At 32.3% G+C, this 57671-nt stretch carries 56 protein-coding genes, 7 tRNA genes and 2 riboswitches (2 of these 65 cut by a window edge); of the genes, 44 read left to right on the forward strand and 19 right to left on the reverse strand.

Going from position 1 to position 57671, the window contains the following annotated elements:
- Window positions 1-373 carry the 5' portion of a polyprenol monophosphomannose synthase gene (locus B3792_RS05495; RefSeq protein ID WP_280037302.1) on the reverse strand. The gene continues 350 nt to the left of window position 1, outside the view, so 373 of the gene's 723 nt are visible here — the first part of the coding sequence; it begins with the start codon at window positions 371-373; the stop codon falls past the left edge of the window.
- A 66-nt stretch (window positions 374-439) separates the two neighbouring features.
- On the opposite strand from B3792_RS05495, the gene B3792_RS05500 reads away from it, so the two are divergent.
- From B3792_RS05500 to recJ, 3 genes are read left to right on the forward strand one after another with little or no spacing between them, the layout of a single operon-like run.
- A complete protein-coding gene (locus B3792_RS05500) occupies window positions 440-1114 on the forward strand; it encodes a DUF4271 domain-containing protein (protein ID WP_221854394.1) in 675 nt (224 codons plus the stop codon).
- A gap of 7 nt (window positions 1115-1121) precedes the next feature.
- Window positions 1122-1871 carry a uroporphyrinogen-III synthase gene (locus tag B3792_RS05505; RefSeq protein ID WP_019974792.1) on the forward strand — a complete coding sequence of 250 codons (750 nt, stop codon included), beginning with the start codon at window positions 1122-1124 and terminating at the stop codon, window positions 1869-1871.
- A gap of 48 nt (window positions 1872-1919) precedes the next feature.
- On the forward strand, window positions 1920-3620 hold the full coding sequence (recJ, locus tag B3792_RS05510; RefSeq protein WP_221854393.1) for a single-stranded-DNA-specific exonuclease RecJ: 1701 nt from the start codon (window positions 1920-1922) through the stop codon (window positions 3618-3620).
- Here the strand turns inward: recJ and rsmI are convergent.
- From rsmI to B3792_RS05530, 4 genes are all read right to left on the reverse strand, one after another.
- Entirely contained in the window at window positions 3617-4291 is a 675-nt protein-coding gene (gene rsmI / locus B3792_RS05515) for a 16S rRNA (cytidine(1402)-2'-O)-methyltransferase (RefSeq protein WP_221854392.1), read from the reverse strand. The two genes, recJ and rsmI, sit on opposite strands and share 4 nt — an antisense overlap.
- 60 nt (window positions 4292-4351) lie before the next feature.
- A complete protein-coding gene (locus B3792_RS05520; protein WP_038336746.1) occupies window positions 4352-4846 on the reverse strand; it encodes a DUF4252 domain-containing protein in 495 nt (164 codons plus the stop codon).
- Window positions 4847-4907: 61 nt separating this feature from the next.
- Window positions 4908-5189: a hypothetical protein gene (locus B3792_RS05525; protein WP_219034042.1), complete on the reverse strand. Its 282-nt coding sequence runs from the start codon at window positions 5187-5189 to the stop codon at window positions 4908-4910.
- The gene (locus tag B3792_RS05530) at window positions 5189-6925 is read right to left on the reverse strand and encodes a 1-deoxy-D-xylulose-5-phosphate synthase (protein WP_291047966.1); all 1737 of its coding nucleotides are present in this window, start codon (window positions 6923-6925) and stop codon (window positions 5189-5191) included. Before B3792_RS05530 ends, B3792_RS05525 begins: the two co-directional genes overlap by 1 nt.
- A 71-nt stretch (window positions 6926-6996) precedes the next feature.
- On the opposite strand from B3792_RS05530, the gene B3792_RS05535 reads away from it, so the two are divergent.
- From B3792_RS05535 to B3792_RS05550, 4 genes are read left to right on the forward strand one after another with little or no spacing between them, the layout of a single operon-like run.
- Window positions 6997-7575 carry a DUF3109 family protein gene (locus B3792_RS05535; protein ID WP_219034044.1) on the forward strand — a complete coding sequence of 193 codons (579 nt, stop codon included), beginning with the start codon at window positions 6997-6999 and terminating at the stop codon, window positions 7573-7575.
- 13 nt (window positions 7576-7588) lie between these two features.
- On the forward strand, window positions 7589-9250 hold the full coding sequence (locus B3792_RS05540) for a DUF6909 family protein (protein ID WP_125349979.1): 1662 nt from the start codon (window positions 7589-7591) through the stop codon (window positions 9248-9250).
- 5 nt (window positions 9251-9255) lie between these two features.
- The gene (locus B3792_RS05545) at window positions 9256-10260 is read left to right on the forward strand and encodes a Gfo/Idh/MocA family protein (protein ID WP_219034045.1); all 1005 of its coding nucleotides are present in this window, start codon (window positions 9256-9258) and stop codon (window positions 10258-10260) included.
- On the forward strand, window positions 10241-10636 hold the full coding sequence (locus tag B3792_RS05550; protein WP_038336752.1) for an acyl-CoA thioesterase: 396 nt from the start codon (window positions 10241-10243) through the stop codon (window positions 10634-10636). Before B3792_RS05545 ends, B3792_RS05550 begins: the two co-directional genes overlap by 20 nt.
- A 48-nt stretch (window positions 10637-10684) precedes the next feature.
- On the opposite strand, the gene B3792_RS05555 is transcribed toward B3792_RS05550, so the two are convergent.
- Entirely contained in the window at window positions 10685-11206 is a 522-nt protein-coding gene (locus B3792_RS05555; protein ID WP_219034046.1) for an acyl-CoA thioesterase, read from the reverse strand.
- 180 nt (window positions 11207-11386) lie between these two features.
- Here B3792_RS05555 and B3792_RS05560 point away from each other — a divergent pair, with 180 nt between their 5' ends.
- The 4 genes from B3792_RS05560 (at window position 11387) to B3792_RS05575 (ending at window position 17648) form a co-directional block, all read left to right on the forward strand.
- On the forward strand, window positions 11387-11782 hold the full coding sequence (locus tag B3792_RS05560) for a hypothetical protein (protein WP_125349977.1): 396 nt from the start codon (window positions 11387-11389) through the stop codon (window positions 11780-11782).
- Between the two features lie 156 nt (window positions 11783-11938).
- The gene (locus B3792_RS05565) at window positions 11939-13021 is read left to right on the forward strand and encodes an efflux RND transporter periplasmic adaptor subunit (protein WP_219034048.1); all 1083 of its coding nucleotides are present in this window, start codon (window positions 11939-11941) and stop codon (window positions 13019-13021) included.
- Window positions 13022-13039: 18 nt separating this feature from the next.
- Complete coding sequence (locus tag B3792_RS05570) at window positions 13040-16207, forward strand: efflux RND transporter permease subunit (protein ID WP_291069070.1); 3168 nt, start codon at window positions 13040-13042, stop codon at window positions 16205-16207.
- Complete coding sequence (locus tag B3792_RS05575; protein WP_291069072.1) at window positions 16200-17648, forward strand: TolC family protein; 1449 nt, start codon at window positions 16200-16202, stop codon at window positions 17646-17648. The genes B3792_RS05570 and B3792_RS05575 overlap by 8 nt, the downstream gene beginning before the upstream one ends.
- A gap of 78 nt (window positions 17649-17726) precedes the next feature.
- Here the strand turns inward: B3792_RS05575 and B3792_RS05580 are convergent, their stop codons facing one another.
- Window positions 17727-18881: an SPOR domain-containing protein gene (locus tag B3792_RS05580; RefSeq protein WP_291069074.1), complete on the reverse strand. Its 1155-nt coding sequence runs from the start codon at window positions 18879-18881 to the stop codon at window positions 17727-17729.
- 88 nt (window positions 18882-18969) lie between these two features.
- Here B3792_RS05580 and dprA point away from each other — a divergent pair, with 88 nt between their 5' ends.
- The 4 genes from dprA (at window position 18970) to B3792_RS05600 (ending at window position 24335) form a co-directional block, all read left to right on the forward strand.
- On the forward strand, window positions 18970-20067 hold the full coding sequence (dprA, locus tag B3792_RS05585; protein ID WP_286495283.1) for a DNA-processing protein DprA: 1098 nt from the start codon (window positions 18970-18972) through the stop codon (window positions 20065-20067).
- A gap of 58 nt (window positions 20068-20125) precedes the next feature.
- Window positions 20126-22381 carry a two-component regulator propeller domain-containing protein gene (locus tag B3792_RS05590; RefSeq protein WP_291069076.1) on the forward strand — a complete coding sequence of 752 codons (2256 nt, stop codon included), beginning with the start codon at window positions 20126-20128 and terminating at the stop codon, window positions 22379-22381.
- The gene (gene recO, locus B3792_RS05595) at window positions 22381-23100 is read left to right on the forward strand and encodes a DNA repair protein RecO (protein ID WP_125349971.1); all 720 of its coding nucleotides are present in this window, start codon (window positions 22381-22383) and stop codon (window positions 23098-23100) included. The genes B3792_RS05590 and recO overlap by 1 nt, the downstream gene beginning before the upstream one ends.
- Before the next feature lie 83 nt (window positions 23101-23183).
- On the forward strand, window positions 23184-24335 hold the full coding sequence (locus B3792_RS05600; RefSeq protein WP_286495281.1) for a cystathionine gamma-synthase: 1152 nt from the start codon (window positions 23184-23186) through the stop codon (window positions 24333-24335).
- Between the two features lie 50 nt (window positions 24336-24385).
- On the opposite strand, the gene B3792_RS05605 is transcribed toward B3792_RS05600, so the two are convergent.
- Complete coding sequence (locus B3792_RS05605; RefSeq protein ID WP_291059759.1) at window positions 24386-25444, reverse strand: hypothetical protein; 1059 nt, start codon at window positions 25442-25444, stop codon at window positions 24386-24388.
- A gap of 124 nt (window positions 25445-25568) precedes the next feature.
- Between B3792_RS05605 and B3792_RS05610 the strand changes: the two genes are divergently transcribed.
- A complete protein-coding gene (locus B3792_RS05610) occupies window positions 25569-26162 on the forward strand; it encodes a hypothetical protein (RefSeq protein ID WP_219034054.1) in 594 nt (197 codons plus the stop codon).
- A gap of 2 nt (window positions 26163-26164) precedes the next feature.
- On the opposite strand, the gene B3792_RS05615 is transcribed toward B3792_RS05610, so the two are convergent.
- On the reverse strand, window positions 26165-26749 hold the full coding sequence (locus tag B3792_RS05615; protein ID WP_114998137.1) for a hypothetical protein: 585 nt from the start codon (window positions 26747-26749) through the stop codon (window positions 26165-26167).
- A gap of 27 nt (window positions 26750-26776) precedes the next feature.
- Window positions 26777-27256: a hypothetical protein gene (locus B3792_RS05620; protein WP_114998135.1), complete on the reverse strand. Its 480-nt coding sequence runs from the start codon at window positions 27254-27256 to the stop codon at window positions 26777-26779.
- A gap of 45 nt (window positions 27257-27301) precedes the next feature.
- Here B3792_RS05620 and B3792_RS05625 point away from each other — a divergent pair, with 45 nt between their 5' ends.
- Window positions 27302-28048, forward strand: a complete 747-nt coding sequence (locus B3792_RS05625) for an alpha/beta fold hydrolase (protein WP_291069078.1) — start codon at window positions 27302-27304, stop codon at window positions 28046-28048.
- Here the strand turns inward: B3792_RS05625 and B3792_RS05630 are convergent.
- Window positions 28045-28485 (reverse strand): nucleoside deaminase, encoded by a 441-nt coding sequence (locus B3792_RS05630; RefSeq protein WP_286473803.1) that lies wholly within the window; start codon window positions 28483-28485, stop codon window positions 28045-28047. The two genes, B3792_RS05625 and B3792_RS05630, sit on opposite strands and share 4 nt — an antisense overlap.
- A 77-nt stretch (window positions 28486-28562) precedes the next feature.
- On the opposite strand from B3792_RS05630, the gene B3792_RS05635 reads away from it, so the two are divergent.
- Entirely contained in the window at window positions 28563-29468 is a 906-nt protein-coding gene (locus B3792_RS05635) for an EamA family transporter (protein WP_291069080.1), read from the forward strand.
- A gap of 37 nt (window positions 29469-29505) precedes the next feature.
- Here the strand turns inward: B3792_RS05635 and B3792_RS05640 are convergent, their stop codons facing one another.
- Window positions 29506-30582, reverse strand: coding sequence for a DUF5074 domain-containing protein (locus B3792_RS05640; protein ID WP_291069082.1), 1077 nt, complete (start codon window positions 30580-30582; stop codon window positions 29506-29508).
- A gap of 6 nt (window positions 30583-30588) precedes the next feature.
- Window positions 30589-32397, reverse strand: coding sequence for a TonB-dependent receptor plug domain-containing protein (locus tag B3792_RS05645; RefSeq protein WP_291069084.1), 1809 nt, complete (start codon window positions 32395-32397; stop codon window positions 30589-30591).
- A gap of 34 nt (window positions 32398-32431) precedes the next feature.
- A riboswitch (cobalamin riboswitch) is annotated at window positions 32432-32574 on the reverse strand.
- Between the two features lie 174 nt (window positions 32575-32748).
- On the opposite strand from B3792_RS05645, the gene B3792_RS05650 reads away from it, so the two are divergent.
- The 5 genes from B3792_RS05650 (at window position 32749) to B3792_RS05670 (ending at window position 38813) form a co-directional block, all read left to right on the forward strand.
- Window positions 32749-32991 carry a TM2 domain-containing protein gene (locus B3792_RS05650; RefSeq protein WP_291047924.1) on the forward strand — a complete coding sequence of 81 codons (243 nt, stop codon included), beginning with the start codon at window positions 32749-32751 and terminating at the stop codon, window positions 32989-32991.
- A gap of 158 nt (window positions 32992-33149) precedes the next feature.
- Window positions 33150-34127: a pyruvate dehydrogenase complex E1 component subunit beta gene (locus tag B3792_RS05655; RefSeq protein ID WP_114998120.1), complete on the forward strand. Its 978-nt coding sequence runs from the start codon at window positions 33150-33152 to the stop codon at window positions 34125-34127.
- 76 nt (window positions 34128-34203) lie between these two features.
- Window positions 34204-36741, forward strand: a complete 2538-nt coding sequence (locus B3792_RS05660; protein ID WP_291065158.1) for a DUF5686 family protein — start codon at window positions 34204-34206, stop codon at window positions 36739-36741.
- 30 nt (window positions 36742-36771) lie between these two features.
- A complete protein-coding gene (locus B3792_RS05665) occupies window positions 36772-37254 on the forward strand; it encodes an inorganic diphosphatase (RefSeq protein WP_038336778.1) in 483 nt (160 codons plus the stop codon).
- A gap of 125 nt (window positions 37255-37379) precedes the next feature.
- Window positions 37380-38813 carry a M28 family peptidase gene (locus B3792_RS05670; RefSeq protein ID WP_291052185.1) on the forward strand — a complete coding sequence of 478 codons (1434 nt, stop codon included), beginning with the start codon at window positions 37380-37382 and terminating at the stop codon, window positions 38811-38813.
- Between the two features lie 40 nt (window positions 38814-38853).
- Here the strand turns inward: B3792_RS05670 and B3792_RS05675 are convergent, their stop codons facing one another.
- Complete coding sequence (locus B3792_RS05675; RefSeq protein ID WP_114998113.1) at window positions 38854-40230, reverse strand: tryptophanase; 1377 nt, start codon at window positions 40228-40230, stop codon at window positions 38854-38856.
- A gap of 119 nt (window positions 40231-40349) precedes the next feature.
- Complete coding sequence (locus tag B3792_RS05680) at window positions 40350-40763, reverse strand: acyl-CoA thioesterase (RefSeq protein ID WP_114998110.1); 414 nt, start codon at window positions 40761-40763, stop codon at window positions 40350-40352.
- Window positions 40764-40892: 129 nt separating this feature from the next.
- Window positions 40893-40980, reverse strand: a riboswitch (adenosylcobalamin-variant (AdoCbl-variant) riboswitch).
- Window positions 40981-41106: 126 nt separating this feature from the next.
- Between B3792_RS05680 and B3792_RS05685 the strand changes: the two genes are divergently transcribed.
- The 5 genes from B3792_RS05685 (at window position 41107) to trxA (ending at window position 43869) form a co-directional block, all read left to right on the forward strand.
- Window positions 41107-42258: an LOG family protein gene (locus tag B3792_RS05685; RefSeq protein ID WP_291047905.1), complete on the forward strand. Its 1152-nt coding sequence runs from the start codon at window positions 41107-41109 to the stop codon at window positions 42256-42258.
- Between the two features lie 149 nt (window positions 42259-42407).
- Window positions 42408-42480 (forward strand) — tRNA-Met (locus tag B3792_RS05690).
- Window positions 42481-42486: 6 nt separating this feature from the next.
- Window positions 42487-42559 (forward strand) — tRNA-Met (locus B3792_RS05695).
- Between the two features lie 83 nt (window positions 42560-42642).
- A complete protein-coding gene (locus B3792_RS05700) occupies window positions 42643-43278 on the forward strand; it encodes a suppressor of fused domain protein (RefSeq protein WP_291047902.1) in 636 nt (211 codons plus the stop codon).
- Window positions 43279-43512: 234 nt separating this feature from the next.
- Window positions 43513-43869 (forward strand): thioredoxin, encoded by a 357-nt coding sequence (trxA, locus tag B3792_RS05705; protein ID WP_291047899.1) that lies wholly within the window; start codon window positions 43513-43515, stop codon window positions 43867-43869.
- 73 nt (window positions 43870-43942) lie between these two features.
- Here trxA and B3792_RS05710 read toward each other — a convergent pair whose 3' ends face one another.
- Window positions 43943-44719, reverse strand: a complete 777-nt coding sequence (locus B3792_RS05710) for an enoyl-CoA hydratase/isomerase family protein (protein ID WP_219033920.1) — start codon at window positions 44717-44719, stop codon at window positions 43943-43945.
- A gap of 253 nt (window positions 44720-44972) precedes the next feature.
- Here B3792_RS05710 and B3792_RS05715 point away from each other — a divergent pair, with 253 nt between their 5' ends.
- The 12 genes from B3792_RS05715 to B3792_RS05770 all read left to right on the forward strand — a co-directional run bounded on the left by B3792_RS05715 (window position 44973) and on the right by B3792_RS05770 (window position 52093).
- Complete coding sequence (locus B3792_RS05715; RefSeq protein ID WP_219033919.1) at window positions 44973-46367, forward strand: anthranilate synthase component I family protein; 1395 nt, start codon at window positions 44973-44975, stop codon at window positions 46365-46367.
- Between the two features lie 3 nt (window positions 46368-46370).
- Complete coding sequence (locus B3792_RS05720) at window positions 46371-46934, forward strand: anthranilate synthase component II (protein ID WP_125349948.1); 564 nt, start codon at window positions 46371-46373, stop codon at window positions 46932-46934.
- Between the two features lie 4 nt (window positions 46935-46938).
- Complete coding sequence (gene trpD, locus B3792_RS05725) at window positions 46939-47925, forward strand: anthranilate phosphoribosyltransferase (protein WP_125349947.1); 987 nt, start codon at window positions 46939-46941, stop codon at window positions 47923-47925.
- A complete protein-coding gene (gene trpC / locus B3792_RS05730) occupies window positions 47922-48707 on the forward strand; it encodes an indole-3-glycerol phosphate synthase TrpC (protein WP_291069086.1) in 786 nt (261 codons plus the stop codon). Before trpD ends, trpC begins: the two co-directional genes overlap by 4 nt.
- Window positions 48704-49375 carry a phosphoribosylanthranilate isomerase gene (locus B3792_RS05735; protein WP_291069088.1) on the forward strand — a complete coding sequence of 224 codons (672 nt, stop codon included), beginning with the start codon at window positions 48704-48706 and terminating at the stop codon, window positions 49373-49375. Before trpC ends, B3792_RS05735 begins: the two co-directional genes overlap by 4 nt.
- Before the next feature lie 12 nt (window positions 49376-49387).
- The gene (gene trpB / locus B3792_RS05740) at window positions 49388-50572 is read left to right on the forward strand and encodes a tryptophan synthase subunit beta (protein ID WP_125349944.1); all 1185 of its coding nucleotides are present in this window, start codon (window positions 49388-49390) and stop codon (window positions 50570-50572) included.
- 60 nt (window positions 50573-50632) lie between these two features.
- A tRNA-Pro gene (locus B3792_RS05745) sits at window positions 50633-50707 on the forward strand.
- A gap of 51 nt (window positions 50708-50758) precedes the next feature.
- Window positions 50759-50833: transfer RNA gene (locus B3792_RS05750), tRNA-Pro, on the forward strand.
- A gap of 24 nt (window positions 50834-50857) precedes the next feature.
- Window positions 50858-50931, forward strand: a tRNA-Arg gene (locus tag B3792_RS05755).
- A 19-nt stretch (window positions 50932-50950) separates the two neighbouring features.
- Window positions 50951-51034: transfer RNA gene (locus tag B3792_RS05760), tRNA-Ser, on the forward strand.
- 22 nt (window positions 51035-51056) lie between these two features.
- Window positions 51057-51131 (forward strand) — tRNA-Pro (locus B3792_RS05765).
- Window positions 51132-51178: 47 nt separating this feature from the next.
- A complete protein-coding gene (locus B3792_RS05770) occupies window positions 51179-52093 on the forward strand; it encodes a hypothetical protein (RefSeq protein ID WP_125349989.1) in 915 nt (304 codons plus the stop codon).
- Window positions 52094-52129: 36 nt separating this feature from the next.
- On the opposite strand, the gene B3792_RS05775 is transcribed toward B3792_RS05770, so the two are convergent.
- The 3 genes from B3792_RS05775 to B3792_RS05785 all read right to left on the reverse strand — a co-directional run bounded on the left by B3792_RS05775 (window position 52130) and on the right by B3792_RS05785 (window position 54274).
- Window positions 52130-53032 (reverse strand): ketopantoate reductase family protein, encoded by a 903-nt coding sequence (locus B3792_RS05775; protein ID WP_125349990.1) that lies wholly within the window; start codon window positions 53030-53032, stop codon window positions 52130-52132.
- An 89-nt stretch (window positions 53033-53121) separates the two neighbouring features.
- The gene (locus B3792_RS05780; protein ID WP_291069090.1) at window positions 53122-53541 is read right to left on the reverse strand and encodes a hypothetical protein; all 420 of its coding nucleotides are present in this window, start codon (window positions 53539-53541) and stop codon (window positions 53122-53124) included.
- Between the two features lie 64 nt (window positions 53542-53605).
- Window positions 53606-54274: a hypothetical protein gene (locus B3792_RS05785; RefSeq protein WP_221855474.1), complete on the reverse strand. Its 669-nt coding sequence runs from the start codon at window positions 54272-54274 to the stop codon at window positions 53606-53608.
- Window positions 54275-54455: 181 nt separating this feature from the next.
- Between B3792_RS05785 and B3792_RS05790 the strand changes: the two genes are divergently transcribed.
- From B3792_RS05790 to B3792_RS05805, 4 genes are all read left to right on the forward strand, one after another.
- Window positions 54456-55892, forward strand: coding sequence for an amino acid permease (locus tag B3792_RS05790; protein ID WP_371875724.1), 1437 nt, complete (start codon window positions 54456-54458; stop codon window positions 55890-55892).
- Window positions 55893-55959: 67 nt separating this feature from the next.
- Window positions 55960-56736 carry a hypothetical protein gene (locus B3792_RS05795; RefSeq protein ID WP_125349992.1) on the forward strand — a complete coding sequence of 259 codons (777 nt, stop codon included), beginning with the start codon at window positions 55960-55962 and terminating at the stop codon, window positions 56734-56736.
- A gap of 13 nt (window positions 56737-56749) precedes the next feature.
- On the forward strand, window positions 56750-57454 hold the full coding sequence (locus B3792_RS05800) for an SDR family oxidoreductase (protein WP_038330800.1): 705 nt from the start codon (window positions 56750-56752) through the stop codon (window positions 57452-57454).
- Between the two features lie 123 nt (window positions 57455-57577).
- Window positions 57578-57671: the start of a glycosyltransferase family 9 protein gene (locus tag B3792_RS05805; RefSeq protein WP_291069092.1), read on the forward strand. The gene runs 1001 nt beyond the window's last position; the window shows 94 of its 1095 coding nt (coding positions 1-94); it begins with the start codon at window positions 57578-57580; its stop codon lies beyond the right edge, outside the window.

The raw sequence follows: 57671 nt of genomic DNA on the forward strand, positions 1-57671 counted from the left end.
CATTAGAATAGCGTGAGCCAATAGCTAAATCGGCACCATCTGCTAAAGCTTGGTATAAGCGAGGTAAATCATTTGGATTATGCGAAAAATCGGCATCCATTTCGAAAATATATTCGTATTTATTTGCTAAAGCCCACTTAAATCCATGTACATAAGCGCGTCCTAAACCATCTTTTGTGGTACGAATTTCTAAATGCAAACGTCCATTAAACTCAGGAATCAAACGTTTTACAATATCATTCGTTCCGTCTGGAGAACTGTCGTCAACAATAAGCACATCAAATGCTCCGTCAACAGCCAAAGCTGCACGAATAATGGCTTCTATGTTTTCTTTTTCGTTATAGGTCGGGATAATAACTAATTTGTCCGACATAAATATTATTTTGTGGGCATAAAGATAGTTATAAGATTGTTAGTCTTTTGTATTTTTGAAAAAATTATGAAAACAAACGATTTAATCTCGATAGGAAAAAATACACTTGGCAATGATACTGTTCTTATTGCTTTGACGGTGTGTTTGTTATTGGTTTGTGCAGCAAAATACTTGTTTGCGAAAAATTTCAAAACGCTAGATAATAAAACCGAATACATGAGTTTTACAGATGATAATACGACGTTATTTAGTTTTATTGTCAATGGTGTGACGGTTTTACTGATAAGTTTGTTGTTGGTTTCGTATTTTGATATTACGTATAATCATATTCCAAATTTTAAGTTTTATTATCTTTCACGTGTCGGAATTACCTTTGGTTTAATCAGTTTGATTATGCTCTTTAGGTTGATGATTGAGGTAATTTTTTATCGTGTTTTCTACGAATCTAGTTCTGTTTCATATTTTATGAAAAGTTCGAGTTTTGTTAATGCAAAAAATGTTTTACTCTTACTTATTATTTGTTTTTTGTTTTTTTACACACAAATTAACAAAGATTACTTGATGGTGATTGGCTTTATTTTGTTGTTTTTGAATAGAATATTCGAAATTTATCATATATATGCAAAACAAATAAGTGACAATAAATCAGTTTGGTATTATAATATTTTGTACCTTTGCACCCTAGAAATTTTACCTATAATGGTATTAGCAAAACTATTAATTGTAGGTAAAGTAATCTAAAATTACTATGAAAGTTAAATCAATATTAGTATCTCAACCTAAGCCTCAGGCAGAAAACTCGCCATACTACGAGATTGAAAAAAGAAATAAAATCAAAATTGATTTTAGACCATTTATCCAAGTTGTCGGAATAGACGCTAAAGAAGTAAGACAACAAAAAATTGACTTTAGCAAAGTGACTGCTGTAATTTTTACAAGTAGAAACGCTATTGATCATTTTTTTCGTTTAGCAGAAGAAATGCGCTTTACTGTTCCTGACTCTATGAAATATTTTTGCGAATCAGAAGCAATTGCATTCTATTTACAGAAATACATTGTTTACAGAAAACGTAAAATTTATATTGGAGAAAAAGTTTTTGCGGATATGGTGCCTTTATTTAAAAAGCACAAAGACGAAAACTTCTTATTACCAGCATCTGATGTTTTAAAACCAAATGTTCCTACTTTATTAGATAGTTTAGGATTAACTTGGCAAAAAGCAACTTTGTTTAGAACTGTATCGAGTGATTTATCTGATTTGTCTGATGTAAAATACGATATTTTAGTATTCTTTACACCTTCAGGAATCAAATCATTATTTGAAAATTTCCCAGATTTCGTGCAAGAAAATACAAGAATTGCCGTTTTCGGAAAATCGACAGTAGATCAAGCAAAAGAGATGGGATTACGTGTAGACATTGAGGTGCCAACACCACAAACGCCTTCAATGACAATGGCGTTAGATAAATACGTGAAAGAAGCAAATAAATCAAAATAATATTCGCTTTACCCTTCTCTCTAATTAAAAAATATGTAAATTAAAGAGATGGAAAAAAGATGGGAAATAAAAGAACAGCCCAATACTGAAGTTGTTAAGGATTTAAGAGAATCGCTTAACATATCTGAGGTGCTTGCTATTTTATTAGTCCAACGTGGAATTACGAATTTTGCTCAAGCCAAATCGTATTTTAATCCATCCTTAGACGAATTGCATGATCCTTTTTTGATGAAAGGAATGTCTGATGCGGTTTCACGTATCAAAAATGCAATTGATGATGAAGAAAATATCTTAATATTTGGAGACTACGATGTAGATGGAACGACAGCTGTAACTTTGTTTTACGAATTTCTGACTTCTATCTACTCGAAAGTCTTTTTTTATATTCCAGACCGAAATAATGAAGGTTATGGAATCTCTCAACAAAGTATAGAATTCGCTGTACAAAATAATATTTCACTTGTTATTGCTTTAGACTGTGGGATTAAAGCACACGAAGAAATAAAATATGCACAATCAAAAGGCATAGATTATATTATTTGTGATCACCATTTACCAGATCGTTCTGTGCCAAAAGCGTACGCTGTTTTAGATCCGAAACAAAAAGGTTGTCGCTATCCTTACAAAGATTTGAGCGGTTGTGGCGTTGGGTTTAAATTGGTACAAGCTTATACCGAGAAATTTAATCTTCCGAAAGAAAATCTTTTATCTCTTTTAGATTTAGTTGCAGTAAGTATTGCGGCTGATATTGTTCCGATTACAGGAGAAAATCGTGTATTGGCTTTTGCTGGTTTGAAACGATTAAATTCAGAACCTCGTTTAGCTTTTCAGCAATTAATTCCGACTAATATTAAAAATAATGTCAATATTTCGAATGTTGTTTTTTCTATTGCGCCAAAAATTAATGCTGCAGGTCGTATAAAACACGGTTCGGAAGCGGTTCGTTTTATGTTGAGTACAGATGAAGAGGATTGCCGTAAATATTTGAATGATATAAATTCATTAAATAATGAACGCAAAACCTTGGATCTTGATATGACACATGATGCACTTTTTCAACTGGATCAAATTAATACCAAAGAAAAATATTCGACCATTGTTTACGATGCTTCTTGGAATAAAGGAGTAATCGGAATTGTTGCTTCTCGTTTGGTCGATTTGTATTATAAACCAACCATTGTTTGCACGAAGAATAATGAAGGCGAAATTGTATGTTCGGCTCGCTCTATTCAAGAGTTTGACATACATTCGGCAATCGAAAAAAACAAAGATTTGTTAACACAGTTTGGTGGACATATGGCTGCTGCTGGTTTGGCAATGAAAGAAGAAAACTTTGAAGAATTCAAGATTAGATTTGATCAAACAGTGAAAGAAATGTCGAATGGAAAACATTTTACGCCATCAATTTTGATCGATAAAGAGATTTCTTTTAAGGATATGACACGTTCTTTCTTGGAATCGGTGATGCGAATGGCGCCTTTTGGACCAGATAATATGAATCCTGTTTTTATTTCGAAGGATTTATTAGCAACGGATTTCCGATTAGTTGGTAAAGAACACGCGCGTTTGTACGTACATCAGCGAGATACACGTATTACGTTTCCTGCAATTGGTTTCAAATTAGGGAAATTTGGACCAAAATTAGAGAAAGGACAATCGTTTGATATGGTTTACACAATCGGAATGAATTATTGGCAAGGAAAAGGAACTTGGCAATTGAATATCAAAGATATTCGCTTCAACGATTAATGATGTCCTTCTATAACCAAAACCATTTCACCTTTTAAATTTCTTTTTTCAGCTATTTCGGCTAATTCAGTTAATGTTCCGCGTAAAGTTTCTTCAAATTTTTTCGAGATTTCGCGTGATAAACTTGCTTTGCGTTCAGCTCCAAAAGCTTCGGCTAAATCTTTTAATGTGCGTCCAATTTTATGTGGAGATTCGTAGAAAATCATCGTTTTCTTTTCTTCTACTAATGAATCTAATTTCGATTTTCGACCTTTTTTCACAGGTAAAAATCCAACAAAAGTAAATTCATTATTTGGTAATCCAGAAACAACTAATGCAGGAACAAAAGCGGTTGCACCTGGTAAACATTCGATTACGATATTATTTGCTACACATTCTTTTGCTAATAAATAACCTGGATCAGAAATACCTGGAGTTCCGGCATCAGTAATAATCGAAATGATTTGACCATCTTTTAGCTGACGAATAATATCTTCAGTTGCTTGATGCTCATTGTGCATATGGTAGCTACGCATTGGAGTAGAAATTTCGAAATGTTTCAGTAAAATACCACTATTTCGCGTGTCTTCTGCCAAAATCACATCCGATTCTTTTAGCACATCAACCGCTCTAAATGTCATATCTCCCAAATTTCCGATTGGCGTCGGAACCAAATATAATTTTCCACTCATGCGACAAAGTTACAAAGTAATTTCAAAAGAAAAAGCCAGCAAATTAGCTGGCTTCCTATATTATTTCAAAATATCTGCTAAATCTGCAATATCTTCAGCCGAAACTTTGTCCAAAATTTTGTCTAAATCTGTTCTAGGAATATCTAATTTCGAATCGATAACCAATACATTTCGTAAACCGTTAATTCCAAAAATCATTTTCTTAACTCGTCCGCCATCTTCTTGTAATGAAATGTTCAAACGGCTGTCTTTCGCTTTGAATTTTACTAAGTTCTCATATTTTTCACCACGCATAGATGACTGCAAATCATTCATGATTCTTTTTTGCTTTCCTTGTCCAGCATCTGAAACAACAAAAACTTTAGCCGATTTTAAATAATTAAATAAATCTGTTCCACCAGCTTTTCCAGCTAATTTCAACGCAAAAGAAGGTAAAGGAATTACAGTAGATTGATTATCATATTTTTTGTAGAATTCTTGCATGTTGCTTGTTGTACCGCAAGATTGCAATGTTAACAATACTGCTATAAAAGATAAACCGATTATTTTTTTCATTGTTGTTGTGTTTATAAATTAGAAAAAGCTATTACAACTCTCGTACCGAAAATTATTAAGTTTAAAAATATTCAATAATTCCTAAAACCAAATAGACAATTGAAGAAATTATCAGGAAAAATCCTATTATAATTCCACCTATTAATCGATTATAAGCTAAAACTTTAAAACCGTCTTTTAAATGGTCTAATTTATTTTCTCTTTTTACTGCATAATCAATTCCAAATTTAGGTTTCGATTTTTTATTTTTATAATATGGATAATAGAAAGGAGATATAAATATTAACATTCCTAGACCTAATAAAAAACCAACTAAAGCTTTTTCTAAATACTCATTTTCCATTACAAATAACTTTTTATCATTTCCAAAATTGATTCATCATCCAAACCAACGATTTCTTCTAATTCGGTAATCGAAGCGTGTTCGATAAATTCGTCTGGATAACCGTTGATTGTAATATTTCCTTTGTAATGTATTGAATTCAGAAACTCTAAAATTCCACTTCCAAAACCTCCTTTTTTAATCCCATCTTCAAAAGTTAGTATGGTAGAATATTTCAACGAAATAGCTTTTAAACGAGATTCATCTAAAGGTTTGATAAAAGGAAAATCAATCAAAGCAACTTTATCTTGAAGATGATTTTGGATGATAATTTCTTCGATTCGAGAACTAATCAATCCAGTCGAAAGAATTGCTAATTGATTTCCTTCAAAAATAATTTCAGATTTACCGATTTCTATTTTTTCGACTTTAGAATTACTTGTTTGGATATTATTTTTTGGATAACGAATTGCAAAAGGACGAGTTGTAAACTGTGCTGTATACAATAGATTTTTGAAATCTTTTTCGTTTCGAGGCGAAGACACAATCATATTTGGAATTTCGCGTAAATATGCTATATCAAAATAACCATGATGCGTTGCGCCATCTGTACCAACGAATCCTGCACGATCAATACAAAACACAACTGGTAGATTCTGTAACGCTACATCGTGTATCACTTGGTCGTAGGCACGTTGTAAAAATGTCGAATAAATCATACAATACGGAATGGTGTTTTGCGTCGCCAGACCAGCTGCAAACGTTACCGCATGTTGTTCTGTAATTCCGACATCAAAAACTCGTTTTGGGAAATCTTGATGACATTTTACTAAATTGCTTCCTGTTAACATAGCAGGCGTTATGGCTACAATTTGTGAATTATTTTCAAGTAATTGATGCATGGTTTTTCCAAAAACATCTTGATACGATTTTTCTTTTTTCTTCGATTTTATTTCACCCGTTTCTTTATCGAACAAACCAGGAGCATGCCATTTTACTTGATCGATTTCGGCTTGTTCGTAACCTTTTCCTTTTGTTGTTTTGATGTGTAAAACTTTTGGACCTCTGATTGAATCAGCTTTATTGAAAGCATTCAGTAATTCATCAAAGTTGTGCCCATCAATTGTTCCGATGAAATTTAAACCAAAATTGGTAAAGATATTTTCGGATTGATTTTCTAATGATTTAAAATGTTTTTTCAAACCACCAACCGAAGGATCAATTCCGATATCATTATCATTCAAAATCACTAAAACATCCAAATCTGTCGATCCAAGGTGATTCAATGCTTCTAAACTCATTCCAGAAGTAATTGATGCGTCACCAATAATTGCAATATGTTTTCTATTGATTTGATTGATTTTATCTGCTGTTGCCATCCCAACAATTGCTGAAATAGATGTAGAAGAATGTCCCGTTCCAAATGTATCAAACTCACTTTCTGTACGCGTTGGAAAACCAGAAATACCATCTTTCTGACGAAGAGAATCGAAAATTTGTTGACGACCAGTCAAAATTTTATGTGGATAACATTGATGACCTACATCCCAAATCAACAAATCTTTAGGTGTATTGTAGTGATAATGTAATGCAATCGTTAATTCAATCACACCCAAACTAGCACCTAAATGTCCTGGTTTTACACTCAAAGTATCCAAAATAAACTCGCGCATCTCGTGAGCTAAAGCAGTTAATTGAGACGCTTCAAAAGTCCTAAGTTCCTTAGGATGATTGATTTTTGAAAGTAGATTATCCATTATTCTTTTACAAAATTACATTTTTCTGAGGAATTTTCCGTACCTTTGCATGTTACAAAATTTAATGTAACATGTTCCAAATAGGAAAAACCCTTGTATCTGAAGAACTACTAAATGAAGATTTTGTTTGTAATCTTAACAAATGTAAAGGGATTTGTTGTGTAGAAGGTGACGCAGGAGCGCCTTTGAATGATGACGAACTAACTGTATTAGACGATATTTATGAAGATGTAAAACCTTATTTGCGTCCCGAAGGAATTGCGGTGATTGAGCAAGAAGGTAAATACACAATGGATACTGACGGTGATTGGGTAACTCCATTAGTCAATAATCGCGAATGCGCCTATTTAGTTTTCGAAGAAAATGGTTTTTCAAAATGCGGTATTGAAAAAGCATACGAAGACGGAAAGGTCGATTATAAAAAACCAATTTCTTGTCATTTGTATCCAGTTCGTGTTAAGGAATATTCAAATTTCACTTCTGTGAACTATGATGTATGGGATATCTGCTCAGATGCTTGTACCTTAGGAAAAGAATTGAAAGTGAATGTTGCAACATTTGCAAAAGATTCGTTGGTCCGAAAATTTGGACAAGAATGGTACGATGAATTAATGGACATTCAACAAGAATTAAACAACCAAAAAAAGTAAAAAAAAAATTATTATGTCAATAACAAGAGCAAGAAGATCTACTGACGCTATTGAAAGATTATATATCTCTATGCGTCATTTATTTCATAGAGGAGTGTACCGTCCATCTGGTGCACCTGGAAAAATATTAAGAAATTTATTATTCGAAATTAATCCTGAAATCTACGGATCAATGACAGATCCAAACAAAGTAGAATTAAGTGGATTAATGTATGTTTTAGATCGTTTACCAGAAGGAATTGTAGAAACGCCATATGTGTCTTTTACATCTGACGAAGGCTATGATCGTTCTATTTTTACACCAATTATTCCTGCAAAACGTCGTCGTTTTTGTTATAGAATTGATGATGACCAGATGAATATCGAAATTTCTCGCGGTCGTTCTGACATTTATGATGTGTTAACGCACTTAACGTTTTTATATAACGAAGCGGATAAAATCAGAAATAGAGCATTTAGTAACGAAACACTTTCTAAAAGTAGAGCGTGGGAATTTATCGAAAATGTTGCATTTAATGAAGTTGAAATTTCTCGAAAAGAACGCGAAGTTGCTTTGATGCATTTATCGACGATTTTAGGAAGAACATTTGAAGAAACACAAGAAATTCATCATTATTTCAGTAAAGCAGACGACAAAGATTATTTTTTCCGTGTAGTTTATTGGATGGGCTATACTAGCCAACAAGATCGTATCGGAACAAAGAAACGTGAAATTACATTTACGTCAACTTTACGTGAATCGATTGGTCATCATATGATTGGAGAAAAATGGGCGAATGAAATCAAACGTGTATTATTCGAAAATAATCTTCAAGATAAAAACATTCACATTATTTCTGCTAATATGCATAGTGTGTCTAACATGTTGTATGCCTATGATGGATTAAAAAGAAAATACAAAAATGATGGTGTAGAAATTTACGAAGATTTGAGTGCGGCAAACAACAAAATGTTGCGTGATTCGTTAAATGAATACACTCAACAAAATGGTTTAGTTTACATCAAAGATCAATCAGGAACAAATATCGATGTTCAGATTATTGATTTATCTAAAGTAAACATTGCCAATTCTGCGTTTTCTTATGCAAAAGATAAGAACAATGAGGTGATTATTGTAATGGATTATGCCTTTGGTGAGCAAGCATTTGAGGCGATGGATGAGTTGTTGAAACCATACAAAGTAGGAGATGTAAAATTCAAAATGAATGTAAAATCTGTTGCGATTATGGGTAAAGCTGGTATTCTTGAAGGAATAAAAGGTGATATAATGATTGCGACAGCACACGTTTTCGAAGGAACAACAGATAATTATGTTTTTGATAACGAATTAACCGCTGCAGATTTCGAAGGACAAGGTTTAGGTGTTTACGAAGGACCAATGATTTCGGTTTTAGGAACATCATTACAAAATAAAGACGTTTTAGAGTATTTCAAAAATTCGTCTTTCCAAGCGATTGGATTAGAAATGGAAGGTGCGCATTATCAAAAAGCGATTCAGGTTGCGTCAAAAATTAGACATCACATTGATAAAGATGTTAAAGTAATGTATGCTTATTACGCTTCTGATAATCCGTTAGAAACAGGAAGTACATTGGCTTCTGGAGGTTTAGGATTAACAGGTGTAAAACCAACTTATCTAATCACACAAAAGATATTAGAAAAAATTATTAAATAAATTCAATGAAGAATTTTTCCATTTTAGGCTACGGTCATATTGGACGTGTACATCAACAAGCGATAGAAGAAACGGAAAATGCGCAATTAATTTCGGTGATTGATTTCAATTTACCAGAAGATTTACCTTTCAAAGGTTATTCAACACTTGAAAGTTTTCTGAACGAAGATCAAGAAACTGATGTTGTTGTGATTGCTACGCCAAATGGTTTGCACCGCGAACATGCGATTCGTTGTTTAAAAGCGGGAAAAAATGTTTTGATTGAAAAACCAATTGCATTAACTGTAGAAGATATTACTGAAATACTGAAAGTTGCTGACGAAAAGAAACTTAGAGTTTTTACGTCGATGCAGCTTCGTTTTTCTCCAGTTGTGCAATATGTAAAGAATTTGATAGATAATAATTCATTAGGGAAAATTTTCATGGTGAATATTAATTGCTATTGGAATCGTAACAAGAATTATTACAAGTTGCGTGAATGGCACGGAAACCAAGAAATGGATGGAGGTGTTTTATTTACTCAATTTTCGCATTTTGTTGATATCATGAATTTTTGGTTTGATGAGGTAATTTGTACAAATTCAAAAAGTTTCAATTTTACGCATCAAGAAGTGACAGAATTTGATGATTCGGGTTGTGTTGATTTTACTGCCGATGGAGCAATCGGACATATGATTTATACAACGTCAGTTTTCAATAAAAATTTCGAAAGTAATATCACGCTTATTGCTGAAAAAGGAACAATAAAGATTGGAGATCAATATCTTAATCAAATGATTTATTCTGATTTAAAAAATGTGTGTTGTTCAAACAAAATTTCTACTGAACAAAAGAATTTTCATCCTAACGCCATTGCCGAAATTTCTGACGCGTTAATCCGTCATAATGAATCTTTGTTAGATGGAAAATATGCTGTAAATTTAGTCAAGTTTATTTCGGATGCGAATCATTTGGCAACAGAAAATAAGCAAGAACTTAAAATAGAAAACTATGAAATTTCACACTCGTAAATGGGTAAAACCAGAAGATCTTAACCCAAACAAAACACTTTTTGGAGGAAAGCTTTTGGCTTGGATTGATGAAGAAGCGGCGTTGTATAGCATTGTGCAATTAGAAAATTCGCATGTTGTGACCAAATATATGTCGGAAATCAACTTTATGGCTTCGGCTCGTGAAGGTGATATTGTAGAAATTGGAATTGAAGTGGTGAAATTTGGAACAACTTCATTGGTTTTACAATGCGAAGTACGTAACAAAATGACGCATGAAACCATTATTACAGTCGATCGAATTACGATGGTAAATTTAGATGCAGAAGGAAAACCAAAACCACACGGGAAAACACAAATAGAATATGTGGTGGATCGTTTAGCTGGAAAAGGTTAAAAAATTATATCAATAAAAAAGTCGAAACATTGTTTCGACTTTTTTATTTTATTCTGTAATAAACAACGATTTTAATTCGTGTGCATCAGCAGGATTCATTCTGCCAGCCAAAATCAAACTTAATTGTTTACGACGCAAAGCAGCTTCATAACGCTCGATTTCTTGTTCAGATTCTGGAATTAATTCAGGGACTTGAACAGGTTTATTATCATTATCAACGGCTACAAATGTATAAATACCGCTATTTGTTTGGTTATAAACACAATTTTCGTAATCGTAAACATAGACATCAACATACACTTCCATCGATGATTTGAATGCGCGAGTTACTTTAGATTCTAACTTCACTGTACTTCCCATCGGAATCGGAATGTTAAACGCAACGTGATTGACACTTGCTGTTACAACCAAAAAACTTCCACCATGCATTTTCGCAGAAATAGAAGAAATTCTGTCCATAGAAGCCAATAATTCGCCTCCGAACATGTTTCCTAAGTTGTTGGTTTCATTCGGTAAAACCAAGTTTGTCATTACTGCTAACGACTCTTTTGCTGTTTTTGCTTTCGCCATAAACTTTTGTTTGTTGGGTGCAAATTTCAACAAAATATTCGAGTTTTGAAACAGTTATTATCGTTGTGTTAAGTATTTGTAATTGAGTTTTTTATTAAATCAATAAAATTTTATAGTTAAAAAATGTTAATATAGATTATTGTATTATTTCAAGTCTTACATTTGAACAGAATTATGAAAATGTTTATCACATACTTGCTGTCTGCTTTATTTCTGCTATTTTTTGCGGAAACTAAAGTGTTTGCGGGTACTCAACATTTTCAAGGAAATTTAACTTCGCAGACAGTTGTTAACGATAATACACATATTTATCACGCAAGTAAAATTGTTGAAACTAAATTTTCTAAAACTTCAAATTCAAATCAATTTCAAGAATTTAATCCAAGTATCGAAACGATTGATGATGATTTTCAGACATCAAACAAAATCGATTTAGAAACTTGTATCAAACTATTAAGTGTTGTTCTGGTTTTAAACTTTATGATTCAAGGTTTAAGAAAGAAGCACATCTTCTACAATAAAACCATCAAATTTTCGAGTTGTAAGTACATTTTGTTACGTACAATCAGAATTTGATTGATTTCTTAAATTTTTAAAATTACACCAAAAATTAGTGTTCAGTTCATGAATAGCTGAATGTTAACCAATTTTTGTATGTAATATTTTTTGGTAAAACTACTTCTGCCAAGAAATCCATTTCATCAAATTTTACATTTAATAGTTAGAAGAATTATGAAAAGAGTCGCATTATTTGTAGCTCTAAGTACTGTATTGTTGACAACAAGTTGTTCATCAAAAAAACAGGAAAAAGAAGAAGTGAAAGATTATCCAATCACAACGCCAATCAAAATGGATACGATTGTAGATAAGGATTATGTAGCCCAAATTCAATCGGTACGAAACATCGAAATTCGTGCGCAAGAAAAAGGTTATTTGCAAAAAGTTTTTGTGGATGAAGGTCAACATGTACAAGCTGGTCAATTGTTGTTTCGCATTATGCCTTCGATGTATCAAGCCGAATATTTAAAATCGAAAGCTGAGGTAAAAGAGGCACAAATTGAATTACAAAATTCAGCAACTTTGGCTGATAATAATGTCGTTTCTAAGAACGAAAAAGCCATTGCGCAAGCACGATTAGAAAAATCGAAAGCAGAAATGCAATTGGCTCAATTACATTTATCATTTACAGATATTCGTGCACCATTTTCTGGTGTTATTGATAGAATTCCTATGAAATTGGGAAGCTTGATTGACGAAGGAATGTTATTAACAAATTTATCTGATAACTCATCAATGTTTGCTTATTTCAACGTTTCTGAACCTGAATATTTAGATTATCAAACAAATATTCAAGATAGAGCGAATAAACAAGTTTCGTTGATTATGGCGAATAATAAACCTTTACCAGAAAAAGGTTTGGTAGAAACGATAGAAGGAGAATTTAACAACGAAACAGGAAATATTGCGTTTCGTGCACGTTTTGCAAATCCAAATCATCTGTTAAGAAATGGTGAAACAGGGAAAGTAAAAATGACAGTTCCGTTACATGATGCTTTATTAATTCCACAAAAAGCAACCTACGAAATTCAAGATAAAACCTATGTTTTTGTAGTAGATAAAAATGGTGTTGTCAAATCGAGAAATATCACGATTGGTCTAGAAATGCCTGATGTTTATGTGGTAGAAAGCGGACTTTCGGAGAAAGATAATATTTTGTTAGAGGGTGTTCAGAAAGTGAAAGATGATGATAAAATCAAAACGAAATTTATTGCACCAAGAAAAGTTCTTTCATCGTTGAAATTAAAATCAAACTAATCTAAAAAATTCAAAGTTATGTTTGATAAATTTATTCGAAGACCCGTTCTATCGATTGTCATTTCGTTGATTATAGTTTTCTTAGGAATTCTATCATTAGTCAAATTACCCGTAACGCAGTTCCCTTCAATTTCGCCACCAAAGGTGAATATTACAGCGGAATATCCGGGTGCAAATAATGAATTATTAATCAAATCGGTGGTAATTCCATTAGAACGTGCGCTAAATGGTGTTCCAGGAATGAAATATATTACATCTGATGCTGGGAATGACGGTGAAGCGTCTATTCAAGTGATATTTGATTTAGGAACTGATCCCAATATTGCAGCTGTAAATGTGCAAAACCGTGTTTCTTCGGTTGTCAATAAACTTCCGCCTTTAGTAGTTCGCGAAGGAGTGAAAATTACACGCGAAGAATCAAACATGTTGATGTACATTAACTTGTACAGTAACGATCCAAAAGCTGACCAACAATTTTTATATAATTATGCAGATATCAATATTTTATCTGAGTTGAAACGTATTAATGGAGTTGGAGATGCAGATATTTTAGGAAACCGAGAATATGCAATGCGTGTTTGGTTAAAACCAGATAGAATGCAAGCCTATAATATTTCTGCGGATGATGTGATGAAAGCGTTGGATGAACAAAGTATTGAAGCTTCGCCAGGGAAAACAGGGGAAAGTTCTGGAAAACGTTCAGAAGCTTTTGAATATGTATTAAAATATTCAGGTCGATATAACACAAAAGAACAATATGGAAACATCATTTTAAGAGCAAATCCTGATGGAGAAATCTTACGTTTAAAAGATGTTGCTGATATAGAATTCGGAAGTTCGATGTATGATATTTACTCAACATTGAACGGAAAACCTTCTGCCGCAATTGTGATAAAACAATCGTACGGAAGTAATGCGAGTGAAGTGATTAAAAATATCAAAGCATTAATGGCTGATCTTAAAGAGAATAATTTACCAAAAGGAATGGATTACGAGATTTCATATGACGTTTCGAAATTCTTAGATGCTTCAATGGAAAAAGTGGTACATACACTTTTTGAAGCTTTCGTTTTAGTTGGGATTGTTGTGTTTTTATTCTTAGGTGACTGGCGTTCTACATTAATTCCTGCGTTGGCGGTTCCTGTTTCTTTGATAGGAACTTTTGCTTTAATGAGTTTCTTTGGAATTACATTAAACTTGATTTCTCTCTTTGCTTTAGTTATGGCGATTGGAGTTGTTGTCGATGATGCGATTGTGGTGATAGAGGCTGTTCACGCGAAGATGGAAGAGAAAAATCTTTCGCCTTTACGAGCGACGGAAGAAGCAATGCGTGAAATTAGTGGAGCAATTATCGCAATAACATTTGTAATGGCAGCCGTGTTTATCCCAGTTGCGTTTATGTCTGGCCCTGTTGGTATTTTTTATCGTCAATTTTCGATTACGATGGCGACATCAATTATTTTATCAGGAATTGTTGCCTTAACGCTTACACCAGCTTTGTGTGCAATGATTTTGAAAAATAATCATAATCAACCAAGAAAGAAAACGATGCTAAATAAATTTTTGTTGAAGTTTAATAATTTGTTCAACAAAGGATCTTTTAAATATGAAAAAGTTTTAACCAAAACAGTTAACAAACGCACTGTTACATTCGGATTTTTACTAGCATTTTGTGCTGGAGTTTTCTTTTTGAATAATAGTTTACCTTCTGGATTTATTCCAAACGAAGATCAAGGAATGTTTTATGCGATTATTCAAACACCTTCAGGTTCTACGTTAGAAAGAACAAATGAAGTTTCTCAAAAATTACAAAAAATAGCGGAAGGAATTGATGGCGTTTCATCAGTTTCATCTTTGGCTGGTTATGAGATTTTGACAGAAGGAACAGGAGCAAACTCTGGAACTTGTTTGATTAACTTGAAAAGTTGGGACGAACGTTCTAAATCTGCTGAAGAAATCATCAAAGAATTAGAAGAAAAAACTGGGAATATTAATGGTGCAAATATCGAATATTTTCAACCACCATCTGTTCCTGGATATGGTGCTGCAGGAGGTTTCGAGTTGAGATTGTTAGATAAAGCGGGTAGTGGAGATTATCATAAAATGGAAGAAGTGAGCCGTGATTTTGTAAAAGAATTAACTCGTCGTCCAGAATTGAGTTCTGTATTTACATTTTATAGTGCTTCTTTCCCTCAATATGTCTTGAAAATTGACAATGATATTGCCGAACAAAAAGGAGTTTCGATCGAAAATGCGATGGATAATTTATCAACATTAGTTGGTTCTAATTACGAAACAAGTTTCATCAAATTTGACCGACCTTATAAAGTGATGGTACAAGCTTCGCCAGAATATCGTGCGTTACCAGAAGATTTATTGAAATTGTATGTGAAAAATGATCAAGGTGAAATGGTTCCATATTCAGCTTTCATGAAAATTGAAAAAGTATATGGATTATCAGAAATTACGCGTCACAATATGTATAATGCAGCAGAAATTAGTGGTACGCCAGCACCAGGTTATAGTAGTGGACAAGCGATTGCAGCGATTAATGAAGTAGCTAAAAATACATTGCCTCGCGGCTTTGGAATTGATTGGGCAGGAATCTCGAAAGATGAGGTTTCTCGTGGAAATGAAGCGGTGATTATTTTCGCCATTTGTTTAATTTTCGTTTACATGATTTTAGCAGCACAATACGAAAGTTTTATTTTGCCTTTACCAGTTATCATTTCACTACCAACAGGGATTTTCGGAGCATTTTTCTTCTTGAAATTATTAGGATTAGAAAATAATATTTATGCACAAGTTGCAATGGTGATGTTGATTGGACTTCTCGGTAAAAATGCGGTGTTGATTATTGAGTTTGCAGTACAAAAACATAACGAAGGTTTATCAATTGTAAAATCAGCGATTGAAGGTGCGGGTGTTCGTTTCCGTCCAATTTTGATGACATCATTTGCGTTTATTGCAGGTCTTATTCCGTTGGTTATTGCTTCTGGTCCGGGAGCAGTAGGAAATAGAACAATTGGTACTGCTGCTGCAGGCGGAATGTTGTTCGGAACTATTTTCGGGTTGTTTATTGTACCCGGTTTATATGTTGCGTTTGGCGCTTTGGCGGATAAAATGCAATTGGTGAAATATGAAGATGAAAATCCTTTAACAGAAGAAATCACGGAAGATGAATAAAAATAGTTTAAAAAATATAATTGCAATAAGTCTTTTTGGACCGATGATTTGGAGCTGTAAAACTCCTGCGGTAAGCAAAGAGATTGAAAATCATCAAGCACCAAAAATTCCAGAAGCTTATCAAAATGTGCAAAATGATGATGCACCAAGTTCTGGGTTGACGCCTTGGAAACAATTTTTTACTGATCCAAATTTGGTCGTTTTGATTGAAGAAGCGTTAAAAAATAACCAAGAATTGATGATTACACTTCAAGAAATTGAGATTTCTAAAAATGAAGTGTTGTACAAAAACGGAAAATTATCGCCAAATGTTTCAGCAAATGCAGGAATTGGAGTTGAGAAAGTTGGTCGTTATACAAGTCAAGGTGCTGGTGATGCTTCGACTGAGATAAAACCCGGGAAAGAAATGCCTGATCCTTTGATGGATTATGCGATTGGATTGAGCGCTGATTGGGAAGTTGATATTTGGAAAAAATTACGTAATTCGAAAGATGCTTCGATTGCGCGATATATATCAACGGTAGAAGGAAAGAATTTTGTTTTGACAAATTTAATTTCAGAGATCGCATCGTCTTATTATGAATTATTGTCTTTAGATAGTCAATTGGAGTTAATTCATCGAAATATTGAGTTACAGAAAGAATCACTTCGTGTAGTTAAAATTCAAAAGGAAGCAGCGCGTGAAACTGAATTAGCGGTGAGGAAATTTGAAGCAGAATTATTAAAATCAGAAAGCGAAGAGTTTAATATTAAACAAGATATTACGGAAACCGAGAATAGGATTAATGCTTTATTGGGAAGATATCCGCAAAAGATAAAACGTGATGGTTCGTCATTTATGGATTTGATTCCACAAACAGTGCATGCAGGAATTCCTTCTGAATTATTATCAAATCGTCCTGATATCAAACAAGCAGAATTAGAGTTAAAAGCTTCTGCTTTAGATGTGAAAGTGGCTCGTGCAGAGTTTTATCCGTCACTTAATATTTCTGCGGCTTTAGGACTAAATGCGTTCAAACCATCTTATTTGGTAAAAATGCCAGAGTCTATTTTATATTCGTTGGCTGGAGAATTAGCTGCGCCTTTAATCAATAAAAGTGCGATAAAAGCGGAGTTTAATACAGCAAATGCTCATCAAATACAAGCGTTGTACGAATATGATAAAACGATTTTAAATGCTTATTTAGAAGTGTCAAATCAAATGTCGAAGATTAATAACTTAGAACAAAGTTATTCGTACAAAGATAAACAGGCGAAAGCACTTGTAGAATCTATTGATATTGCGAATCAGTTGTTCAAAAATAATCGTGCAGATTATCTAGAAGTGTTAACAACTCAACGTGATTTATTGGATGCAAAAATGGAATTAATCGAAACAAAAGAAAAACAATTAAGTACAGTTGTCGCTATATACAAAAGTTTAGGTGGTGGTTGGAAGTAGTTTTCATATTCATTCTAACAAAGAAATAAGCTGCCTTTTGGGCAGCTTATTTCGATTTATATTGTATTAAAAAATGATTTAATTTTCAGTTCTAACCCAAGTTCCAGGAGACTTTTTATTCACATCATTCATATATTTTTGCGCGTCTTCTATGTTATTGAAGCTGCTATATGTAACATAATAATAGCGACCTTTTACATAAGAAACTCCTGCATCTTTGTAACCTTGTTTTTTCAATTCTCCAACCAAACGATCAGCATCTTCTTGACGTTTAAGCGAAGCCGCAATTACTTGATATTTTTTATTGTTAGATTTTGAAGTTGTTTTAGTTGCAACTTCTTTTTTGTCCTCAACTTTCTTTTCAGCTGTTTTAGGAGCTTCAACTTTCGTTAATTTTTTTGTTTCTGTTTTTACAATTTCTTTTGTCGAAGGCTTTTCCTTTACAATTGCCGTAATCTCCTTTTCAGTTTCATTCAGTTTCGTTTCCTTTACAACTGTAATTTCAACTTTTTTAGGCGTTTCAATTGTATCTGTTTTCGTTACCGTTTCGGCAATCTGATATTCAACTAAAGAAGGCTCAGCAATCGTTTGCGGCATATTATACACATCGTATTGCACTGTAGGTTTTTCAGTTTTGGTTGCGTCATCTTTACCAATCATTGGTAAAACCAAACCGCTCCATTGTTCTGTTACGAATTCTTGTACGGGTTGCGGCGTATTAAAATATAGGAAGCCACCAACAATAATGGGAATTAATGAGGCTGCGGCTAAAAATTTTGACATGTGTTTGTTAGAGGTTTTAGTTTTAGACGAATCTAAAATGTAATTGGCTTGTAAATTTGAAAGACCATAAGCGGCGATGAAATAATTTTGAGCATTTTCTGGTTTGAAGTCAATTTTTCCAGCGTCATTAAATTGTAATGATCCGATATTTTGTAAGGTTAAAACTTTTCCATTTTTCAAATGTTCTTGCCAAAAATAAACTTGTTCATTCAAAAATGTTTGCGCATTTTCAAAAGACATTGGCTCATCTTCTACAATTTTATTCACCAAAACACCATCACTTTTTGTTAAAGTTGTATTGAAAGAAAGCTCTTTTCTTGGTGGAATAAATGTGTTTGTTTGCTCGTCAAACGCCACATTAGCATTGTTTGAGATAAACGCTCCAAAGTTTGGAACGATTACACAATCGTGCTGAAATAATAATTGACTAATATGCTCTTCTAACCTCATACTACGAAATTAACATTTTTTTTAGATTTAGCAAAAAATAAATACTTAAAATTCTGCTTAGTTGGTTTAATATTAGTAATTTAACAAAATGCAAACCGATTTACCATATATTTTAGCACTTTCTTTTCAGAAAGGAATTGGCGATATCACAGCTCGAAAAATTATTCAATTTTTTGGTTCAGCACAGGCTGCTTGGAATTGTAAACCAAAAGATTTGCTGCAAATTTCGGGAATTGGACAGCAAATAAGCAAAGATTTTGGGAATAAAAAATGGTTAGATTTAGCTTTTAACGAAATAGAATATTGTAAAAATAATCAAATCAATATTTTAACTTTTTATGATGAAGCTTATCCACAATTCTTAAAAGAATGTATTGATGCACCTTTGGTGATTTTTTGTAAAGGAAGTTTAGAATTTAATCAATTCAATAACAAAAAGATTTCGATTGTTGGTACGCGAAAAATGACTAATTATGGACGAAATTTTATTACTGAATTAATCGAAGGTTTAGCAGATTTTGATGTTACAATTGTTAGTGGATTAGCGTACGGTTGCGATATAGAAGCACATACAAATGCGCTCAAAAATAATGTTGCAACATGGTCGGTAATGGGAACAAATTTTGAACGAATTTATCCTGCTACTCACAAAAAAATTGCGATTGAAATTTTACAAAAAGGAGGTTGGATAACGGAGCAACCAAGTTTTAAAATTGCTACACCTGAAGCTTTTTTGCAACGAAATCGGATTATTGCAGGCTTATCAGATGTTACAATTGTGGTAGAATCTGCTTTTAAAGGTGGAAGTTTGGTGACTGCAAAATTTGCAAATGAATATAATCGAGAAGTGTTTGCTTTGCCAGGGAAATCAACGGATGCGTTGAGTATTGGGTGTAATTATTTGATAAAATCTCATCAAGCTTATTTGGTCGAAAATTCGAAAGATATTATTGATTATTTTAACTTCAATTCGAAGAAGAAACCAAAACAAATAGATTTGTTTATTGAGTTTTCTAATGATGAAAATTTAATTGTAAATTATCTCAAAACCAATGGAAAACAACATATTGATAAAATGTCTTTTGACTTAAATTTGAAATCCTACGAATTGATGCCAGTTTTATTAGATTTAGAATTGAAACAAATAATTTCTACTCTTCCAGGTAAATTTTATGATTTATTGTAACAAGCAATACAATTTTTAGCAAGTTATTTTGTTATAAATTACAGTATTTTTGTGCATTATGAAGACAAAATTGTTCATTTTCATCACCATGATTTTCACAAGTTTAAACGCTCAAAATGATAAAGTGCGTTGGACTGATCTTTTTTCTTACAATAATGTGAAATTGTTGGAAGAAGTAAATGGTGTGATTTATTGTGGAACTGAAAACGGAATTTTCTTGTTCAATCCTCTAAATCCAACAAGTGATTGGATTAAACTAAATAAAACCAATTTTTTGAACAATGTTGGGGTTTCTGCAATGGCTTATGATAAAGATTCGGATTCGTTTTTAGTTGGGTATGAAAATGGAGGTTTAGATTTATTGAAATCTGGAGAATCGACAATGGTTTTGGATATCAAATGGAATGGTTTTTCGGGTGATAAAAAAGTCAATCATATTTTTATAAATGATGGCATTGCGTTTATTTCTGGAGCTTTTGGAATTGTTTCTTTCGATTTAAAAGAGGAAGAATTTAAAGAGACAACACGTACAAATACAGCTGTTGTAAATGATGCAACAATTAACGGGACAACTCTTTATATTGCAACAGATAAAGGAATCTATTCGAGCGAATTATCGGATAAGAATTTGAATAATCCAGATTTTACAAATAGAAAAATTTGGAAAGAAGAAATTGTTGGTCAAAATGTTACCAATATAGAATTATTTGAAAATGAGATTTATTATTCGGTAAACAATGAATTAAAATTATTAAGAGGAACTTCTACTCCTTTTAATTTGATTAAAGAGTTAAAATCGTCGAATGGTAAATTAATTATTACTCAGAATAATCAAATTTCTGTTTTCAAAGGAGATAATTACCCTTTAATTGATGAAGATGGAAATGAAATAAATTTCAATTCAGGAATTTTTATTAACAATATTTATTTTGGAGGTTCAGTAAATCATGGAATTATTAATTTATCTAATCATAAAGAATTTTATCCCGATGGACCTTTCAATAATAAAGCTTGGTCTGTAACAACAAAAAATGGAAAAGTCTGGATTGCTCCAGGAGGAACTCTAGGTTATGGAAATGTTTTAGATAATAGTGATGGTTTCTATTATTATAATGTAAAACAATGGAACAATTTTCGTTCAAAAGATATTTTTGATATTCGAGATGTTTTAAGAATCGCTCCTCATCCAGATAAAAATAATAATACATTTATAGTTTCATCATTCAATAAGTATGGACGCGATGTAAATGGGCGAACAGATTTATTAGAATTTGATCCAACTAAATTCGAGTTTGTAAATAATTATAAACCTGATCGAATTATTAGTAATCAGTTCCCTAGTTCTAGAATTTCTGGATTAGCCTATGATAAATTAGGAAACTTACATATTGGTGCTTCATTTCCAGATGGAAAATCTCCTGATTATAATTCGGTTTATTACTTAGAACGTAATGCTAATGGGACGTGGAATAATATTTCTGTTGATAAAGCCTCTGCAATAGTGGCTCTAACTCCTGATTTTTCTGATATTTATACCTATTATCCAAGTGGTAGAGAAGGAGGAGGGGTTGCTGTATTAGATAAAAATTATCAAATAGTAACAACTTTAACAACTTCAAACAAGTTGCCTATTAATAACGTTTTGACAGTTGCAAATGATAGATCAAACAACTTGTGGATAGGAACTCAACAAGGTTTAGTGGTTTTGTACGGAGCTGATAATGCTGTAAGTTCTAATAATATAATTGCCGAGCCTGTTGTCATTATTCAAGATGGAATTCCGGAAGCGTTGTTAACCGATGTTGGAATTTATGCTATAAAAGTAGATAACGCAAATAATAAATGGATTGCAACAAATGGAGCAGGAGTTTATTATGTTTCGGATAGTGGAGAATCGACGAAATTGCATTTTACGTCTAAAAATTCACCTTTACCTTCGGATGTTGTGTACGATGTTTCGATTGATGAATCGACAGGAAAAGTATATTTTGCAACGGAAAAAGGTGTGGTTTCGTATAACGGAGGTGTATCGACAGAAGCGAATAATTTTAACAATGCAATTGCTTATCCTAATCCTTATCGTCCAGAATATAAGGGGAATGTCACGATAAAAAATCTTCCAAATCGTGCGTTGGTTAAGATTACAGATATTGTTGGAAATTTACTTTTTGAGAAAAAAGCAGAAGGAGGAATTGTAGAATGGAACACAAATAATGCAAAAGGAAAGCCAGTAGCTTCTGGAATTTACTTAGTTTTGATGACAAATGCTGATGGTACAGAAACCAAAACATTAAAAATTGCAGTTGTCCGTTAATGAAAATTTTAGAAACCAAAGCCATTGTACTTTCAAGCTTAAAATATGGTGACACGAGTTTAATTATTCGTTGTTATACACAAGATTTTGGCCTTAAATCATTTATAGCAAAAGGAGTTTTCTCCAAAAAAAAGCGAAATACTTCGTTGTATTTTCCGCTAGCAGAAATAGATTTGAGCTTTCAACCGAAATCAAATGAACAACAATTGGTTTTCTTAAAATCAGCTCAGACGTCGCATTATTATGAATCGTTGCATTTTCATCCCATCAAATCGGCGATTGTTTTTTTCTTAGCTGAAATCCTAAACTTAGTTCTAAAAGAAGAATCAGATAATCCAGAATTATATTTTTACATTGAACATTCGTTAAAAGAATTTGATCAAAAAAAAGATGATTTTGCAGATTTTCATTTGATTTTTTTAATTCAATTATCACATTTTCTTGGTTTTTATCCCAACTTAGAAATTGATGGAAATCTATTCGATTTAGAAAATGGATTTTTCACAAATTCGAATTCATCTATCAATATGTTGAAAGCAGATGAAACTGTTTTGTTCAAAAAATTGTTAGAATTACACTTTTCCGAAGATTCAAAAAATACATTCAACCAATCGCAACGTTCTCTTTTACTCGAAATTCTAGTGAAGTACTATCAAATTCACACCAATAATTTTAAGAAGCCAAAATCATTACAAGTTTTATACGAATTGTTTAGTTAATCTCCCGAAATAAATTCTAACAAATCTTTAAAACAAAGAATAAATAAAACTCCATATATTTGCTATAGTTAAAAGCATTTACAATGAAATTCAATACAAAAGCTATACATGGAGGTCAACAACATGACCCTTCTACAGGAGCCGTAATGACTCCAATTTACCAAACATCAACATTCGCGCAAAGATCACCAGGAGATTACAAAGGATACGAATATTCTCGTGGTGCAAATCCAACAAGAACTGCTTTAGAAAATGCATTAGCATCTATCGAAGGTGGAGTTGCAGGTTTTGCATTTGGTTCTGGTTTGGCAGCAATCGATGGTGTATTAAAATTATTTAAACCAGGTGATGAAATCATCGCGATGGACGATTTATATGGAGGTTCTTACCGTTTGTTTACACGTGTTTATGAAAAATTTGGATTGAAATTCCATTTCGTTGATATGACAAATGTTGAGGCTGTTGTTGTTTTAATCAATGATAATACAAAAATGGTTTGGGTTGAAACACCTACAAATCCATTGATGAAAGTGGTTGATATCAAAGCGGTAAATGATGCTGTAAAAGCAAAAAAATCTGATATTTTAGTCGCTGTTGATAATACATTTGCTTCGCCTTATTTACAACGACCAATTGAGTTGGGAGCAGATATAGTGATGCATTCTGCAACAAAATATTTAGGAGGTCACTCAGATTTAGTTGCTGGAGCAATTGTGGTTAATTCAGAGCAATTGGCAACTGATGTTCACTTCAATTTATTTGCAACAGGAGGAATTTTAGGACCACAAGATTCTTACTTAGTTTTACGTGGAATCAAAACTTTGGCTGTTCGTATGGATCGTCACTGTTCAAACGGAATGAAGATCGCACAATTTTTAGAGGCTCATCCAAAAGTTGCGCACACGTATTATCCAGGTTTGGAAAATCATCCGCAACACGAAATTGCGAAAAAACAAATGAAAGATTTCGGAGGAATGGTAACGTTTACGTTGACTTCTGGGAAGAAAGAAGATGCTTTCAAAATTTTAGAAAACTTAAAAGTTTTCACTTTGGCTGAATCTTTAGGTGGTGTTGAATCATTAGCAAATCACCCAGCTACGATGACACATGCGTCTATTCCTGCTGAGAAACGTGCTGAAATTGGTATTACAGATGATTTAATTCGTTTGTCTGTTGGTATCGAAGATATAGATGACTTATTAGAAGATTTAGAACAAGTTTTGAATTTGATTTAATCGATATAAGGAAAATAAAAAAAAACGGAATCTATAAGATTCCGTTTTTTTTATTGAATTGGAGTTAATGCTTCAGAATTACGAAGAATTGCAACGTATTGAAAATAATCAGTTGTTTTTAAATTTTCTTTTGGCGTAATGTTTTCTCCAAATAATCTTGACTTTATTTGAATTAAATTTTGAGAAGATTTGTATGGTGAATTTTTCGCATTAAGATTAAAAATTGAAATGGAATTAGACTTTGCAAGTTCTTTAAAATCAAGAATACCTTTTATTAACATCATCGGTCCATCAGCATTTACCCAGTTTATTTTTTCATTTTCTGGAGTAGGAAATTGATCATTTTTAGGTAAATACATTTCACTGTCCAATGTATAACTTACGATGCTTGTTACGTTATATTTATTGTCTAAAAGTCTTTCAGCAAAAGGTTTTTCTTTATCATTCATACTTTTTTGAAGTGTATGAAAAAGACCAAATAATCCATAGAATTTTTCATTTTGTAGATGATTCTTTGAAATGATATGATTAAAATTTTCAATCATTGCAGAATCTCTTGAAATTTTGTTGTTAGAATCATCAAAGTTTGTATCAATACCCAAAACAACGATTTTAGATGAATCATTTAATGTTTTATTGTAATCATACAAGTTGTTCCATTTTTTTAGTAACTCTTGACTTGATTGTTGAGGAATTCTTTTTTTAATAGCTAAAACAACTTCTTTTAATAATTTTTCATTTTTAACATCGGAGCTTAGAAATGTGTTTAATTTTTTAGAATTTAAACTGTCCATTTCGGCAATGTAATAGTTGAATCCAAGATTCTTATTCAAATATTTAAACATAAATTCATCTAATTTTTGATTGTCAGCAAAACCATGAATTTCACCTAATAGAATAACATTTGAAGTGTTGAAGTTATTATCAAAAATCTGAGAATCAAAGTTGCTGTCAATTGTTGTTTTATTATTTTTTAGATAGCCAATATTTGTTTCATTTTTAGAAGCTAAGAAAATTTTATTACTAATAAATAAATACAAAAAAATAAGTGTAATTATTGAAATTAGAGCAATAAAGAAGATTTTTAGGATTTTGATAAGTGTTTTCATGTTGTTAATTTTTATCAAAACTATAGTTAGCAAAAGACTTGTATAAATATATGTTTACGAATTGTTGATTTTTTAGGATGAATTGAGAAAATCATTTACTGAAAATTTTTTCTATTTTTATAAAATGAAGTTTCTAATTCTTTTCTTACTTTCTGTGATGAGTTTTGCTCAAAAGTTGGATACGATTAATCTCAATCAAGTTGAGGTAGTGAATTATTCCAATTACAAACAATTTCGTCCAAAGTTTAAACAAGTGGTTCGATTAACGGATAACACAAGTTTCGGACTTAAAATATTTTCGAATTTATTACTTCCAAATGAGAAAGAAATTGAAATTGTCGCAATTGAAATTTTGTTTGAATCAAAAGTGAAAAAGAAAAATTATTGCAACGAATATTATTATTTCAAACCAATGATTCTAAAATCGATTGAGGATAAACAAAGTTTGATTGAAGAAAAATGGTTTGAAGTGGATAAAGATTATCAAGGAAAATATATTTTTCCGATTCATTTAAAACTTAAACCTTCCGAAGCCAAAAACTATTTTATTGGTTTAGAAACTTCTTACGAAAATCCTTTTTGTCCCGAAGGAAATGGCTATTTTGATTTGATTGTAACAAAAAAATCAGTCGAATATTACAATGAAATTAATGGTGAAATGATTAAACAAGATATTTTGAAAAATCATTCACTTAACTACAAAATCTATTACAAATAGATTTATTTCCACAATAATTTCAATTCAACTTTATATTTCCCAGCGTATGGTTTTGGGGTTGTTGGTTTCTCCGAAATCGAGAATTGATACACGCCACGCGCAGGTAATTCGAAAATGGTTTCTTTGCCAAAAGGACCACCTTTTATAGAATCCGCAGGTCCTTTGATGTGATTAATTCTAATATTCGCTGTAGAATCTTGTGCAGAAATTTTGATCCAAACTTTCTTTGCAGAATCTGCATTAAACGTAAACGTATTGGTTTGTCCCGCTATTTTAGTCGGTTCCGCTTTTGCTTTTGCATAACTTACTTCAAGATTCTCTGTAGTGTTATTAGCGCTTAAAGGAACAATTTTATCTGTATTAGATATAACTTTTTGCTGAGGTTTTATCACAACTTTTTTCTGAGGAGAAGCTGTTTTTACCACTTCTTCTTTCATTACATCTTCTGTTGTTGGTTTATCTTTTTTTACCAAATCCTTGTACGCAGAATCAACTCCAATCTTGCTTGGATAAATGGTTGGTGTAGATTTGTCTTCACAACTATAAAGCGTAATCAATGTAATAAAAGCGATAAAAGTCCATTTCATAACAGAAAAATTCTGTTGTAAAAGTAACTATTTTAACTGCAATTTCAAGGTATATTTTCCTTCAAATGGATCGCCTTGCATCAAACTTTCGCCAATTCGAATTTGATACAAACCTTTTTCGTTTAAATCGTAATTGATTTCTTGTCCAAAAGGACCATCTTTTTCATTATTTGGAGAGATAAGTTGATTAATTCTAATGTTTCCTAGTTTATCTTGAGGAATTATTTGAATAAAAACAGATGAAGAAGAATCATTTCTAAAACTAAATGTTTGTTCTTCTTTTGCTACTTTTTCAATTTCAAATTTACCTTTTCCTTGTATTAATTTCAATTCAGAATTATTCATAATCTTTGGAGAAGCAAAAGCAATTTCCTGAATAGAAGAATCTTTTTTAATTTCTTTTTGTACAGAACCTCCAATTATAAGTGATTTATTTCTTGTAATACAATAAATAAGAATAGCACCAATAGCTATTGTGAGTATTATAATAGGATTATATTTTTTCATTGTTGTAAATTTGTATTTAATTAATTACAAATTCTGAACCAAAATATGTTGTTCTACGAAAGTATTGGAGTTGGGAAACCTATAGTTTTCTTACATGGTTTTTTGGAAAATCATAAAATATGGAATCGTTTACAGAATGATTTATTTCATCACAATCAAATTATTACAATTGATTTACCTGGACATGGAAATTCTGAAAATTTTCAAGAGGTGAATACGATGGAAGAAATGGCAGAAAAAGTGATTGAAGTTCTGGATGAATTAAATCTTGAAAAAGTAGCTTTTGTAGGACATTCGATGGGAGGATATGTGACGTGTGCGTTGGCTGATCTTTTTCCTGAACGAGTAGAAAATATTGTTTTGATTAACTCCTCGACTTTACCAGATGATGAAGCGAAGAAAAATCAACGTTTGAAAGCGTGTGAAACAGCTCGTAAAAATTTCAATGCGTTGGTGAGTTTTAGTATGCCTACTTTATTTGCAACACATCATCGTGATCAATTTAAAGATGAGTTGAAGTTTGTAAAAGAAATTGCTTTAAAAACTCCGATTGAAGGCGTTTGTGCAGCTTTGAAAGGAATGCGAGAGCGCCCTGATCGTTCGTCGATTTTGTATGATTTTAAAGGTGGAATTTATATCATTGTTGGACTGAATGATGAAACGGTTAATCCTGAATTATTTTTAACCTTAATTCCAGATTTGCCTCATATTCATTTGTATAAATTTGATGGAGGACACATGGCTTTTATAGAAAATTATAACGAAGTTTTATCGATATTGAAATCGATTTAACGCTTGCGTTGGAAAAATTCTTTCATCAATTGACCGCATTCATCTTCCATAATTCCTGAAACAATTTCAGTTTTTGGATGTAATTCGCCAATTTTTGCCTTAAAACCGCGTTTTTCATCCGAAGCACCATAAACCACTTTCGAGATTTGGCTCCAATACAATGCGCCGCCGCACATGACGCAAGGTTCTAAGGTTACATACAATGTGCAATCTTGTAAATATTTTCCGCCCAAATAATTCGCAGCAGAGGTAATGGCTTGCATTTCAGCATGAGCGGTCACATCAGTCAATGTTTCCGTTAGATTATGTGCTTTCGCGATAATTTTGTTGTTGCAAACAATCACAGCTCCAACTGGAATTTCGTCTCGCTCGAAAGCTGTAACCGCTTCGTTAAAGGCTATTCGCATAAAATATTCGTCTGTAAAAAGATTTTCCATTTCTATAAAATTTAAGGCAAAAATAATCATTTCCAAATTGGATATTCGATACATTTGTACAAATTGACGCCTCTTTTATGAATCAATCAAAATATATCATTGCAGCCATTATAACCTACTTTATGTGGGGATTTTTCAGTTTCGGATTGAAACCAATCGCCGGTTATCCACCTTTGGATATTCTATTTTTTAGATTGTACGTTTCCGTTTTCTTTTTAGTGATCATTAATGTCGGATTTCGACGCAATAAGATGAAAGCTGATTATGATTTGTTCAAATCATTTGATAAAAAGAAACAGAAAAAATTAGGAAGTTTAATTGTTGGTGGATCGTTGATTTTGATGACGAATTGGTTGATGTTTATTATTGTGATGAATCATATTAGTGTGCAAGCTGCGTCGCTGTCGTACTTGGTTTGTCCAATTATTACTACCGTTTTGGCTTTCATTATTCTGAAAGAACATTTAACCAAAATAAAATGGATTGCAGTTGGTATTAGTCTTTTAGCATGTTTGGTTCTTTCTATAGGTCATTTGATTGACTTGGTTTATAGTTTGATTGTTGCATGTACATTTGCCCTGTATATCATCATTCAGAGGAGCTTGAATGTTTTTGATAGTTTCAATTTGTTGATGACACAATTATTAATTGTAGCCATTCTGATGTTACCATTGGTGTTCATCTTTTCGGGACCAATTCCGACCGAAACAATTTTCTATCAATGTATCATGATGATTGTGGTTTTGTTCACCATTATTCCAATGTTCTTAAACAATTTTGCCTTAAAAGGAATTGACTCTTCAACCGTTGGAATTTTAATTTATTTGAATCCAATTATGAATTTTGTTTTAGCAATTTTCTATTATAAAGAAGCCGTTTCGCCAATGCAAATGATCGGTTATAGTTTGATTTTACTCGCGATTGTAGTGTTCAATTCACAAACCATTTTCAAAATAAAAAGTATAAAAAAATCTGAAGTCTAAACTTCAGATTTTTTTTATTCGTTGATATGAAAAACTATTATTTAATGTAAACTGAGTTTGGAAATAAACCAGTGATAATTGTTTGATATTTAAGACCGCCTTGTGCATTTTGAATAAATAAACGTCCACTAGATTTGTTATCTTTTGAATCTAAAACATAGAAGGTATCACCTTTTACATTAAATCCATATACGTTTTCAGCTCCAGTAATATAATCTGCTTTTGTAGGCAAAGCTGTCGCATTTGTAGCCATAGAGTAAACAGAATTATTAAGGATATAGTATAATTTACTATTTTCTGCAACTAAGAAATTAGGATATTGTCCAGCAGCAAAATTCATTTCTAATTTATCTTCTGAAGTTAAATTATAACGAACTAATTTTCCTTTTGAACTAGTTTCCCATGAAATACCTTGCGAAAGCACAAATAAATTTCCGTTTTGAATTGTTAAATCTGTCGGAACTTCTCCAACATTTATACTTTTCTTATCAGTTGTTTTAAGGTCAATAATTGTAACAGTTTTACCAATTCCCCAACCACCTTTTTGCGCAACATAAAGTTTGTTATTGTCAAGAATCATTTTTTCAGGACCTTCATCTACTTTATATTTTTCTACAAATGTTAAATCGCTGATTTTGTATTTTGCAATAAAATCGTCTGTCGTAATTTTTGGATCTCCCCAGTTTGAAATATATAAAAATTGATCATCAGAAACAATATAACGTGGATTGTTCATGTTTTCTGAAGATGGAATTGTACTAATTTTTTTGAAAGTTGTATTATCTACAATTTCTACTTTATTAGAAACATTAAGAACGATATATGCTTTATTTCCTTTGAAATACATACTTTGCGCCACAGAACCTAATTGAGCTCCAGAATTTGCTTTTTTGAAAACTTCCTGGATAGGATTTGTTGTACTTACATCCTTTGTTGGATCAAAATAAGTAATTTCTGCATTTGAAGAATTGTAATCTCCTTCATTCAAAACAAAAACTCCTTTCGAATAATTTCCATTTTCTGGATCATTGTTTGGTCCATCATCGTCATTTGAACAAGATTGTAAAAATACTCCTGCCAAGGCTATAAGTGCGATTGATTTAAATTTAATCATAGTTTTTTAAAATTTTATTTGTATTTGTATGTTATAATTTGTGCCTGGTTGCCAACGATTTTCTTGCGTTTGATATTCCTGGTTAAACACATTATTCACTCTCATAGAAACGCTATAAAGTCGTGAAATCGTATAATTTAAACCTAAATTCGTTAGCCAAAATCCATCAAGCGTTCTTTCTTCTTCCGAATCGGTAAAAACTTTACTTGTATAAATATTTTGTACAAAAGCAGATAAACGTTTGTAAGTGTATTGTGCGCTCGCCGTCCATTTATGATTTGGCGAATACATCAATTCCTTATTTTTAAATTTATCTTTTGTTTTGGTGTATGCATAAGTTGTTTTGAAAGTAAACGCATTCCATTTGTAATTTCCAATCATTTCAAAACCATAGGTTTCTGCTTTGTTGATGTTCACAGGAACCCAATAAGAACTGTTTTGCGAATTCGGAATCCATTGAATCATATCACTCAACTTATTGTAAAAAATATTGGTTTGAATGTTTAAATTTTTACTGATAAAATCATTTCCTAATTCAAATTGATAAGCTGATTCTGATTTCAAATCTGGATTTCCACCAGTTTTCCAAAACAAATCATTGTACGTTGGATTTCTGAAATTTTTCGAAACATTTCCTCTCAATTGATACGAATGTATTGGACGATAATTAAAACCTAATGAATAAATAAAAGGATTTTGGTACGTATCAGAAAAATCTTGACGAATACTCGCTTCATATTCCAAAACATCTGATAATTTATGCTTTGCGATTAAGGCAAAATTGATAGAATTTTGATCACTTTTGGTCAAATTATTTCCACTTCCTTGATTATAATTAGCTTCCGATAAAAGTGAAAGCTCGAAATTATTAGTCAATTGATGATTCAGATAATATTTTAAAACATAATTATCCACCTGTAAATCGTCCGAATAAGATTTGTGAATATTGTTGAAATAACTGTTTTCTTCTCGGATATATGCCAATTTTAACTGCGATAGCCACTTTTCATTTGGATTGAAATTCCATTCTGTCATCAAACGATAATCCTTATTTTCGTACCCAGAAGGCGTTGAACCAATGTCAACTAAAGGAAATTCGCGCTTCCCAAAATTGATCATTGAATAAAGTTTCAATTCGTTTTCAGGATTAATTTTATAGCCAAAATTTCCATTAATTGTATTGAAATAATATTTTCCGTTCAAATTCTTCTTCATGTGATTCGGAATTTTATAATCATTATCAGATTGATTTCGTTCGTAATCGATTGAAGAACTAAATTTTTCTGTACTATATTTCAATTGATATTTTCCCGACCATGTATCGTAACTTCCGTATCCTAAATTTATTTTTTGCTGTAAACCTTTGTCATACTCAAATTTATTCAACAAATGAATTGTACCGCCGATAGAACCTGTTCCATACGCAATACTTCCGCCTCCTGGTTTCACTAAAATTCCGTCAAACGAATTACTTGCAAATAAATTAAAATCCGTTTGTCCTGTTGTTTGCGAATTGACATTTATTCCGTTCCAAATTACCGCTGTATGCGAAGCTAAAGTTCCACGAAACGAAGGCGAAGAAACCATTCCTCGTCCATTTTCTTTAAAATAAATTGGCGTTTGCGCTTGTAAAACTTGCGTCAGTTGATTAGGATTTTGCTCTAAAATACTATCATTAAGTTTGATAATACTTTGAGATTTGTAATGATTTTTAAGAAAAGCATCGTTCAAAATCAAAGGTTTCAAATTGATGGTATCCGTCTGTGCAAAAGCAATTCCAGCGATAAGATTAAAACAAAGAAAAAGTTTTTTCATATTAAAATCTGTTTTTCCTCCGAAAACATTTTCTATTAATTTGTTAGCAATGGCAGGTTTCCTGACTTATTCTTTTACAAAAAGTATGTTAGAATTTACAGTTGCGGGGACAGTTTTGGAATTGAACCAAATTCCCTTTTAACTCACTCGTTGAGCACCATTTTATGCAAATGTAAAGAAAAGCAATTGATTTTATAAAAAGTAGATTGTTAAATCGTTAACCTTAAATTAAGATCAGATTTATTTTATTTGTACAGTATTCAAAATCATTATATCTAGTGATTTTTAAGAATGATGGACAAATTAAATTTGTAACCAACAAAAACAATTATTATTTAAACTTTAAAAACGATGGAAAACAATCAGCCGTACAAATCAGAGAAAAAAATCATTGCTGGAATTTTAGTAGGATATTTAGGAATTCATAAATTCTATTTAGGATATACAAAAGAAGGAGTTATTCAAATTATTGCCACTTTTGTAACATTTGGATTTGCTGGACTTATTGGATTTATTGAAGGGATTATTTATTTGACTAAATCTGACGAAGAGTTTGATAAAACATATGTAGAAGGTCACAAAGGCTGGTTCTAAAATAGAGATTACATTCTTTTTTAAATATTTTTCGATCCCAAAATAACTTTAGATTATTTTGGGATTTTTTTATTGAATGAATTCGTTTTAAATAATTCGCAAGTTTTTTATTACATTTGCTTTAGGAAAAAATATAATAAAGAACGAAATCGCATAAAATGGCTATAAAAACATTTAGAGAAGTAATCGCAGAGGCAATGAGTGAAGAAATGCGTCGCGATGAATCTATATTTTTAATTGGAGAAGAGGTAGCAGAATACAACGGAGCGTACAAAGCTTCGAAAGGAATGTTAGACGAATTTGGAGCAGAACGTGTAATTGATGCGCCAATCGCAGAGGCTGGTTTTTCTGGAATCGCAATTGGATCTACAATGACGGGATGTCGTCCAATCGTAGAATATATGACATTCAACTTCTCATTAGTGTCTATTGACCAAATTATCAATAACGCTGCAAAAATTTATCAAATGTCAGGAGGACAATTCAACTGTCCAATTGTATTTAGAGGACCTACTGCTTCTGCAGGACAATTAGGTGCAACACACTCACAAGCTTTTGAGAATTGGTATGCAAATGTACCAGGTCTTAAAGTAATTGTTCCTTCAAACCCTTATGATGCAAAAGGTTTATTAAAATCTGCAATTCGTGATAACGATCCAGTAATTTTCATGGAATCTGAACAGATGTATGGAGATAAAATGGAAATGCCAGATGAAGAATACACAATCGAAATTGGTAAAGCAGAAATCAAACGTGAAGGTACAGATGTAACGTTAGTTTCTTTCGGGAAAATCATTAAGCAAGCTTACATTGCTGCTGATGAATTAGCTAAAGAAGGAATTTCTGTAGAAGTAATTGATTTACGTACAGTTCGTCCATTAGATTACGATACAATTTTCAAATCTGTTAAGAAAACAAATCGTTTAGTAGTTTTAGAAGAAGCTTGGCCTTTCGCTTCAGTTGCTTCAGAAATTACGTATATGGTTCAACAAAAAGCATTCGATTATTTAGATGCACCAATCAAACGTATCACAACAAAAGATACATCAGCGCCTTATGCTCCAAACTTGTATGAGACTTGGATTCCTAATGCAAAAGATGTAGTTGAAGCTGTAAAAGCTGTGATGTATAAATAATTAAGATTTATAAACTATATTTGTAAAGTCTAGCACACATTTTGCTAGGCTTTATTTTTTTAACCAAATCTAATTGATGAAAAGTTATATAACAGCTTTTTTTATAGTTGTTTTAGCGTCTGTGCACGCGCAAGTAAAAATTCAAGGAAAGGTAATCGATTCTGAAACTCAGAAGCCTATTCCTTACGCAGATATTCGTTTACCAGAACTTAAAGTAAGTGCAACATCAAACTCTGATGGTACTTTTTATATCGAATCTAGTTCGAATACAAATAAAATTGTCGTATCAAAAAATGGATACGAAACTTCTGATTATGTTATCGAAAATAAAATCGATTATAATTTTATTGCTCAATTATTTTTAACAGAAGACAATACTTCAGAAGAAGATGGCGGAACGGTAGATTTACAAACTGCGGTTGTTTCGGCAAAGAAAAAACGTCCTAAAAAGAAAGAAAATCCAGCTTATGCTATTTTGCGTGAAGTATGGAAGCGTAAAAAGAAAAATGGGCTAAAATTAGCGCCACATTATCAATATGATGAATACGAAAAGTTGCAATTTGATATTAGTAATATCGATTCAACTTTTATGAAACGTAAGATTTTTAAAGGAATGGAGTTTGTTTTCGAGAAAGTAGATACTTCTTCTATTAATGGAAAAACATATTTACCAGCTTTCTTGAATGAGTCAATTTACAATGTTGCAGGAATTAATAAACCTTCTACAAAAGAACGTCGAGAATTAATTGCAAATAAAACATCAGGTTTCGAGAAAAATGAAGTGGTGGCTTCTACGGTAAAAAATCTTTTCCGTGATATTGATATTTATGATAATCGTGTCAATATTTTGGATATCAAATTTGTGAGTCCAATTGCTACAGATGGTTTCGCGGTTTATGATTATGAATTGAAAGATACAGTTGATGTAGATGGAATAGAATCTTATCGAATCAAATATTATCCGCGTCGCGAAGGTGAATTGACATTTAAAGGAGAATTATATATCTCGAAAGATGCCTATGCGGTAAAAGAAGTTGTGATGGAGACAACGAAAGAAATGAATGTGAATTTTGTGCGTAATATTTTCATGAATTTAGAATATGATATTCCAAATGATTCTATTTTCTATCCGAAAAAAGAATACGCGATGTTGGATATGTCGTTGTTGAGTAAAAAGGAAAGTGCGAAAGGTATTTTTGCGCATAAAACGGTGAATTATTACAATTACGATTTCGATACAACACATCCCGAAGCTTTTTATTACGAGAAATTAGATCCAGCAAAAGCTGCGCTTAACGAAAAAGATAATCAGTTTTGGGCAGAAAATCGTCCTGAAGCTTTAACAAAAGATCAAGAAGGGATTTACGAAACATTAGAGCAATTAAATAAAGTACCAAAATTCAATAATATTGTGAAAGCAATCGAGATTTTTGGTTCTGGATATTACAATGTTGGAAATGCAATTGATATCGGGAATTTATATTCATCTTTTGGATACAACCAAATCGAAGGATTCCGTTTGAGAGCTGGAGCTCGTACATATTTTTCGCAAAATGATATGTGGCGTGCGCAAGGTTTCTTGGCATATGGTTTTCGAGATGATAAATTCAAATATGGAGCAGATTTTCGTTACATGTTCAATAAATATAATCGTTTTCAAGTCGGTATCGGAACAAAACGTGATGTAGAACAATTGGCTGCAACGTTAACGGCTTCTGACGGAATTATGACCCGTAGTTTTGCTTCGTCATCAATCATCAATCAAGGAGATAATACATTTTTGAGTAACAATAATTTGACAAATGTGTATGCGTCGATAGAGCCTTGGAAAAATGTAACGTTTCGTGTTGATGGAAATTATCAATTGATCAAACCAGCTGATGCAGTACATTTTTCGATTGGATATGAAAAAAACGGTCAGATTAAAGAAACTTTAACAAATTCAAGTGTAAGTGTTTCGGTAATTGCTCGTCCAGGTGCAAAATATTCTCAATATGGAATTGATCGTTACGAAATGACAACACTTGCTCCCACGTTAATGTTGCGCTATACAAAAGGATTGAAAGGTGTAATTAATTCAGATTTTGAATATGATAAATTACAATTTTTATATACACAACCAATTTTGATTGGATCTTTTGGTAAATCATTGGTAACTGTAGAAGCAGGAAAAACATTTCAAGGTGTTCCTTTATCATTAATGAGTGCGTTACCTGGAAATGAGAGTTACGGACAAGTTTATGGTACATTTTCACAATTAGATTATTATGAATTTGTAACAGACGAATATGTAACGATGAACTGGGAACATCATTTTAACGGTTGGATTTTGAACAAAGTTCCGTTAATCAAAAAATTAAAATTAAGAGAAGTTGGATTCTTGAGAGCGGCTTACGGAGACATTTCTGAGAAAAGTAAAGCTATTAATCGTTCGACAATAGAATATTTTGCACCAAATCAACAAATCTACTACGAATACGGGTTTGGGATCGAAAACATTGGTTTTGGAAACATTAGACCAATACGTGTTGATTTTAATTGGCGCGGAAATTATAATAATTTGCCAGATGTTCGTAAATTTGGCATCACAATCGGTTTAGATTGGAATTTTTAGAAAATACATAATAAAAAAAAGAATATTACAATGACTTTTGATGCAATCATTGAAATCCCAAGAGGATCTCGCAATAAATATGAAATGGATCACGAAACAGGAAGAATCCGTTTTGATCGTGTTTTATACTCTCCAATGTTCTACCCAGCTGATTACGGTTTCGTAGAAAATACATTAGGATTAGACGGAGATCCAATTGACGTATTAGTTTTCTTAACAGAACCTACTGTTCCTGGATGTGTAATCGAAGTAAAAACAATCGGTGTTCTTAAAATGTCTGATGACAAAGGACAAGATGAAAAATTAATTTGTGTACCAGTTGCTGATCCAACATGGAACCAATTAGAAAACATCACTGATATGAATCCTCATACATTGAAAGAAGTTGAGCACTTTTTCAGAGTGTATAAAGACTTAGAAAATAAGACAACAACAATTGAAGGGTACGGTGATAAAGCAGAAGCAGAACAATTGTTGCAAGATGCAAGAGAGCGTTTCGTACCAGCTCACTAAGAAATAATTTATAATTTCATATAAATAGTCCTCATTTTTTGAGGACTATTTTTTTTGATTAAATTTTCCTCCCATTCTATCAACTATTTCCAAAAACATTTTTAAGTTTATAGAAATACTCACACATGAAATCGAAATTTTTATTAACACTAGGTTTAATCTCTACAACCATGAGTTTATCTGCTCAAACTAATCAACAAGTTTTAGAGTTGATTAACAAAGAAGTACAACAGAATTCTGAAGCTTATCAACAATTAAAAAAAGCAACCGAAACAATTGGACATCGCGCTACAGGAACAGAAAATGGACGAATAGCAGAAGAATATGCGGCCAATTTGTTGCGTTCGTATGGTTATGATGTGTCTTTTCAAGAATTTACATTTAGCGGATGGAATCGTAAAAGTTTAGATTTAAAAATCAATAATCAACCTATAAAAGCCGTTGCTTTGGCGCATTCGCCAGCAAATGTTAGTCTTTCGGGAGAATTGATTGATTTGGGAAATGGACTTGAAGAAGATTACAAAAAGATTGGTGATAAAGTAAAAGGAAAAATTGTTTTTGCTACGCTTGGTTTGTTGGATGGAACGCCAAAAGAAATCGAAAATCTACATCGTTCCGAAAAAACAGCTTTAGCAGAAAAGTACGGAGCAAAAGGAATTATCTTGTTTAATCGCCCTGCTGGAGGAATTCTATTGACAGGAACGGCCTCTGTAACGGGAGAAATTATTAAAATTCCTGCAATTAACATCAGTTTAGAAGATGGATTGAAAATCAAAGAAAATCTATCAAAAGGAAAAGAAATTGCTAAAATCGAAATGAAAAATGATGTTGGACAAATGAAAGGTCGCAACATTATTGCAAAGAAAATCGGTTCTAAATTTCCAAATGAGAAAATAATTCTTGGAGGGCATTTAGATAGTTGGGATTTGGCTACAGGAGCGATTGATAATGGTGTTGGAAGCTTTTCTGTGATGGATATTGCGAGAACATATAAGAAGTTAAATCTTCAAAATGATCGAACAATAGAATTTGTTTTATTTATGGGCGAAGAAGTTGGTTTGATAGGTTCTAAATATTACGTCAATCGAGCGCTGAAAGATGGTTCTATCAATCAAATCAAAGCAATGTCGAATATGGATATGACAACAAATCCAAAGTCTTATTATTCGACAATGGAAAGTAATTTACCTATTTTAACTGATTATGCGAATGATGTGCAAAAAGTAATTCCAGATTTTAAATTGAAAACATTTGCGAGTGTAGATTTACATTCAGATCATCAACCGTTTATGTTGCAAGGCGTGCCTATTATTGGGCTTTCGGATAGTCAATTTACAAAAGGAGCGTTAAATTGTTACCACGCGAATTGCGATACATTTGATTATGTAGAAGAAATTGGTTTGAAAAATAATGTGATTTTGGAAACCTATTTGTTGTATCGTTTGAGTAATTTGAAAGAAATTCCTTCAAAACGTTGGAACGAGCAAGAAGTAAAAGAAGCCTTAATCAAAGGAAATTTAGAAACTCCACTTCGTATTTCGGGCGATTGGAGATGGTAATATCAAAAAAATCCTTCAGAATTTCTGAAGGATTTTTTATTTATTTCTTTTTCAATTTTACAGTGAAATGTCTTAAAATTTCAGATTCCCACGAAATTTCATAACCAGAATTAATTTCGTTTCGTCGATCAAAAATATTTTTCAACGCAACCGCGATATAATCCATATGACTTTGGAAATAAGTTCTTCTTGGAATTGCTAAACGCAATAATTCTAATTTTGGATAACGATTTTCACGTGTTTTAGGATCACGATCTGCCAAAATAGTTCCGATTTCTACACCACGAATTCCAGCTTCTTTGTACAATTCGATTCCCAATGTTTGTGCAGGAAATTCTTCGCGCGTTACATTTGGTAAAAACTTTACAGCATCAACAAAAATAGCGTGTCCACCAATTGGCTGCTGAATTGGAATCCCAAATTCAATTAATTTATTCCCTAAATATTCAATTTGTTTGATGCGCGATTGTAAATAAGAATATTCTGTAGATTCTTGTAAACCTTGTGCTAAAGCGGCTAAATCGCGTCCAGCTAAACCGCCATAACTTAAATATCCTTCATAGATAATTCCAAAATTTCCACAAATTTTATATAGCTCTTCATTATTCAGTGCAATAAATCCACCAATATTTACCAAACCATCCTTTTTCGCAGACATCGTCATTCCATCTCCGTAAGAAAACATTTCTAAAACAATTTCTTTAATCGTTTCCGTTTTGAATTCTTCTTCTCTTTCTTTGATGAAATAAGCATTTTCCGCAAAACGAGCGCCATCAAAAAAGACTGGAATTCCATATTGATTAGACAATTCACGAACTTGACGAATATTTTCTATAGACACAGGTTGACCACCAGAAGAATTACACGTAACAGTGATTAATGTGAATGGAATTTGTTCTTTCCCATATTCTTTGTAGACATTTTCTAATTTTTGTAAATCGATATTTCCTTTGAAAGGATGAATCAATTCGCTGTCAAAAGCCTCATCAATAGTACAATCAATTGCGTGCGCTTTTCTAAATTCGATATGACCTTTTGTTGTATCAAAATGCGAATTTCCAGGAACAACATGACCTTCTTTTACAAGAGCTGAAAATAATACGTTTTCTGCTGCACGACCTTGATGCGTTGGTAAAAGAAACTCAAATCCAGTAATGGTATTAATGGTTTCTCTCAGTTTTAAGAAAGATTGAGAACCAGCGTAGCTTTCGTCTCCAGTCATCATTGCAGACCACTGTTTATCAGACATTGCTCCAGTTCCAGAATCAGTTAATAAATCAATAAATACTTTGTGGCTTTCTAGGTTAAATAGGTTGTAATCTTTTTCTTCGATCCACTTTTCGCGTTCTTCTCGAGTAGATTGATAAATTTCTTCGACCATTTTTATACGAAATGGTTCGGCAAAAGGTAATTCCATTTTTCTTGTGTTTAATGTAAAACTAAGAAACCTTTAGAATATTATCAATTATTAATTGAAAATCATAAAAAAATCCTCTATCAAAAAGATAAAGGATTAAAAATTTTCTATAGCTCGTGTTAGTCAATAACAGGAACTGGTCGTTTGTTTTCGTTAATTGCAACTAATGTAAACGTTCCAGAAATCGCTTTATCACGTCCGTCACGATACATACTTTCGATAAAAACGTCAATTTGTACATCCAAACTTGAACGTCCTACACGTACCACTTTTCCTACCATTTCTACGATAGTTCCTGCTGGAATTGAGTGTTTAAAATCAATTTTGTCACTACTTACCGTAACAATAGGTTTGCGACAAAAACGAGTTGCTGTCATAAAAGCAATTTCATCCATCAAATACATTACTGACCCTCCAAACATTGTGTTGTGGTGGTTTGTATCTCCTGGAAAAACAGCTTTGAAAATGCGAGTTTCAGAATTGATGATACGTTGTTCGATCAACTCTTCTCTTGGTGTTTTTTCCACTTCCATTATCATAATATTTACACGTTACTTTTCTTCATTATTTTTTGAGTTGATAATGTTTTTTTGTGGTGGTTTGATGATTTCATAGAACATAATTTTTACTTTTTTCGCGAAAGTTTTTGACTAATTATTAACTCAATTAGTGGCATTCTGACTTATCAAAAATATTGATTCACAGTTGCGCGACAGTTCGTGAATTGCACACGATTCCCCAATAAGTTGAGCACGAATTTGATGCAAATATAAATTAGAAAAATGAAAATTAGCAGATTTATTGTGCCGAATTCGTTGGTTTGGAATAATTCGTGTAAATTCATTTTACGAATTTTTAATGAAGTAAGAAAAAAGAATGAAAATAAAACCAATCAAAGATTTAGTTCATAATCTATCAGAATGGAATGAATTAGTTTCTCAAACCAAAGATTTAACCGATAAAGTAGTTCAAGATATTAATTTTTTGCGTCAAGAAATTAATTGGGAAGAATATAATTTATGCAATACATCGTTTTTGGGTTGTAAGTTTAAACAACACGAAGCGATCTATTTAATTGAAAAAGGAGCATTTGTTTATCCAAAATTTGAATCAGTTCCTTATAATCCTTATCGTGGAAAATTATACACTTGGCAAGAGCTGATGGAAGGTTATAATCCAGATAATGACCAAAGTATCGATCTTAAAATCTATAAACATTTTAAAAAACATAAATATAATCCGTCTGTTTCAGAAGCTTTGGCACAACGCTTACATGATTTGTCTATTGATGATGGTTTGCGTCGAATTTTGAAATATGATGATAATGGAATGACGAAGAAAAAAGTGGTTGGCTTTATGGGGGGACATTCTACTGCGCGTAATTCTGAGTTTTATAATGAAACGGCAAAAGCGGCGAAATTAGCAACTGAAAAAGGGTATTTTGTTGTTTCTGGTGGAGGGCCTGGAATTATGGAGGCTGCTAATCTAGGAGCTTATATGGCAAATTATTCGGATGAAGATTTGATGAATGCAATTCATATTTTGGCTGATTTAGACTTTATTGATGAAGATAAAACTGAATATTTGGCGAAGAATTTTATGACGAATGCTAAAAAAGTTTTAGAAATCTATCCAAATGGTGCTGAAAGTTTGGCAATTCCTACGTGGTTTTATGGTCATGAACCAAGTAATTTATTTGCCACGAATATTGCAAAATATTTTTCAAATAGTATCAGAGAAGATATGTTGTTAACAATTAGCTTGTTCGGTTTGGTTTATGCGCCTGGAAGTGCAGGAACAACCCAAGAAATTTTTCAGGAAGCAGCTCAAAATCATTACGGAACTTCAGGATATTATAGTCCAATGATTTTTTTGAGTAAGAAAAGATATGTAGAAGATACGGCGATTTATTCAGTTTTGCATCAATTGGCAACAGGACGAGCATATAAGGAGTTACTATTTTTAACAGATAATGCAGATTTAGCAATCGATTTTATCGAAAATCATCCACCAATTAAAGTTAATTAAGGAATATTTTTAAAATATTTAAAACTGAATAACTTGCTTTAGTGTAGTGTTTTATGTGGTTTTTATTTGTTTTTTGTCCGAATAAAATAAAATAATTTCGAAAAATGTTTGGTATTTTAAATAATGAACGTATATTTGCAGTCCAATAACGCGAGATGGAGCAGTAGGTAGCTCGTCGGGCTCATAACCCGAAGGTCACAGGTTCGAGTCCTGTTCTCGCTACTAAATCGCGAGGTGGAGCAGTAGGTAGCTCGTCGGGCTCATAACCCGAAGGTCATCGGTTCGAGTCCGGTCCTCGCTACTATAAAGAGAGTTTCTAACAAGAAGCTCTCTTTTTTTATGTCTTTAACTGAGAATTAATATTGGATAAACTATTTTTGCATCATGAATTTAGAAGAATACAAAAAACAATATAAATCAGATCAAGCCGTTGGTGCAATTGCAATCGAAAATCGCTTAAAAGAAGTTTATGGGACTTTAGAGCCTCGTTTTTATTCGCCGCAAGTGATGTCTTTTCAGGGCGGAGATGATCCAATTGACGGTGTTGCGATTTTTGATGTCAATGGTTATTATCATTTGGTAAGTTACGGAATGTCACATTTATACTATTCGGAAGAGAGTGTAGGTGCAGATTTTAGTAAATGGGGATTTGAGTTTTCTTTCCGCGTGAAACCTGTTAAAGATGATAATGGTGAAGACCCTTTTTGGGTAGTTCAATTAATGAATAATTTGGGGCGATTCGTGAACGAAACAAAAGTTTGGTTTGATGAATACCAGTTTTTACCATTAGGAGGTCCAATTCGTACAGATTCGGAAACGGATATTGTTGGTTTGGCTTTTATCAAGGATGATGATTTAGATGAAATTGATACGCCTCATGGTAAAGTGATATTTATACAAATGATTGGTTTGAATTCGGAACAATTGAAAAGATTGGAAGAGAATTCAACCAAAGAAGAAATAATGTCAGTGATAGCTGAAATAAAGTCAGTTAATCCAAAATTTGTGTGTGAATTATAGTAGAAATTTTTAAAATAAAACATATTTGTGTTAGCCTATTTCTTAAATTATGTTAAATGTAAAAAACAGATTGTCAGTATTTTAAAATTGGTATTTGTTTTGATTATATCTAAATGTTAGTAGCACTAACAGTAGAATAAATTTTTCATAGGTTAGGTTAATAATTAGTAAAACTAATTATGAAGCACTTCTTCGGAAGTGCTTTTTTAGTATATTTAAGAAGAAAAAATAAAGATGTTTAAAAATTTATTCAACCGAAATAAAAATCAATCAAATAACCAAGAAGAATCAAAAACGATGACTTTTGAAGAAATTATTAATTCAGATAAACCAGTTTTGTTAGATTTTTTTGCAACTTGGTGTGGTCCTTGTCAAATGATGGGGCCAATTTTGCAACAAGTGAAAGAAGAATTGGGAGGTGATGTCAAAATCCTAAAAGTGGATGTTGATAAATATCAAGATTTAGCTGCACGACATCAAGTGCAAGGAGTTCCGACTTTTGCTATTTTCAAAAATGGTGAATTATTATGGAAACAAAGTGGAGCAAGGCCAAAAGAACAATTGGTGGCAGAAATCAAAAAATATATTTAAAAATAGGTTTGCTTTGCAGCCAAAGTCGATTAAAAAATCCGCTCATTGAGCGGATTTTTTTGCTTATGTAAATTTACTTAAAATTAGGTTTTCTTTTCTCAACAAAAGCAGTTGTTCCTTCTTTGAAATCTTCTTCGTCAAATAAATTTCCGAAACTTTCAATTTCAACTTCAAAACCATTGTCTTTATCTGACGCATTAATCGCTCGAATCGCGTGACGAATCGCTACAGAAGAATTTTTTGAAATTTTAGTCGCAATTTCTTTTGCTCGATCAATTAATTCAGCTTGCTCAACAACTTCATTCACTAAACCAATTTCATACGCGCGTTCAGCTGTAAACATATCTGCTGTCATAATTGCCTGCATTGCACGACCTTTTCCAATTAATTTTGGCAAACGTTGCGTTCCTCCATAACCTGGAATCAAACCTAATGTAACCTCTGGTAATCCTAATTTTGCATTGGTTGATGCTATACGAAAATGAGACGCCATCGCTAATTCTAAACCACCTCCTAAAGCAAAACCATTCACTGCGGCGATTACAGGTTTTTTAGAATTTTCAATTTTATCAAAAACATTTTCTTGTCCTTTTGCAGCTAATTTTTCACCTTGACGACCATCAAAACTTGCAAATTCTTTGATATCAGCACCAGCAACGAAAGATTTTTCACCAGAACCTGTTAAAATAATTACTCGAATAGCGGGATCAGAATCTGCGTCTGTAAAAAAGTTTGAAATATCATCTAATAAATCTTTGTTCAATGCATTTAATGCTTGCGGACGATTTAAGGTAACTAATGCAATTTTATTTTCTACTTCAACAATCAGATTGTTATAATTATATTCCATTTTGTTTGTGTTTTTATTATTCACTCAAAAATATCAATTGTTCACTCAACTAAAAAATTTATCAAAAAATAATTTGTACAATTCAAAATCCTTCCTAAATTTGTCCCAATGAAAACATTATTTACAAATAACTGGTGGTGGAATATCGAACAACAAAACGTTGGTTCGTAAGACCTCTATGCAGTTATATGTAGAAAAGGCTTGTCGTAACCGACAAGCCTTTTTTTGTGCTCTAAACCTAAATATTTAACAAATGAATTTAACTTTTAACATACAGAAAGAAACTGTTTTAGCCGATTTAACAACTCCTGTTCAGCTTTATTTGAAATTGCGAGATATTTATCCGAATGCCTTATTATTAGAGAGTTCTGACTATCATTCTAAGACAGATGCTAACTCTTTTATTTGTCTAAATCCGATCGCAACTTTTAAGGTTACAAACGGAATTGTGAATGAAACGTATGCGAATGGAGAAACAAAAGAATATGCGTTGAATGGTCAAGAATTGACAGAGAAATTCAAAAAATTTACAAGTCAGTTTATGATTCAAAATGGAGAAGATTTACCTGTAAATGGTTTATTTGGATACATTGCGTGGGATGCGATTCCACATTTTGAAACAGTAAAATTTTCAGCAAAAGGAAACGAAGCAACGATTCCAGAATTTTCGTATTCGTTCTATCAAAATATTGTGGTGTTCAATCATTTTCACAATGAAATTCAATTCATCGAATTTCAAAATGATGAAATAGATTCTAAATTTTCTGAAATTAAAAGTGTTGTTCATAACAAATCAATTGTTGAATATCCATTTAATGTAGAAAGTGAAATTCAATCGAATTTAACAGATGATGAATTCAAAGAAATGGTGACAAAATGTAAACAATCTTGTTTCCGTGGAGATGTTTTCCAAATTGTTCCTTCTCGTCAATTCAAACAAAAATTTTCGGGTGACGAATTTAATGTTTACCGCATTTTACGCTCTGTAAATCCTTCGCCCTATTTGTTTTATTTCGATTACGGAAATTATAAAATCTTCGGATCTTCACCAGAAGCGCAAATTATCATTAATAATAATCATGCAGAAATTCATCCTATTGCAGGAACAGTTCGCAGAACTGGAAGTCCAACTTTGGACAAAGAATTGACCGAAAAATTAATTGCTGACCCAAAAGAAAATGAAGAGCATGTGATGTTGGTCGATTTGGCTCGCAATGATTTAAGTCGAAATTCTGCTGATGTAAAAGTCGCACAATACAAAGAAATTCAGTATTTCTCGCATGTGATTCACATGGTTTCAAAAGTAACTGCTCAATTGGATCCAAGCGTAAATACGATGAAAGTTTTTGCAGACTCTTTTCCGGCTGGAACACTTTCTGGCGCACCAAAATTCAAAGCAATGGAATTATTAGACGGTTACGAAAATCAAAATCGTGGCGTTTATGGTGGCGGAATTGGATATTTAGGATTCAACGGTGACATCAACATGGCGATTGCGATTCGTACGTTCGTCAGCAAACAAAATACCTTATATTTTCAGGCTGGTGCTGGAGTTGTTTCCAAATCGGTCGAAGAAAATGAATTACAAGAAGTCAATCATAAATTAGGAGCGCTTCGTCGCTCAATAGAAATCGCTCAAAACCTATAAACTATGAAAATTTTAGTTATCGATAATTACGATTCGTTCACCTATAATTTAGTGCATTCATTAAAGAAATTCGCCGATGATATTACCGTTGTTCGCAATGATGGAATTACTTTGGAAGATGTGAATAATTATGATAAAATATTACTTTCTCCAGGTCCAGGAGTTCCTGATGAAGCCAATTTATTGAAACCAATCATCGAGAAATATGCTTCAACAAAATCTATTTTTGGCGTTTGTTTAGGACAACAAGCAATTGGAGAAGTTTTTGGAGGGAAATTATTAAATACACAAGAAGTTTTTCACGGAGTTGAATCTAAAATTGAAGTAATAAAAGACGAAGTGTTATTCCAAAATTTACCAAAAAAATTAGAAGTTGGACGTTACCATTCTTGGGTAGTTTCAAATGAAGATTTTCCTGAAGAATTAGAAATTACAGCAGTTGGTCCAAAAGGAGAAGTGATGGCTTTACGTCACAAAACGTATGATGTTCGCGGTGTTCAGTTTCATCCAGAATCTATTTTAACACCACTTGGAGATGAGATGATTAAGAATTGGTTAGAAGCTTAAAACGATGAAAAAATTATTAAATTTATTATTCGAAAATTATACTTTGAGCGAAAATGAAGCCTATCAAATTATGGTGGAAATTTCGGAAGAAAAATATTCGGCTGTCGAATTAGCTTCATTTATGACCATTTTTAATATGCGTAACATTACGTTGGAAGAATTAAAAGGATATCGTCGAGCGTTGTTAGATTTATGCATCAAAGTTAATTTACCAAAGCAAGCGATTGATGTTGTAGGAACGGGCGGTGACGGAAAAGACACTTTTAATATTTCGACATTGAGTTGTTTTGTCTTGGCTGGAGCTGGAGAGAAAATTATTAAACAAGGAAATTACGGAACGTCGTCTGTAAGCGGTTCTTCGAATATGTTGGATAATTTTGGTTACGAATTTTCTGTTAATCAAGATAAATTAAAACGTGAGTTCGAAGAAGTTGGAATTACATTTTTACATGCGCCACTCTTTCATCCGGCTTTAGCGAAAGTTGCTCCGATTAGAAAAGGTTTGGCGATAAAAACATTTTTCAATTTAATGGGGCCTTTGGTGAATCCTGTTCAACCAGAATTTCAAAATTTAGGAACATATGATGTCAAAACTGCTCGATTATATCATTATGTGATGCAAAATTCGGGCGTGAAATATTCGATTTCGACTGCGTTGGCTGGTTATGATGAAGTTTCGTTGACATCGCCTACAAAAGTGTTCAATAATTCGGGGGAATTTGTTTTAGAAAGTAAAGATTTTGGTTTAAATATTCTTCAACCTGATGAGATAAAAGGAGGAAAATCAATCGAAGAAAATTCAAAAATATTTTTGAGCGTTTTAGAAGGAAATTCAACTAAAGCACAAAAAGAAGTTGTTTTAGCAAATGCTGCTTTAGCGCTTAAAACAATTTATCCAACCAAAGATTTAATCGAATGTGTAGCAATTGCGAACGAAAGTTTAGACAGTAAAAAAGCATTGAATGTATTCCAAAAATTAATGAAACCATGAAAACGATATTAGACGAAATTGTCGCGCAAAAACGTATTGAAATTTTAGAAAAACAGAAAACTCAATCAATAGAAAGTTTTAGAAATTCAGAAAATTTTTTGCTTCCAATAAAATCTGCGAAAGCTTCAATTTTAGATAAATCAAAATCTGGAATTATTGCAGAATTCAAAAGAAAATCTCCTTCAAAAGGTTTTATCAATAAAGATGCAAACGTAAAAGAAGTAGTTTCGGGTTACGAAAAATATGGAGCTTCTTTGGTTTCAGTTTTGACGGATGAACAATTTTTTGGAGGAAGTTTTGATGATTTGCAACAAGCAAAAGAAGTTTTGAATATTCCAGTTTTGCGCAAAGATTTTATTGTTGATGAATTTCAAGTGTACGAAACAAAAGCAATTGGTGCTGATTTGATCTTGTTGATTGCAGAATGTTTGACAAAAGATGAAGTCTATAATTTAGCTAAAACTGCTAAGGGAATTGGATTAGAAGTTTTATTGGAATTACATTCAGAAGATCAATTAGAAAAGGTAAATGAATTCATCGATTTGATTGGAATTAACAATCGTAATTTGAAAAATTTTGAAGTTGATATCGAAAAATCAAAACAAATTTTAAAACAATTACCAACCGATTTAATTAAAGTTGCGGAAAGTGGAATTTCTGATCCTAAAACAGTAAAAGAACTAAGACAAGCTGGGTTTCAAGCATTTTTGATTGGTGAAAATTTTATGAAAGCTGAAAATCCTAGTTTAGCATTTGAACAATTTGTAAAAGAATCGAAATGAAACGTTTTCAAGTAAAAGTTTGCGGAAATAATAACGTCGAAAATTTCAAAGAAATTGCAGCAATTGAACCTGATTATGTTGGCTTTATTTTTTATCCAAAATCAAAACGATTTGTAGAAGATGAATCTATTTTTAAAGTCTTTCCGAATGCAGAAAAAGTTGGTGTTTTCGTGAATGAATCTATTGAAAATATTCTTGAAAAAGTTGAACAATATAAATTAGATGTTGTGCAATTGCATGGTGATGAAACATCAAGATTTTGTGAAGAATTAATCAATCGAAAACATCAACGATTACTAACTGATGAAAGCTTTTTAGACTTTAAAATTTGGAAAGCTGTTGGTATAAAATCGATTGAAGATTTTCAACAATTAACCACTTATCAACAAGTTGTTGATAGTTTTGTTTTCGATACAAAATCAAATAATTACGGAGGAACTGGAAAGAAATTTGATTGGCAATTGTTAACAAATTATCAGTTATCAATACCCTTTTTATTAAGTGGCGGAATAACACTTGAAGATGCATTTATCTTGAAAAATTTTCAGCATCCGAAATGTATTGGATTTGATATCAATAGTGGTTTTGAGTCAGCACCAGGAATAAAAAAAACTGACGAAGTAAAACAGTTTATCGATACAATTGATGGACGAATTGAACAAAATTAAAAAAGAAACAAAATGAAATACGAAGTTGACGAAAGAGGTTTTTATGGTGAATTTGGAGGAGCATTTATCCCAGAGTTATTACATCATAATTGTGAAGAATTATCTGAAGCTTTAGCACAATATATCGATACAGACGAATTCAAAAATGAATTTAATTTGTTATTAAAAGATTACGTTGGTCGACCAAGTCCATTGTATTTTGCACCAAATCTTTCAAAAAGATATAACACCAATATTTTATTAAAGCGTGAAGATTTGAATCATACAGGTGCACATAAAATCAATAATGCGATTGGTCAAGCTCTTTTAGCAAAACGAATGGGTAAAACCAAAATTATTGCCGAAACTGGTGCTGGACAACATGGTGTTGCAACTGCTACTGTTTGTGCGTTGATGGGATTAGAATGTATCGTTTTTATGGGAGAAATTGACATTGCTCGTCAAGCACCAAATGTTGCACGAATGAAAATGTTAGGTGCAGAAGTTATTCCAGCAACCTCAGGAAGTAAAACCTTGAAAGATGCAACAAATGAAGCGATTCGTTATTGGATCAATAATCCTGAAACTTTTTACATCATTGGTTCTGTAGTTGGTCCTCATCCTTATCCAGCAATGGTAACGAAATTCCAAGCGATTATTTCAGAAGAAATTAAAGCACAAATGAAAGAGAAATATGGGAAAGAAAATCCTGATTACGTGATTGCTTGTGTTGGTGGCGGAAGTAATGCTGCGGGAGCTTTTTATCATTTTTTAAATGATGATTCTGTCAAATTAATCGCGGTTGAAGCGGCAGGTTTGGGCGTAGAATCTGGAGAAACTGCTGCTACAACTATCAAAGGAACAGAAGGAATTATTCACGGAAGTCGAACATTATTGATGCAAGATAAAGATGGACAAATTGTTGAACCTTATTCAATTTCGGCTGGATTAGATTATCCTGGCGTTGGTCCTTTACATGCGCATTTGTTCAAAACTGGACGTGCTGAATTCTTAAATGCAACAGATGATGAAGCCTTGGAAGCTGCTTTTATGTTGACAAAAGAGGAAGGAATCATTCCTGCATTAGAATCTTCTCACGCTTTAGCTGCTTTAGAAAAAATTAATTTTAAACCGCAAGACATTGTGATTCTGAATCTTTCAGGAAGAGGAGATAAAGATTTAGAAACATATATGAAAGTTTCCGAAAAATATTCTTAAAAATATTTGGTTAATTTTCAAAAATCACCTTACATTTGCACCCACGATAATGAAATCTATCGGGGTGTAGCGTAGCCCGGTCATCGCGCCTGCTTTGGGAGCAGGAGGTCGCAGGTTCGAATCCTGCCACCCCGACAAAATTTTCATCCGAAAATAGAAAGATTTATGGTAAAAGAATGACCGAATCGGGGTGTAGCGTAGCCCGGTCATCGCGCCTGCTTTGGGAGCAGGAGGTCGCAGGTTCGAATCCTGCCACCCCGACAAAATTCAATGAATTTTTGGATCGGTCCAGTAGCTCAGCTGGATAGAGCAACTGCCTTCTAAGCAGTAGGTCTCAGGTTCGAATCCTGACTGGATCACACGTTTTATTAAAAACCAGGAGAGGTGCCAGAGCGGTAATGGAGCAGATTGCTAATCTGTCATCGGGAAACCGATGCCAGGGTTCGAGTCCCTGTCTCTCCGCATTTTTTTTGAATGACCGAATCGGGGTGTAGCGTAGCCCGGTCATCGCGCCTGCTTTGGGAGCAGGAGGTCGCAGGTTCGAATCCTGCCACCCCGACAAAAACCTTTGTATATTTGCAAAGGTTTTTTTTATACATTTATTTCATGAAATCTATCTTAGGTAATAAAGAATCTTTTGTCTCATACTCTGTCGCTTTTCTATTTATTTTAATCATGATTGGAACAGCAATGATTTATGATGATAAAGAAATTATTTTACCAGAAGTTGCTGCATTATCTGTCGGAATTTTAACGTTTCGAGAAAATAAATGGCTACAACGACCATTTCATATTTTTTTACTTCCATCCATAACTGCTATTTTAGGATTTGGGATTAATTTTTTACCGATTATATTATCATTCAAATTAGCATTGGTATTGGTTGCAATGTTAATTGTCTTGAAAATTTTTAAAAGTCAACTTGCGCCAGCATTAGCTACGGGATTATTACCAATTGTTACAAATACAGAATCTTTTGTATTTCTATATGCGATATTTCTATTTGTCTTTTTACTTTTTCTATCAATAAAAATATTCAAACTAAAACCAACTGAAAATGCGGTTCCAATGATTTATACAAGCCATAACAGATGGTTAATCGGATTATGTGTAGTTTGGTTTACAGCTTGTTATTTTAGCGGTTTTGCACATTTCTCTGCTATTCCACCTATTATCGTAATTTCTTTTGAATCTTTAAATAATCCAACATTAAAATTAACCGTACGTCTAAAACGTATTCTTGTAATGTTCATGGCTACAATGGCTGGTTGTTTAACAATGCATTATCTTGATAATTGGTTAATCATTGGCTTGATCGATTTGATTATCGTAATGTTTATTTTGAAATTAACAGATTTACGCTTACCTCCTGCTTTTGCAATGGTTATTTTACCAATGATTTTACCTTCTGACTCGATAAAATATTTACCTGTTGCAACATTAATCATGAGTATATTTTTTATGCTATCGATTTATATTATTCAGAAAGTTGCTTATCCAAAAGCGATTGATTTCAAATAAAAAAGTCATCCAAAATTGAATGACTTTATGACTATTTTAATATGTTTCTTCGATTGATTTTACCATATTATAAATGAACTCGTTGTAAGGTGTCGGAATATTATATTGTTTTCCTAAACTGATAATTTCGCCTGCAAATTCATCCACTTCCGAATATCGTTTTGCTTCGCGATCTTGTAACATCGAAGTTTTACCAAATTCATCCACAATTTTCATCGTAGATTTCATTCGATCCACTTCTTCTTGACCAATTGCAACTCCATGTGCATTCCCAACTGCAAGAACTTCATTAGAAATCATATCCATTAAAACCTCGAGATGTTGATTGGTACGAAATTGTCCATATGGAAACTCCAACAAAAACGTCAATTGATTTCCGACAACATTTACCAAATATTTCGCCCACTGCGCTTTCTGAATATCATCCGATAATTGATTTGGAATTTCAGCAACATTCATCAATTCATGTAAATCGACTAATTTATCATGATTAATTGAATCCATTTTCCCAAAAATAATTTTTCCTATACTCGAAAACGTCACGCGATTATCAACTTTTACAGCATCCATATATGCAACTGCATTCACCACACGATCCCATCCAAAATGATCTGCCAAAACACGTTCAGAAGAAATTCCGTTCATCAAACTTACAATCATTGTGTTTTCACCAACAAAAGGCTTCATATCTTCTATCGCTTGCTGTAAATGTGAACTTTTAACGACTAAAAATATATAATCTGGATAATTATTCTCCTCGATTTTTGTGACATAATTAAAATCATACGCTTTATCATTCACAAAAATTTGCGATTTTTCGTATCGATTTTTTCGCTCCTCATCTACAATTACACTTACAATTTCTGGATTATATTCATAAAAACTCGCTGCATATTTTGCTCCTAAAGCTCCCAATCCAAGAAAATAAATTGATTTCATTTTTTTGTTATTTAGAAGATAAATTTAAAATAAAATCTACAACATTTACGAATTAAAGTCTTTGAAAAAATTTAATATTTCGGTTATAATTAGTTTTGATAAACTTTTGACAATTCTTTTGGATTGAGATACAAATAATAAATCAAATTACGCAAATCATCAAGGTTTGAGCTAGAATCTACAGCTATTTCATTCTCTTTTTGAAAATTCTTTTTCAATACATCATACAATTGATTTATTTTCTTCCAATTATCTTTTGCAGCAATTTTTTCAACAGATTTATTATTCGCAGATTTCGCTAATTGTGAGGGCATTTTCTGAATCGCTTCAAATAAAACATATAGATTGTTGACATGATTGATATAATTGTATGTTTCATTTACGGCAAAATAATTCAGAAGAGTTTTCTCTTCATCCGAAATTTTCAAGCTTGAAATTAACATCATTTCCTCACCTAACCATTCATAAGCCGACAATCCAATTTGAGAAGCATTTGACGTCACAACCATTCTTGGAATTGGTTCTGCATTTGCAATTTTATTTAAAGTAAATCCTGTTTTTGATTCAGAATATTCAATCGATTATTTGCAGGAGCAAGACATTCAAAGCATAATCGCAATTGTATCCTAACGCAATAATTTCTTCAAATTCAGAAAAAATATCGGCAGAAGTATCGTTGTTAAAACTCTCAAAATTTTGCAAACAATTATCTTGATATTTTTCTATAAAATCATTCATAGAAGAATAATCTTTTTTATCATCATCCCAAATAAGATTAAAATTATAAGCAAAAATATTCACAAATTGCATCGTTTTACTTTGAGGATTTTCATCAACAAATTTTTGATATACTTCTACTTTAGGAGATTCTATATCGTAATCATCCATCAACGCAATTAAAAATCGTTCATTGATTGGAGTTTTAGTTCCAAATTTCTTTCCAACTGACTTTTTAAATTTCTCTTTATAATCAACAAAATATGATTTTTGATTATCATTCACCACAAAATAAACTTCGAGTTCAGAAAGAAGCCCAACTTTTTTGCCTAATTCTATATTATTATCCAACATATATTTTTCGAAAGTAGAATAATCAATTCCTTTTTCTTTCGTTTTTTCTAAGATCGTTTCATCAGGATAAACTCTCGAACCAAAAGGTAAAGAATATAAAAAAGGTCCATCTGCAAAAAGCTGAACAGAGGTAAATAATGTCAGTAAAAAAGTGAAAAATAATTTTTTCATAAGATTGATTTTTATAAAATTAGGAATTTAGTTGAATACTTTCTTTTATTTTATACGATTTAACATGAATAAAATTTATTATTAAAGCATTTTCTTTATATTAATTCAAACAAGACAATTCTTCAAATTGTTCTTTTAGAAAATAGTTTTTACATATATTTAACAAATTAATACATCACACGTGAGTCAAATAAATAATACTGAAGAAAAAGAATTACAAAGAGGCCTTACTAACCGACATATTCAATTGATTGCTTTAGGTGGCGCGATTGGAACTGGTTTGTTTTTAGGAATTGGACCTGCTGCTGTTTTAGCTGGACCATCTGTTATTTTGGGATATGCAATTGCAGGAATTATAGCCTTTTTTATTATGCGCCAATTAGGAGAAATGGTTGTTAACGAGCCTGTTTCAGGAAGCTTTAGTCATTTTGCATATAAATATTGGGGATCTTTTGCTGGATTTGCTTCTGGTTGGAATTATTGGATTCTTTACGTTTTAGTAAGTATGTCCGAATTGACTGCAATCGGAATTTATGTACAATTTTGGTGGCCAGAAATTCCATTATGGGCGTCGAGTTTGTTCTTTTTTATTGTGATTAACGCATTGAATTTAGGCTCAGTAAAAATGTTTGGTGAAGCTGAATTTTGGTTTTCTATCATCAAAGTAATTGCCATTATTGCTATGATAATCTTCGGAGCTTACTTATTAATAAGCGGAACTGGAGGTGAACAAGCAACAATACAAAATCTTTGGAACAACGGAGGTTTTTTTCCAAAAGGTTGGTTATCTGGTAATAGCGAAGGCGGTTTTAGTGGATTATTCGCCGCAATGGCTCTTATTATGTTTTCTTTTGGAGGTTTAGAATTGATTGGCATCACAGCTGCTGAAGCTAAAAATCCAGAAAAAACAATTCCAAAAGCAACCAATCAAGTAATTTATAGAATTTTAATCTTCTATGTTGGAGCATTAATTATCTTATTTTCGTTAGCTCCTTGGGAAACGATTACGGATAAAAGTAGTCCTTTTGTAATGGTTTTTGAGAATTTGAATCATTTGAAACTAAATATTTTTGGTAACACAATTGATTTTTCAAGATTAATTGCCAATGCACTAAACATTATTGTTTTGACGGCTGCTTTATCAGTTTACAATAGCTCTGTTTACAGTAATAGTAGAATGTTATATGGTTTGGCAGAACAAGGAAATGCGCCTAAATTCTTAAAAAAATTAAACAAAAATCACGTCCCTGTTATGGCGATTTTAGTTTCATCTTTTTTCGCAGCAATTTGTATTTTAATTAATAAAATAATTCCAGAAGATGCATTTCATGTATTGATGTCTTTAGTGGTTTCTTCGTTGGTAATTAACTGGATTATGATTTCGATAACACATCTTAAATACCGAAAACAAAAGAATTTGGAGAATACAAAAACATTATTTCCATCTTTCTTGTATCCTATCAGTAATTATATTTGTCTAATTTTCTTATTTGGAATTTTAGTGATTATGTGGTTTACAGGACTTAAAATTTCAGTAGAATTAATTCCAGTTTGGTTGATCTTCCTTTACATCGCTTATCGAATTGTAAAAGAAAATAAAAAGACTAAGAATTCTTGATAAATTTTAATTTAAAATAGTTCATATAAAAGCTTCAAGATTACTTGAAGCTTTTTAATTTTACATCATGAAAAAAATAGTTGTTGGATTCATTTTGATGATGAGTTCTATTGTGTTTTCACAAGAAATTTATCAAGTTATAGCGCAAGAAGGATTGACAGTTAGAACAAGTCCGAATGGAAAACGAATTGGTAAAATTCCGTATGGATATCCTGTTAAAATTTCAGAAAAAGGTGAAGCGTTTGCAATTAAAGATAATGGGAAAGCAAAAAGTGGAAACTGGGTGAAATTAGATGTTAGCTCGTCTAAATTAATTTTGGATGAAGGAGTTAATGATTCTTCTGCTCAAGGCGATTTGTATGCGTTTAGTGGTTATTTAATCACACAACAAAATTTTGTCAATCAATTCGAAACAGAAATTTCTACGCACCCAGCTTTTAGCGAATTTTATTTAGCAACAGCTTACAAATGCTTCGCAATTAAAGGCGACTTTTTTGGTGACGGTGTGGTGGATTATTTATATAGAATGATTGATACAAAAGGAAATATCCGTTTATTTATTGTGAATAATATGAAAAAAGGAAGTCAAATTTATGGTTTGGGAGGAGCAAAAGATCCGTTCAAAATTACAAATTATGATTTCGGAACGTTGATGATGATTCCAAAAGGAACGCCACTTTATTCGAATTATAAAGATGGAGTGAAACGAAATTTAAATGGAGTTTCTAAAAATGAAATCGTAACTTTAGATTATGATGCGATTTATGTGCATCAAGATAACGCAAAAGAAGGCGGATTTATTTACCGAAAAGATGGTAAATGGAATTGGCTGAACCAAAAATAAAACTAAAATAATTATGCAAAATATAGAAGGTAAAGTAGCTTATATAACGGGGGGAACAAAAGGAATTGGATTAGGAATTGCAAAATCATTGGTAGAAAATGGTTTGAAAGTGGCAATTTCTGGACGAAACATTGATGATGTTGAAAAAGCTCGTCATTATTTAGGAAATCAAAATGTATTGGCTATTCAGTCGGATGTGAGACATTTCGAAGATGAACAAAATGCAATTGAGCAAATTATTTCTGCGTTTGGACGTTTGGATATTGTGATTGCAAATGCTGGTTTAGGAAAATTTGCGCCAGTTGATGAACTTTCTTTAGAAGATTGGAATGCGATGATTGATACTAACCTGACAGGAGTTTTTCATACAATAAAAGCGTCTGTTGAAGCACTAAAAGTTTCGAAAGGATATTATATTTCGATTGCTTCTTTGGCGGGAACAAATTTCTTTGCGAATGGAGCGGGTTACAATGCTTCGAAATTTGGCGTTGTCGGTTTTACCCAAGCAGCGATGTTAGATTTGAGAAATTATGATATCAAATGTACAACGATTATGCCTGGTTCTGTGACTTCAAACTTTAATGATCATGTGCCAAATTCGGAGGATGGATGGAAAATTCAGCCCGAAGATTTAGGACAAATGGTAGTTGATTTATTGAAAATGAATCCAAATGTTTTGCCAAGTAAAATAGAAGTTCGTCCTACGAAAACAAAATAATTTAAAGATCTCGATAAGAGATCTTTTTTTATGAAAAAAATATTTCGTAATTACCAATAGTTTACATAGTTTCGTGGAAAAATAAGAATACAATAAAGGTATTTTTTTAACGAGCACTTTTTAATGAATTTTAAAAAATCAGTCAATCATTTTCGTCGTACAATTATGCGTCGATTAACAGGAGGAATAGGTGATGGTAATTTGCCAAAGATAGACA

Origin of the sequence: Empedobacter sp. UBA5924 (genome assembly GCF_002431085.1) — a bacterium.
GTDB lineage: Bacteria > Bacteroidota > Bacteroidia > Flavobacteriales > Weeksellaceae > Empedobacter > Empedobacter falsenii_B.

Bases quoted from the DNA above. Each gene is read 5' to 3' on its own strand.
- B3792_RS05590 (WP_291069076.1), top strand. From the start codon at position 20,126: ATGAAGACAAAATTGTTCATTTTCATCACCATGATTTTCACAAGTTTA.
- B3792_RS05540 (WP_125349979.1), top strand. From the start codon at position 7,589: ATGTCAATAACAAGAGCAAGAAGATCTACTGACGCTATTGAAAGATTA.
- B3792_RS05650 (WP_291047924.1), top strand. From the start codon at position 32,749: ATGGAAAACAATCAGCCGTACAAATCAGAGAAAAAAATCATTGCTGGA.
- B3792_RS05550 (WP_038336752.1), top strand. From the start codon at position 10,241: ATGAAATTTCACACTCGTAAATGGGTAAAACCAGAAGATCTTAACCCA.
- trxA (WP_291047899.1), top strand. From the start codon at position 43,513: ATGTTTAAAAATTTATTCAACCGAAATAAAAATCAATCAAATAACCAA.
- B3792_RS05610 (WP_219034054.1), top strand. From the start codon at position 25,569: ATGAAGTTTCTAATTCTTTTCTTACTTTCTGTGATGAGTTTTGCTCAA.
- trpC (WP_291069086.1), top strand. From the start codon at position 47,922: ATGAAAACGATATTAGACGAAATTGTCGCGCAAAAACGTATTGAAATT.
- trpB (WP_125349944.1), top strand. From the start codon at position 49,388: ATGAAATACGAAGTTGACGAAAGAGGTTTTTATGGTGAATTTGGAGGA.
- B3792_RS05735 (WP_291069088.1), top strand. From the start codon at position 48,704: ATGAAACGTTTTCAAGTAAAAGTTTGCGGAAATAATAACGTCGAAAAT.
- B3792_RS05505 (WP_019974792.1), top strand. From the start codon at position 1,122: ATGAAAGTTAAATCAATATTAGTATCTCAACCTAAGCCTCAGGCAGAA.
- B3792_RS05685 (WP_291047905.1), top strand. From the start codon at position 41,107: ATGAAAATAAAACCAATCAAAGATTTAGTTCATAATCTATCAGAATGG.
- B3792_RS05580 (WP_291069074.1), bottom strand. From the start codon at position 18,881: ATGAGGTTAGAAGAGCATATTAGTCAATTATTATTTCAGCACGATTGT.
- B3792_RS05520 (WP_038336746.1), bottom strand. From the start codon at position 4,846: ATGAAAAAAATAATCGGTTTATCTTTTATAGCAGTATTGTTAACATTG.
- trpD (WP_125349947.1), top strand. From the start codon at position 46,939: ATGAAAAAATTATTAAATTTATTATTCGAAAATTATACTTTGAGCGAA.
- B3792_RS05545 (WP_219034045.1), top strand. From the start codon at position 9,256: ATGAAGAATTTTTCCATTTTAGGCTACGGTCATATTGGACGTGTACAT.
- B3792_RS05640 (WP_291069082.1), bottom strand. From the start codon at position 30,582: ATGATTAAATTTAAATCAATCGCACTTATAGCCTTGGCAGGAGTATTT.
- B3792_RS05500 (WP_221854394.1), top strand. From the start codon at position 440: ATGAAAACAAACGATTTAATCTCGATAGGAAAAAATACACTTGGCAAT.
- B3792_RS05530 (WP_291047966.1), bottom strand. From the start codon at position 6,925: ATGGATAATCTACTTTCAAAAATCAATCATCCTAAGGAACTTAGGACT.
- dprA (WP_286495283.1), top strand. From the start codon at position 18,970: ATGCAAACCGATTTACCATATATTTTAGCACTTTCTTTTCAGAAAGGA.
- B3792_RS05775 (WP_125349990.1), bottom strand. From the start codon at position 53,032: ATGAAATCAATTTATTTTCTTGGATTGGGAGCTTTAGGAGCAAAATAT.
- B3792_RS05660 (WP_291065158.1), top strand. From the start codon at position 34,204: ATGAAAAGTTATATAACAGCTTTTTTTATAGTTGTTTTAGCGTCTGTG.
- recJ (WP_221854393.1), top strand. From the start codon at position 1,920: ATGGAAAAAAGATGGGAAATAAAAGAACAGCCCAATACTGAAGTTGTT.
- B3792_RS05560 (WP_125349977.1), top strand. From the start codon at position 11,387: ATGTTTATCACATACTTGCTGTCTGCTTTATTTCTGCTATTTTTTGCG.
- B3792_RS05635 (WP_291069080.1), top strand. From the start codon at position 28,563: ATGAATCAATCAAAATATATCATTGCAGCCATTATAACCTACTTTATG.
- B3792_RS05555 (WP_219034046.1), bottom strand. From the start codon at position 11,206: ATGGCGAAAGCAAAAACAGCAAAAGAGTCGTTAGCAGTAATGACAAAC.
- B3792_RS05535 (WP_219034044.1), top strand. From the start codon at position 6,997: ATGTTCCAAATAGGAAAAACCCTTGTATCTGAAGAACTACTAAATGAA.
- recO (WP_125349971.1), top strand. From the start codon at position 22,381: ATGAAAATTTTAGAAACCAAAGCCATTGTACTTTCAAGCTTAAAATAT.
- B3792_RS05720 (WP_125349948.1), top strand. From the start codon at position 46,371: ATGAAAATTTTAGTTATCGATAATTACGATTCGTTCACCTATAATTTA.
- B3792_RS05565 (WP_219034048.1), top strand. From the start codon at position 11,939: ATGAAAAGAGTCGCATTATTTGTAGCTCTAAGTACTGTATTGTTGACA.
- rsmI (WP_221854392.1), bottom strand. From the start codon at position 4,291: ATGAGTGGAAAATTATATTTGGTTCCGACGCCAATCGGAAATTTGGGA.
- B3792_RS05655 (WP_114998120.1), top strand. From the start codon at position 33,150: ATGGCTATAAAAACATTTAGAGAAGTAATCGCAGAGGCAATGAGTGAA.
- B3792_RS05625 (WP_291069078.1), top strand. From the start codon at position 27,302: ATGTTGTTCTACGAAAGTATTGGAGTTGGGAAACCTATAGTTTTCTTA.
- B3792_RS05675 (WP_114998113.1), bottom strand. From the start codon at position 40,230: ATGGAATTACCTTTTGCCGAACCATTTCGTATAAAAATGGTCGAAGAA.
- B3792_RS05575 (WP_291069072.1), top strand. From the start codon at position 16,200: ATGAATAAAAATAGTTTAAAAAATATAATTGCAATAAGTCTTTTTGGA.
- B3792_RS05710 (WP_219033920.1), bottom strand. From the start codon at position 44,719: ATGGAATATAATTATAACAATCTGATTGTTGAAGTAGAAAATAAAATT.
- B3792_RS05605 (WP_291059759.1), bottom strand. From the start codon at position 25,444: ATGAAAACACTTATCAAAATCCTAAAAATCTTCTTTATTGCTCTAATT.
- B3792_RS05785 (WP_221855474.1), bottom strand. From the start codon at position 54,274: ATGAAAAAATTATTTTTCACTTTTTTACTGACATTATTTACCTCTGTT.
- B3792_RS05670 (WP_291052185.1), top strand. From the start codon at position 37,380: ATGAAATCGAAATTTTTATTAACACTAGGTTTAATCTCTACAACCATG.
- B3792_RS05795 (WP_125349992.1), top strand. From the start codon at position 55,960: ATGAAAAAAATAGTTGTTGGATTCATTTTGATGATGAGTTCTATTGTG.
- B3792_RS05525 (WP_219034042.1), bottom strand. From the start codon at position 5,189: ATGGAAAATGAGTATTTAGAAAAAGCTTTAGTTGGTTTTTTATTAGGT.
- B3792_RS05700 (WP_291047902.1), top strand. From the start codon at position 42,643: ATGAATTTAGAAGAATACAAAAAACAATATAAATCAGATCAAGCCGTT.
- B3792_RS05665 (WP_038336778.1), top strand. From the start codon at position 36,772: ATGACTTTTGATGCAATCATTGAAATCCCAAGAGGATCTCGCAATAAA.
- B3792_RS05615 (WP_114998137.1), bottom strand. From the start codon at position 26,749: ATGAAATGGACTTTTATCGCTTTTATTACATTGATTACGCTTTATAGT.
- B3792_RS05570 (WP_291069070.1), top strand. From the start codon at position 13,040: ATGTTTGATAAATTTATTCGAAGACCCGTTCTATCGATTGTCATTTCG.
- B3792_RS05770 (WP_125349989.1), top strand. From the start codon at position 51,179: ATGAAATCTATCTTAGGTAATAAAGAATCTTTTGTCTCATACTCTGTC.
- B3792_RS05780 (WP_291069090.1), bottom strand. From the start codon at position 53,541: ATGGTTGTGACGTCAAATGCTTCTCAAATTGGATTGTCGGCTTATGAA.
- B3792_RS05800 (WP_038330800.1), top strand. From the start codon at position 56,750: ATGCAAAATATAGAAGGTAAAGTAGCTTATATAACGGGGGGAACAAAA.
- B3792_RS05600 (WP_286495281.1), top strand. From the start codon at position 23,184: ATGAAATTCAATACAAAAGCTATACATGGAGGTCAACAACATGACCCT.
- B3792_RS05680 (WP_114998110.1), bottom strand. From the start codon at position 40,763: ATGGAAGTGGAAAAAACACCAAGAGAAGAGTTGATCGAACAACGTATC.
- B3792_RS05645 (WP_291069084.1), bottom strand. From the start codon at position 32,397: ATGAAAAAACTTTTTCTTTGTTTTAATCTTATCGCTGGAATTGCTTTT.
- B3792_RS05715 (WP_219033919.1), top strand. From the start codon at position 44,973: ATGAATTTAACTTTTAACATACAGAAAGAAACTGTTTTAGCCGATTTA.
- B3792_RS05630 (WP_286473803.1), bottom strand. From the start codon at position 28,485: ATGGAAAATCTTTTTACAGACGAATATTTTATGCGAATAGCCTTTAAC.
- B3792_RS05620 (WP_114998135.1), bottom strand. From the start codon at position 27,256: ATGAAAAAATATAATCCTATTATAATACTCACAATAGCTATTGGTGCT.